At 71.1% G+C, this 56,762-nt stretch carries 41 protein-coding genes and 3 pseudogenes; 23 read left to right on the forward strand and 21 right to left on the reverse strand.

The features are described from left to right. Positions 1-119: 119 nt before the first annotated feature. From IF78_RS0131435 to fxsA, 4 genes are all read left to right on the forward strand, one after another. The gene (locus tag IF78_RS0131435; protein ID WP_031486129.1) at positions 120-560 is read left to right on the forward strand and encodes an Lrp/AsnC family transcriptional regulator; all 441 of its coding nucleotides are present in this window, start codon (positions 120-122) and stop codon (positions 558-560) included. A 110-nt stretch (positions 561-670) separates the two neighbouring features. Continuing rightward, the gene (locus tag IF78_RS0131440; RefSeq protein WP_031486130.1) at positions 671-2,275 is read left to right on the forward strand and encodes an amidohydrolase; all 1,605 of its coding nucleotides are present in this window, start codon (positions 671-673) and stop codon (positions 2,273-2,275) included. Between the two features lie 589 nt (positions 2,276-2,864). Then, on the forward strand, positions 2,865-3,683 hold the full coding sequence (locus IF78_RS0131445; protein WP_031486131.1) for a polyprenol monophosphomannose synthase: 819 nt from the start codon (positions 2,865-2,867) through the stop codon (positions 3,681-3,683). A 74-nt stretch (positions 3,684-3,757) separates the two neighbouring features. Continuing rightward, complete coding sequence (gene fxsA, locus IF78_RS0131450; RefSeq protein ID WP_031486132.1) at positions 3,758-4,312, forward strand: FxsA family membrane protein; 555 nt, start codon at positions 3,758-3,760, stop codon at positions 4,310-4,312. A gap of 175 nt (positions 4,313-4,487) precedes the next feature. Here the strand turns inward: fxsA and IF78_RS0131455 are convergent, their stop codons facing one another. The 4 genes from IF78_RS0131455 to yczE form a co-directional block, all read right to left on the reverse strand. Then, positions 4,488-4,862 (reverse strand): RNA polymerase-binding protein RbpA, encoded by a 375-nt coding sequence (locus IF78_RS0131455; protein ID WP_003977404.1) that lies wholly within the window; start codon positions 4,860-4,862, stop codon positions 4,488-4,490. Positions 4,863-5,140: 278 nt separating this feature from the next. Next, complete coding sequence (locus tag IF78_RS0131460; RefSeq protein ID WP_031486133.1) at positions 5,141-6,502, reverse strand: MFS transporter; 1,362 nt, start codon at positions 6,500-6,502, stop codon at positions 5,141-5,143. A 56-nt stretch (positions 6,503-6,558) separates the two neighbouring features. Further along, entirely contained in the window at positions 6,559-7,329 is a 771-nt protein-coding gene (locus IF78_RS0131465; RefSeq protein ID WP_031486134.1) for a glycerophosphodiester phosphodiesterase family protein, read from the reverse strand. After that, entirely contained in the window at positions 7,326-8,021 is a 696-nt protein-coding gene (yczE, locus tag IF78_RS0131470) for a membrane protein YczE (RefSeq protein WP_051828320.1), read from the reverse strand. Before yczE ends, IF78_RS0131465 begins: the two co-directional genes overlap by 4 nt. A 101-nt stretch (positions 8,022-8,122) precedes the next feature. Here yczE and IF78_RS0131475 point away from each other — a divergent pair, with 101 nt between their 5' ends. Further along, positions 8,123-9,622, forward strand: coding sequence for an SCO1417 family PLP biosynthesis transcription factor (locus tag IF78_RS0131475; RefSeq protein ID WP_031486136.1), 1,500 nt, complete (start codon positions 8,123-8,125; stop codon positions 9,620-9,622). A 39-nt stretch (positions 9,623-9,661) separates the two neighbouring features. Here IF78_RS0131475 and IF78_RS0131480 read toward each other — a convergent pair whose 3' ends face one another. Continuing rightward, on the reverse strand, positions 9,662-11,290 hold the full coding sequence (locus IF78_RS0131480) for an ATP-binding protein (protein ID WP_031486137.1): 1,629 nt from the start codon (positions 11,288-11,290) through the stop codon (positions 9,662-9,664). A 40-nt stretch (positions 11,291-11,330) separates the two neighbouring features. Then, entirely contained in the window at positions 11,331-11,525 is a 195-nt protein-coding gene (locus IF78_RS0131485) for a hypothetical protein (RefSeq protein WP_004002760.1), read from the reverse strand. Between the two features lie 326 nt (positions 11,526-11,851). Here IF78_RS0131485 and IF78_RS0131490 point away from each other — a divergent pair, with 326 nt between their 5' ends. The 5 genes and pseudogenes from IF78_RS0131490 to IF78_RS44040 all read left to right on the forward strand — a co-directional run. After that, entirely contained in the window at positions 11,852-12,244 is a 393-nt protein-coding gene (locus IF78_RS0131490) for an ankyrin repeat domain-containing protein (protein WP_031486138.1), read from the forward strand. 301 nt (positions 12,245-12,545) lie between these two features. Then, entirely contained in the window at positions 12,546-13,964 is a 1,419-nt protein-coding gene (locus IF78_RS0131495) for a HEAT repeat domain-containing protein (protein ID WP_031486139.1), read from the forward strand. A 233-nt stretch (positions 13,965-14,197) separates the two neighbouring features. Continuing rightward, positions 14,198-15,328, forward strand: coding sequence for a glycosyltransferase family 4 protein (locus IF78_RS0131500; protein WP_031486140.1), 1,131 nt, complete (start codon positions 14,198-14,200; stop codon positions 15,326-15,328). Next, the gene (locus IF78_RS0131505) at positions 15,325-16,485 is read left to right on the forward strand and encodes a glycosyltransferase (protein ID WP_031486141.1); all 1,161 of its coding nucleotides are present in this window, start codon (positions 15,325-15,327) and stop codon (positions 16,483-16,485) included. Before IF78_RS0131500 ends, IF78_RS0131505 begins: the two co-directional genes overlap by 4 nt. Beyond that, positions 16,482-17,312: pseudogene (locus IF78_RS44040) on the forward strand (SGNH/GDSL hydrolase family protein); the annotation flags it as partial. The gene IF78_RS0131505 and the pseudogene IF78_RS44040, both read left to right, overlap by 4 nt. Before the next feature lie 298 nt (positions 17,313-17,610). On the opposite strand, the gene IF78_RS0131515 reads toward IF78_RS44040, so the two are convergent. From IF78_RS0131515 to IF78_RS0131535, 5 genes are read right to left on the reverse strand one after another with little or no spacing between them, the layout of a single operon-like run. Beyond that, positions 17,611-18,480 carry a 5-oxoprolinase subunit C family protein gene (locus tag IF78_RS0131515; RefSeq protein WP_031486143.1) on the reverse strand — a complete coding sequence of 290 codons (870 nt, stop codon included), beginning with the start codon at positions 18,478-18,480 and terminating at the stop codon, positions 17,611-17,613. After that, the gene (locus IF78_RS0131520) at positions 18,477-19,094 is read right to left on the reverse strand and encodes a 5-oxoprolinase subunit B family protein (RefSeq protein WP_031486144.1); all 618 of its coding nucleotides are present in this window, start codon (positions 19,092-19,094) and stop codon (positions 18,477-18,479) included. Before IF78_RS0131520 ends, IF78_RS0131515 begins: the two co-directional genes overlap by 4 nt. Further along, positions 19,091-19,849 (reverse strand): LamB/YcsF family protein, encoded by a 759-nt coding sequence (locus IF78_RS0131525; RefSeq protein ID WP_031486145.1) that lies wholly within the window; start codon positions 19,847-19,849, stop codon positions 19,091-19,093. The genes IF78_RS0131520 and IF78_RS0131525 overlap by 4 nt, the downstream gene beginning before the upstream one ends. Positions 19,850-19,869: 20 nt before the next feature. Then, positions 19,870-20,715 (reverse strand): putative hydro-lyase, encoded by an 846-nt coding sequence (locus IF78_RS0131530; protein WP_031486146.1) that lies wholly within the window; start codon positions 20,713-20,715, stop codon positions 19,870-19,872. 32 nt (positions 20,716-20,747) lie between these two features. After that, positions 20,748-22,040, reverse strand: coding sequence for an MFS transporter (locus IF78_RS0131535; RefSeq protein ID WP_031486147.1), 1,293 nt, complete (start codon positions 22,038-22,040; stop codon positions 20,748-20,750). A 130-nt stretch (positions 22,041-22,170) separates the two neighbouring features. Here IF78_RS0131535 and IF78_RS0131540 point away from each other — a divergent pair, with 130 nt between their 5' ends. The 4 genes from IF78_RS0131540 to IF78_RS0131555 all read left to right on the forward strand — a co-directional run bounded on the left by IF78_RS0131540 (position 22,171) and on the right by IF78_RS0131555 (position 30,176). Beyond that, complete coding sequence (locus tag IF78_RS0131540; RefSeq protein ID WP_031486148.1) at positions 22,171-22,866, forward strand: GntR family transcriptional regulator; 696 nt, start codon at positions 22,171-22,173, stop codon at positions 22,864-22,866. Positions 22,867-22,948: 82 nt separating this feature from the next. After that, positions 22,949-24,475: a hypothetical protein gene (locus IF78_RS0131545; RefSeq protein WP_031486149.1), complete on the forward strand. Its 1,527-nt coding sequence runs from the start codon at positions 22,949-22,951 to the stop codon at positions 24,473-24,475. A 31-nt stretch (positions 24,476-24,506) separates the two neighbouring features. Then, positions 24,507-25,388, forward strand: coding sequence for a hypothetical protein (locus IF78_RS0131550; protein WP_031486150.1), 882 nt, complete (start codon positions 24,507-24,509; stop codon positions 25,386-25,388). 54 nt (positions 25,389-25,442) lie between these two features. Beyond that, positions 25,443-30,176 (forward strand): hypothetical protein, encoded by a 4,734-nt coding sequence (locus IF78_RS0131555; RefSeq protein ID WP_031486151.1) that lies wholly within the window; start codon positions 25,443-25,445, stop codon positions 30,174-30,176. Here IF78_RS0131555 and IF78_RS44045 read toward each other — a convergent pair. Next, positions 30,177-31,726 (reverse strand): annotated as a pseudogene (locus tag IF78_RS44045) (APC family permease). Positions 31,727-31,880: 154 nt separating this feature from the next. Continuing rightward, positions 31,881-32,528, reverse strand: a complete 648-nt coding sequence (locus tag IF78_RS0131565) for a hypothetical protein (protein WP_031486152.1) — start codon at positions 32,526-32,528, stop codon at positions 31,881-31,883. 422 nt (positions 32,529-32,950) lie between these two features. Between IF78_RS0131565 and IF78_RS0131570 the strand changes: the two genes are divergently transcribed. From IF78_RS0131570 to IF78_RS0131590, 5 genes are read left to right on the forward strand one after another with little or no spacing between them, the layout of a single operon-like run. Continuing rightward, positions 32,951-35,797, forward strand: coding sequence for a nitrate- and nitrite sensing domain-containing protein (locus IF78_RS0131570; protein ID WP_031486153.1), 2,847 nt, complete (start codon positions 32,951-32,953; stop codon positions 35,795-35,797). Then, a complete protein-coding gene (locus IF78_RS0131575; protein WP_031486154.1) occupies positions 35,794-36,231 on the forward strand; it encodes a roadblock/LC7 domain-containing protein in 438 nt (145 codons plus the stop codon). Before IF78_RS0131570 ends, IF78_RS0131575 begins: the two co-directional genes overlap by 4 nt. A 9-nt stretch (positions 36,232-36,240) precedes the next feature. Then, positions 36,241-36,636 carry a DUF742 domain-containing protein gene (locus IF78_RS0131580; RefSeq protein WP_031486155.1) on the forward strand — a complete coding sequence of 132 codons (396 nt, stop codon included), beginning with the start codon at positions 36,241-36,243 and terminating at the stop codon, positions 36,634-36,636. A gap of 24 nt (positions 36,637-36,660) precedes the next feature. Further along, the gene (locus IF78_RS0131585) at positions 36,661-40,311 is read left to right on the forward strand and encodes a hydantoinase B/oxoprolinase family protein (protein WP_031486156.1); all 3,651 of its coding nucleotides are present in this window, start codon (positions 36,661-36,663) and stop codon (positions 40,309-40,311) included. After that, the gene (locus tag IF78_RS0131590; protein ID WP_031486157.1) at positions 40,292-40,897 is read left to right on the forward strand and encodes a GTP-binding protein; all 606 of its coding nucleotides are present in this window, start codon (positions 40,292-40,294) and stop codon (positions 40,895-40,897) included. The genes IF78_RS0131585 and IF78_RS0131590 overlap by 20 nt, the downstream gene beginning before the upstream one ends. Before the next feature lie 127 nt (positions 40,898-41,024). Here the strand turns inward: IF78_RS0131590 and glpK are convergent, their stop codons facing one another. The 5 genes from glpK to IF78_RS0131615 form a co-directional block, all read right to left on the reverse strand. Continuing rightward, positions 41,025-42,536, reverse strand: coding sequence for a glycerol kinase GlpK (glpK, locus tag IF78_RS0131595; RefSeq protein WP_031486158.1), 1,512 nt, complete (start codon positions 42,534-42,536; stop codon positions 41,025-41,027). Positions 42,537-42,558: 22 nt separating this feature from the next. After that, on the reverse strand, positions 42,559-43,284 hold the full coding sequence (locus IF78_RS0131600) for an MIP/aquaporin family protein (protein WP_031486159.1): 726 nt from the start codon (positions 43,282-43,284) through the stop codon (positions 42,559-42,561). Positions 43,285-43,767: 483 nt separating this feature from the next. Next, a complete protein-coding gene (locus tag IF78_RS0131605; protein ID WP_031486160.1) occupies positions 43,768-45,420 on the reverse strand; it encodes a GGDEF domain-containing protein in 1,653 nt (550 codons plus the stop codon). A gap of 178 nt (positions 45,421-45,598) precedes the next feature. Then, positions 45,599-46,789, reverse strand: a complete 1,191-nt coding sequence (locus IF78_RS0131610) for a lipid-transfer protein (protein ID WP_031486161.1) — start codon at positions 46,787-46,789, stop codon at positions 45,599-45,601. Further along, positions 46,786-47,211, reverse strand: a complete 426-nt coding sequence (locus IF78_RS0131615; protein WP_031486162.1) for a Zn-ribbon domain-containing OB-fold protein — start codon at positions 47,209-47,211, stop codon at positions 46,786-46,788. The genes IF78_RS0131610 and IF78_RS0131615 overlap by 4 nt, the downstream gene beginning before the upstream one ends. 140 nt (positions 47,212-47,351) lie before the next feature. On the opposite strand from IF78_RS0131615, the pseudogene IF78_RS0131620 reads away from it, so the two are divergent. After that, positions 47,352-47,777: pseudogene (locus IF78_RS0131620) on the forward strand (M15 family metallopeptidase); the annotation flags it as partial. A gap of 111 nt (positions 47,778-47,888) precedes the next feature. Then, positions 47,889-48,425: an NUDIX domain-containing protein gene (locus tag IF78_RS0131625; protein WP_031486164.1), complete on the forward strand. Its 537-nt coding sequence runs from the start codon at positions 47,889-47,891 to the stop codon at positions 48,423-48,425. A 2-nt stretch (positions 48,426-48,427) separates the two neighbouring features. Here the strand turns inward: IF78_RS0131625 and IF78_RS0131630 are convergent, their stop codons facing one another. Next, on the reverse strand, positions 48,428-50,794 hold the full coding sequence (locus IF78_RS0131630) for a glycoside hydrolase family 31 protein (protein ID WP_031486165.1): 2,367 nt from the start codon (positions 50,792-50,794) through the stop codon (positions 48,428-48,430). A 212-nt stretch (positions 50,795-51,006) separates the two neighbouring features. On the opposite strand from IF78_RS0131630, the gene IF78_RS0131635 reads away from it, so the two are divergent. Together IF78_RS0131635 and IF78_RS0131640 are read left to right on the forward strand one after the other, a co-directional pair. Continuing rightward, positions 51,007-52,974, forward strand: coding sequence for an acetoacetate--CoA ligase (locus IF78_RS0131635; RefSeq protein WP_031486166.1), 1,968 nt, complete (start codon positions 51,007-51,009; stop codon positions 52,972-52,974). 181 nt (positions 52,975-53,155) lie between these two features. Next, the gene (locus IF78_RS0131640; RefSeq protein ID WP_031486167.1) at positions 53,156-54,049 is read left to right on the forward strand and encodes a hypothetical protein; all 894 of its coding nucleotides are present in this window, start codon (positions 53,156-53,158) and stop codon (positions 54,047-54,049) included. Between the two features lie 96 nt (positions 54,050-54,145). On the opposite strand, the gene ptsP is transcribed toward IF78_RS0131640, so the two are convergent. Both ptsP and IF78_RS0131650 read right to left on the reverse strand, forming a co-directional pair. Continuing rightward, entirely contained in the window at positions 54,146-55,816 is a 1,671-nt protein-coding gene (gene ptsP / locus IF78_RS0131645; protein ID WP_031486168.1) for a phosphoenolpyruvate--protein phosphotransferase, read from the reverse strand. An 82-nt stretch (positions 55,817-55,898) separates the two neighbouring features. Further along, the gene (locus IF78_RS0131650; protein ID WP_031486169.1) at positions 55,899-56,348 is read right to left on the reverse strand and encodes a PTS sugar transporter subunit IIA; all 450 of its coding nucleotides are present in this window, start codon (positions 56,346-56,348) and stop codon (positions 55,899-55,901) included. Positions 56,349-56,762 lie beyond the last annotated feature (414 nt).

Here is a 56,762-nt window from a genome sequence, read left to right on the forward strand (position 1 = left end):
TGGCGGCCGGTTTGTCCCTCCGACGGTTCACAGCCGTCCCCCGGTCACATCACAAACCGGGCATGACCTGGGCTGCTCAGGTATCCGAGGAGATCAACCGCACTGTAGGTTCTTGCGCCATGGAGGAGCTGGACCGACAAATCGTGCAGCTGCTCGTCAAGGACGGGCGGATGAGCTACACCGACCTGGGCAAGGCCACGGGCCTGTCCACGTCGGCCGTGCACCAGCGGGTGCGCCGACTGGAGCAGCGTGGCGTCATCCGTGGCTACGCCGCGGTCGTGGACCCCGAGGCCGTGGGGCTGCCGATGACGGCGTTCATCTCGGTGAAACCGTTCGATCCCAGTGCTCCTGATGACATCGCGGAGCGATTGGCGGACGTGCCGGAGATCGAGGCCTGCCACAGTGTCGCGGGCGACGAGAACTACATCCTGAAGGTTCGGGTGGCCACGCCGCACGAGCTGGAGGAACTGCTCGGGCGGGTGCGGGCGCTGGCGGGAGTGTCGACTCGGACGACGGTGGTGTTGTCCACGCCTTACGAGGCGCGGCCGCCCCGAATTTGATCGTTGCGGATCTTCGCCGTTGAGTCGTCGGTGGTTCGCTCCGCGCCCCTTCGGGCGTTGCGGTGGCCCCCTGTCCAGAGCTGACGGGGGCAGGAGCGAGACTGTTGCCCATGAGTGAGTCCACCGCCCAGCTGAAGACCGTTCTCCTCCGTCGCGGGGAAGTTCACAGCCCCGCCGATCCCTTCGCCACCGCGATGGTCGTGGAGCGCGGCCAGGTCGCCTGGGTCGGGTCCGAGGGGGCCGCCGACGCCTTCGCCGACGGTGTGGACGAGGTCGTGGACCTGGACGGTGCTCTGGTCACCCCCGCCTTCACCGACGCCCATGTGCATACGACCGCCACGGGCCTTGCCCTGACCGGCCTCGACCTGTCCGGGGCTCCCTCCCTGGAGGCGGCTCTCGGCCTCGTGCGGGACTTCGCTGCCGCCCGCCCGCACGACCGGGTCCTCCTCGGTCACGGCTGGGACGCCTCCCGCTGGCCCGGTGGCCGGCCCCCGACGCGTGCCGAGCTCGACGAGGCAACCGGCGGGCGCCCGCTGTACCTCTCCCGCGTCGACGTCCACTCCGCGGTTGTCACCACGGCCCTGCTGGACATGGCGCCTGGTGACCTCGGCGCCGCGCACGCCCCGCTCGTCGCCGACGCCCACCACGCCGTACGCGCCACCGCGCTGGGCTCCATCACCCCCGACCAGCGCGTCGAGGCCCAGCGTGCCGCCCTCGCCCACGCCGCCTCCCTCGGAGTCGGGACCGTCCACGAGTGCGGCGGGCCGGACATCTCCTCCGAGGACGACTTCACCGGGCTGCTGCGGCTCGCCGCCGAGGAGCCCGGCCCGCGGGTCGTCGGCTACTGGGCCGAGCAGGATGTCGAGAAGGCGCGTGCGCTGGGCGCGACCGGCGCGGCGGGCGACCTGTTCGTGGACGGCGCCCTCGGCTCGCACACCGCCTGCCTGCACCAGCCGTACGCCGACGCGGCCCACACGGGCACCGCCTACCTGGACGCGGCCGCCGTCGCCGCCCATGTCACCGCCTGCACCGAAGCCGGCCTCCAGGCGGGCTTCCACGCGATCGGCGACGCCGCCGTGACCGCCGTCGTGGAGGGTGTGCGTGCCGCGGCCGAGAAGCTGGGCCTCGCCCGGATCCGCGCCGCCCGCCACCGCGTCGAGCACGCCGAGATGCTCACGCCGGAGACCGTCGCGGCCTTCGCCGAGCTCGGCCTGACCGCGTCGGTCCAGCCCGCGTTCGATGCGCTGTGGGGCGGCGACGACGGCATGTACGCGCAGCGCCTGGGCGCCGAACGGGCCCGCACCCTCAACCCCTTCGCGGCCCTCCTGCGCGCCGGTGTCCCGCTCGCTTTCGGCTCCGACAGCCCGGTCACGCCCCTCGACCCCTGGGGCACGGTGCGCGCGGCCGCCTTCCACCGCACGCCGGAGCACCGCGTCTCCGTGCGTGCCGCGTTCACGGCGCACACGCGCGGCGGGTGGCGGGCGGTCGGGCGGGACGACGCGGGCGTCCTGGTGCCGGGCGCGCCCGCGGACTATGCCGTGTGGCGCACCGGCGAACTGGTGGTCCAGGCCCCCGACGACAGGGTCGCCCGCTGGTCCACCGACCCCCGTTCCGGAACCCCCGGCCTGCCCGACCTGACCCCGGGCCGTGACCTGCCGGTCTGCCTGCGCACGGTGGTGGGCGGACGAACGGTCTTCGTACGGCCGGGCGAGTGATCTCCCGGGGTGGCGCGCGTCCGTTCGCTTCGCACCACCCCGGCGCGCGACCTGCGCATCCTCCGCGCTGACCAGCGAATTGGGTGAAAACCCGCAGGTCGAACGGCTGTTGACAGGCGGAGGTCCGGGGCCGGTAGGTTCGGCCGAGTCCACCACCGGACGCCCGACCGGGAACCGCGGATCTTCCGGGAACCGCCGTGACGCCGCTGGGTCAGGGACGGTGTGCCGCACCGGGCACCGCCACTGGGAGCCAGGCTCAGCGCCCGCGCGGCGACGACGGAACGTCGCGGCCGATCGGGGAGGTGTGACCCGGGTGGGGCCCGGGCGCTCAGTAGACAACGGCTTTCGGTCGACCCGCAGCCAGCGGGTCCCAGGTCGGCCCGAAGGGCGCCGGGCCCCCATCCGCAGAGGCGCGAACCTCCGCACAGGCCGCGAAAGCGACGTACCGGTCCCCTGCGGCGACCGGTCCCGGAAACCCAGCCTTACCCCGCTCTTGTGGAATCGACACCACCATACGAACGTGCTGTCACGTCAGCGCAGGCCGCGCCCACTATGGTGGACGTCTGCGTACGGATGTGAAGGGGCAGCAGTGAACGACGGCGACGGGACCCTCGGGGCACAGGACCGGGGGAGGCGGTTCGGGCCGCTCGGCACGGCGTTGGTGATCATCCCGACCTACAACGAGGCGGAGAACATCAAGAGCATCGTCGGCCGGGTCCGCAATGCGGTCCCGGACGCGCACGTGCTCGTGGCCGACGACAACAGCCCCGATGGCACCGGCAAGCTCGCCGACGAACTGGCCGCCGAGGACGACCACGTCCAGGTCCTGCACCGCAAGGGCAAGGAAGGCCTCGGCGCCGCCTACCTCGCGGGCTTCCGCTGGGGCATGGACAACGGCTACGGCGTCCTGATCGAGATGGACGCCGACGGCTCCCACCAGCCCGAGGAACTGCCCCGTCTGCTGACCGCGCTCAAGGGCGCCGACCTGGTCCTGGGCTCCCGCTGGGTGCCGGGTGGCCGGGTCGTGAACTGGCCGAAGTCCCGCGAGTTCATCTCCCGCGGCGGCAGCCTCTACTCCCGGCTCGCCCTCGACCTCCCGCTCCGCGACATCACCGGCGGCTACCGCGCCTTCCGCCGCGAGACGCTCGAGGGCCTCGGCCTCGACGACGTCGCCTCCCAGGGCTACTGCTTCCAGGTCGACCTCGCCCGCCGCGCGGTCAAGGCCGGTTTCCATGTCGTCGAAGTGCCGATCACCTTCGTCGAGCGTGAGCTCGGTGACTCCAAGATGAGCCGCGACATCCTGGTCGAGGCGCTGTGGCGGGTCACGTCGTGGGGGGCGCGGGAGCGGGTGGGCAAGCTGATGGGCCGCTCGAAGCCGTCCTCGCAGTCGCGGCCGTCGCAGCCGTAGCGGGAGGCACGGCGGTCATCTCCGTCGTGCGTCCGCTTATCCCGCTCTGAGCCTGGCCCAGGCACACTGGACGCATGACGACTGGTGCACCGACCCCCACCCATCCCGCCCGGCCCCGGCGCTCCCGGCTGCGTACCTTCCTGCCGCTGGGCGTCGCCGCGTGGCTGGTGCTGGAGATCTGGCTGGTCACTGTGGTCGCGGACGCGGTGGGCGGTCTCGCGGTGTTCCTGCTGCTGCTCGCCGGGCTCGTGCTCGGCTCGGTGGTGATCAAGCGGGCGGGCCAGCGCGCCTTCCAGGCGCTGAACGAGGCGCTGCAACGTGGCGGCACCCCGGAGCGGGGCGGCGGCAACGGCCTGATGATGCTGGGCGGCCTGTTGATCATGCTGCCGGGTCTGATCTCGGACGCGGTGGGCCTCGTCCTGTTGATCCCGCCGGTCCAGAAGGCCCTCAGCCGTCATGCGGAGCGGACGTTCGAGCGCAAGCTGCGCGCGGCGACCCCGGGTTCACTGGGCGACGCCTTCCAGCAGGCTCGCATTCACCGCCCCGACGGCAAGGTCGTGCAGGGTGAGGTCATCAGGGACGAGCCGGGGGGTGCCCCGCAGGAGCCGAGGCCCCCGCTGACGAGCTGACATGCGCAAGAGCCCGGCGTCACTGAGCGCCGGGCCTCTTTTTTTGGGCAAAGCAACCGGCCTCTTTTTGGGCACAGCAAACCGCGGGCGCCGTACGTCACCTTCACGTACGGCGCCCGCGGTTACGTGCGTTGCCTGGTCAAACGCGCCCAAGCCCCGCTGGGATTCGCAGGGACTACGCCGACTTGCGGCTGTCCCGGGGGTGAACCGCGATGTTCATCGCCCCGGAGCGAAGAACGGCAAGACGCTCCTCGAGGACCTCTTCGAGTTCCTCTCGGGTACGCCGCTCCATCAGCATGTCCCAATGCGTACGCGCGGGCTTGGCCTTCTTCTCCTCAGGGCCGTCGCCATCAACGAGGAGTGCCTGGGCCCCGCAGACCTTGCACTCCCACTCCGGCGGGATCTCCGCCTCGACCGAGAAGGGCATCTCGAATCGGTGCCCCTTCTCGCATGCGTACTCCACGGCCTGGCGCGGGGCCAGGTCGATGCCGCGGTCCGTCTCGTAGCTGGTCACCACGAGGCGCGTGCCGCGAAGAGCTCGCTCACTCATGAATCGTGCCTCCCGGGCTTGTCGCCCACAGGACAGGTGTCGCTGTCGTCGTCATCCGGTCAACGTCCGGTCGGCGGTAAAGATTCCCGTTCCGTGTCCCGTTCCGGGTGATGCGTCGCCGTCGTAGCCGCAGCCTTGCTGACCAATGTCGTACCCACCGGCGCCCGGTTTGTCACATCTGCTAGCAGATGTGACACAGCGTTTCGGCATCTTTGACGCGCAGTAACGGTACGCCTGGCAGGCCAAACGCGTACACTACCGCCCTTTCACTCGGAACGCTAAATCCTTGTCGGGACCGGATTGCCCGCGTCGCTGATCGCCCGCCGCACCGGGACCCGCGCGAGCAGGGCGAATCCGATGACGAAGAAGGCGACGAGGGAGATGATCGCGTCCCGATAACTTCCGGTCAGCTGGTAGGTGAGCCCGAACAGGAGCGGCCCCAGCCAGCTCATGCCGCGGTCGCTCATCTCGTACGCCGAGAAGTATTCGGCCTCCTTCCCCGGCGGGACGAGATGGGAGAACAGCGAGCGGGACAGGGCCTGGCTGCCGCCGAGGACGAGCCCGATGCCGGCCGCGAGGACGAAGAACCAGACCGGGGCCCCGGCCGGCAGGAAGTACCCGGCCGCCAGCGTCACCGTCCACGCGACCAGTGAGCCGAGGATCGTGCGCTTCGCGCCGTAGATCCGGGCCAGCCGCCCCATCGTCAGCGCCCCCGCCACCGCGAGGACCTGGACCAGCAGCACGGCGCCGATCAGCGTGGACTGGCCGAGGCCCAGCTCCTCGGAGCCGTAGATCGACGCCTGGGAGATCACCGTCTGGATGCCGTCGTTGTAGATGAGGTACGCGAGGAGGAAGGCGAGCGTCAGCGGGTGGCGGCGCATGTCGCGGACGGTCGCCGCGAGCTGGCGGAAGCCCATGGCGCGCGGTTCCCGGTCGGCGCGGTCGTCTTTCGTGGACCGACGGTCGCGCAGCCGCCGTAGCGGGATGAGGGCGAAGCCTCCCCACCACAGTCCCGCCGACGCGAGACAGATGCGGACGGCCATGCCCTCGGAGACCCCGAAGGAGTCGTGCGCCAGATACAGGACCAGGTTCACGATCAGCATCAGCGAGCCGGACGCGTACCCGAAGGCCCAGCCCCGGGAGGAGACCGCGTCGCGTTCCTCGGGCGGGGCGATCTGTGGGAGATACGAGTTGTAGAGCATCATCGCGACGGACTGCGCGGCGTTCGCGACGATCAGCAGGAGGCCGCCGAGCAGATAGCGGTCGCCGCCGAGGAAGAACATGGCCGTGGTGGCCGTGGCCCCCAGATAGGCGGCGGCCGCCAGGAGGGGCTTCTTGCGGCCGGAGCGGTCGGCGGCCGCGCCCACCAGGGGCATCACCAGGACGGCGACGATCACCGACAGGGACACCGAGTACGCGAAGAAGGAGCCGGCGCGCACCGGGATGCCCAAGGGGTGGACGAACCCCTCCGCGTCCGCCGCCTCCTCGGCGACCGACGTCAGATAGGGGCCGAGGAACACGGTGAGTACGCTCGTCGAGTAGACGGAGCACGCCCAGTCGTAGAAGTACCAGCCGCGCTGCTCGCGGCGCCGACCCGCGGCCTCGTCCGCCGCATCCGTACGCACGGTATCGGTGCCCACCCCGCGCCCTCGCTTCCCCGTGATGCTCCCGCGCGAGGGCGGAGCCCGGACGGGGGTCAGACCCAGACGCCCCGGTCCTCCATGACCTTGCGCAATGTGTCGATGTGATCGGTCATGATGCCATCCACTCCCAGGTCCAGGAGCCGGTGCATCGCGTCGGGATCATTGATGGTCCACACGTGTACCTGAAGCCCGCGCGCGTGGGCGGCCCGTACGAAGCGGTGGTCCACCACCTGGATCCCGGACTGCGCCTCGGGCACTTGGGCGGCGACCGCCGATGCGCGCAGCGCGGCCGGCACGCCCCACGAGCGCAGCCGCAGGTTGAGGACACCCCGGGTGCCGTACGACGTCGCCAGGCGAGGTCCGGCCAGCCGCTGGGCGCGCACCACGCGCGCCTCGGAGAAGGAGCCGACGCAGATCCGGTCCCAGGCGCCCGTGCGCTCGATCAGCTCCAGGAAGGGGTGCAGCGCCGGCTCCGCCTTGAGGTCGACGTTCCAGCGCACGTCGGGGAAGGTCTCCAGGAGCTCCTCGAAGAGGGGCACCGGCTCCTTGCCCGCCACACGCGCCTGCCGTACGTCGTCCCACGGCAGGTCGGCGATGCGGCCCGCCCCGTCCGTCACCCGGTCCAGGGTCGAGTCGTGGAAGGCGACGAGCTTGCCGTCGCGGGTGGTGTGGACGTCGGTCTCGATGTACCGGTAGCCCAACTCGGCCGCGCGCCGGAACTGCAGCACGGTGTTCTCCAGACCGTCCGCCGCCCCGCCGCGATGGGCGAAGGGAATCGGGCCGGGGTGGTCGAGGTACGGGTGGCGTATCCGCGTGGTGCTCACGAACGAAGTATCGCCCGCCGGGGTTGCCCGGTGGCAACGACCGTGCTGCCGTCGGATGCCGAGGGGACGGCGAACACCCGCAGGAACAGCTGGGCGAGCGGGCCGATGGACAGCGCGTACAGAACGGTACCGACGCCGACCGTGCCGCCCAGCGCGTAGCCGGTGACGACGACCGCGATCTCGACGGCCGTGCGCATCAGGCGGATCGAGCGGCCGGTGCGCTGGTGCAGGCCGGTCATGAGACCGTCGCGGGGGCCCGGTCCGAAGCAGGCGGCGATGTACAGGCCGGTGGCCACGCCGTTGAGCACGATGCCGGTCAGCAGAAGAGGGATCCGTACGGCGAGGGAGTGCGCCTCGGGGACCAGGGCGAGCGTGCCGTCCATGGCGATGCCGACCACGAAGACGTTCGAGACGGTGCCGAGGCCGGGGCGCTGGCGCAGCGGGATCCACAGGAGCAGCACCGCGGCACCGACGATGATCGAGACGACGCCGATCGTCAGGCCCGTGCGTTCGGCGAGGCCCTGGTGCAGCACACCCCAGGGCTCCAGGCCGAGGCCGGCCTCCACAAGCAGCGCCGAGCTGGCGCCGTACATCGCGAGCCCGACGTAAAGCTGTGTCAGCCGCCGTATGAGACGGCCCTGTGTGAGCCGCTGTATGAGATGCCCCTGCTTGGACAAGACGTGCTTGGACATGACGTGCCCCCCCTGTGGTGGTAGTGGCCTGACTCATGACACCCTGTGGCTTGGGAAGCAATGCCATCCATGGCCAATTCGGGGAAGGTGGACTGGAAATCATGGCGCAGTGGACTTCTGCGGTGGGTGCCGCGCAGCTCGCCCGGCTCCTTACCTCCCAACAGGACCGCCCCGCCGGCCCCGGCACCAAGCGCCCGCCCGCGTACCGGGCGCTGGCCGACGGCATCCGGCTGCTCGTCCTGGAAGGGCGTGTTCCGGTCGCCGCGCGGCTGCCCGCAGAGCGGGAGCTGGCCCTCGCGCTGTCCGTGAGTCGTACGACCGTGGCCGCCGCGTACGAGGCGCTGCGCAGCGAGGGTTTCCTGGAGTCGAGGCGCGGGGCCGGGAGCTGGACGGCCGTACCCGCCGGCAATCCGCTGCCCGCGCGCGGTCTGGAGCCGCTGCCGCCCGAGGCGCTCGGCTCGATGATCGACCTGGGCACCGCGGCGCTGCCCGCGCCCGAGCCCTGGCTGACCCGTTCCGTCCAGGGCGCCCTGGAGGAACTGCCCCCGTACGCCCACACCCACGGCGACTATCCGGCCGGACTGCCCGCGCTGCGGTCGATGATCGCCGACCGGTACACGGCGCGCGGGATCGCGACCATGCCCGAGCAGATCATGGTGACGACCGGGGCGATGGGCGCCATGGACGCCATCTGCCATCTGTTCGCGGGGCGCGGTGAGCGCATCGCGGTCGAGTCGCCGTCTTATGCCAACATCCTCCAGCTGATGCGGGAGGGGGGTGCCCGGCTCGTGCCCGTCGCCATGGCCGAGGGGCTGGCCGGCTGGGACATGGACCGGTGGCGGCAGGTGCTGCGGGAGGCCGCGCCCCGGCTCGCCTATGTCGTCGCCGACTTCCACAACCCGACCGGCGCGCTGGCCGACGATGACCAGCGGCGGCGGCTGGTGGACGCGGCGCGGTCGGCGGGGACCGTGCTGGTCGCCGACGAGACCATGACCGAGCTGTGGCTCGAGCCGGATCTCGAGATGCCGCGGCCGGTGTGCGCCTTCGATCCCGCGGGGTCGACCGTCATCACGGTCGGGTCGGCCAGCAAGGCCTTCTGGGCTGGGATGCGGATCGGGTGGGTGCGGGCCGCTCCGGATGTGATCCGCAGTCTCGTCGCCGCGCGCGCGTACGCCGATCTGGGCACGCCTGTGCTGGAGCAGCTGGCCGTGAACTGGCTGTTCGGCACCGGGGGGTGGGAGCAGGCCGTGGAGTTGCGGCGGGGTCAGGCCCTGGAGAACCGGGACGCGCTGGTCGCCGCTGTGCGGCGGGAGTTGCCCGACTGGGAGTTCGAGGTGCCGCGGGGAGGGCTCACGTTGTGGGTGCGGACGGGGGGTCTGTCCGGGTCGCGGCTCGCGGAGGCGGGGGAGCGGGTCGGGGTTCGGGTGCCGTCCGGGCCTCGGTTCGGGGTGGACGGGGCGTTCGAGGGGTATGTGCGGTTGCCCTTCACCGTGGGGGGTGCGGTGGCGGACGAGGCCGCGGTGAGGTTGGCCGCGGCGGGGCGGTTGGTCGAGAACGGGGTCTCCGGGGGCAGCGATGCAATGCGGCCCTTTGTGGCGTGAGCTGGGTTGGGGCTGGGTGGGGGGCGCCGGCCGGCCGGGTTACGAAGTCTCGGCGACCACAGCCTCCGCCGGCACCGGCTCCTGTGCCGGCTTCTCCGGCTGCGCCAATGGCTCCGCCTCCACCGGAGTCGTCCGCTCCGGCAGCAGATCGAGTACCGCCTGCCGCTGCGCGTCGCTCGTCGCGTCGTCGTACGGGTCCGGGGTCGCCGGGACCTGAAGGCGATGGACGGGGCCCGTGCCGAGGCGCGCGTAGCCGCGGCCGGGCGGGACGTCGGTGACCGGAGTGGTGTGCGGGGGAGCGCCCAGGACCGTCTCCAGTTGTTCCGCCGTCGCGGGCCCGAGCACGACACGCGCGCGCGTGTGCTGTCGTACGGCGTCGCTGAGCGAGTCCAGCGCGTCCCACTGGTCCGCGACGACCACCGTGATGTTGGCAGCGCGGCCGTGCCGGAGGGGCACCTGGAGCAGGGACTGGGGGTCCTTGCGGTTGTCCGCCGCCGCGAGGTGGGAGAACGCGGTCGGACGGTCCAGGAGGATCCACAGCGGGCGCTTGGTGTCGTCCGGCGGGGGGTTGCCCGCCTGACGGGCCCGGTTGATGGCGATCAGGCGCCGCTCCGTCTCCGTCGCAGCCCACTCCAGGCTCGCCAGCGCCCCGGCAAGCCCGCACTCGACGGCCAGGACGCCGTCCCGCCCGATCAGGCAGGCGTACTCCCCGGTGCTGCCGCCCTCGACGATGACGACGTCGCCGTGCTGCAGGGCCTGCAGTGCGATCGAGCGCAGCAGGGTCGAGGTGCCGCTGCCGGGCTGGCCGATGACCAGGAGGTGGGGCTCGGTGGAGCGGATGCCGGTGCGCCAGACGACCGGCGGTACGTCGCGCAGCTCCTCGCCGTGGGTGAGGGGCAGCGTGCGCTGGACCTGGGTGGGGTCGGTGAAGCCGAGGACGGTCTCGCCCGGGGTGGTGACGAAGCGCTGGGCGGCGATGTCGGTGGGCAGCGGCGCGAGGGCGGTGACGGTGAGCTCGTTGCCCATCTCGTCCCAGGTGAAGTGGTACTCCCGGCCGCGGCCGGACTTCGCGGTCAGCAGGTGCTCGATCCGCGCGCGGGCCTGTGCCTCGCCGTCGGTGAAGTAGGCCGGGTAGCGGATCAGGAGACCGCGGACGCGTCCCGTGCCGTCGAACTCGTACTCCGGGAAGGCCTTCTCCCACTCGCCGCCGTGGGAGTAGAGCGGTTCCGGGTCGTCGGCGGCGGAGAAGTAGGGGACCAGTGCCTCGTACAGCGCCCTCAGCCGTTCCGTCTGCGACTCGTCGGGGCCGTCGGGTGCCGACGGCTTGCGGTCCCGGCCCTGCCAGGCCGCCGCCGCCATCAGTGTGATGACGGCGAGCAGCGGGCCGTACGGAACGAGCGCCACGACCATGATCACCGAGGCCACCATGAACAGCAGCATGCCGCGCCTGTCCTTGGGTGTGTCGGCCCACTTGCGCCGCCCGGCCGAGGCCAGCCGGCGCAGACCGCGGGTGATCGTGATCAGCGGGTGGAGGACGTCAGAGGCGCTGTCGGACGCCGTCCGTGCCAGCTCCCGGCTCCGGGCGAACTGTACCCGGGCCAGCTCCCGGCTCCGGGCGATCTGGGCGCTGCCTGTGCTCAGGATGCGGGGGAGGGGGCGGCGGGCCACTGCTGTCTCCTACAGGTGCGTACGGGTGGGTGGGGCGGCGTCAGAACTGGATGCCGCCCAGGAGGCTCGCCAGACTCTCGCCGCCGGCCTTGATGCTCGGGGCGATGGCCGTGCTCGCCAGATAGAAGCCGAAGAGAGCCGAGATCAGGGCGTGCGACGCCTTCAGCCCGTCCTTGCGGAAGAAGATGAAGACGACGATGCCGAGCAGGACGACGCCTGAGATCGAGAGGATCATGTGAGTGCTCCTGGATTGTGGGGACAGTCACCATGAGTACTTCCAGGCTCACAGGATGTATCCATACGATAAAAGGTGCAACTGGGTGAAATTCGTTGGATTTCCCTCGGGTGGCGGAGTGTCCTTGGCCGGATGAGCTTGGGTGTCGTGCCCGACCGTGTCTGCGATGATCTTTGCCTCGGGCGCGTCGGGTCATGTGCCGCGCGAGCCAGTACCCTGGCGAATCACTCGTACGGCCGACACCGCTCGCCGGCCGTGCGCGTGCTCCCCGCAGTTCCCGTAGTTCCCCGCAGTCCCCGAGTTCGTAGTGAGAGGCGGTCCGGCCGATGACTGAAGCCCCCGACCCCGAGGTCGTGGAGCTGGCGACCAAGATCTTCGATCTGGCCCGGCAGGGGCAGACCGAGGCGCTCGTGGCGTACGTCGACGCCGGCGTTCCGGCCAACCTCACCAACGACCGCGGCGACTCGCTCGTGATGCTCGCCGCCTATCACGGCCACGCCGAGGCCGTGCGCGCCCTGCTCGCCCGTGGTGCCGAGGCGAACCGCGTCAACGACCGAGGCCAGACGCCACTCGCCGGTGCCGTCTTCAAGGGTGAGACCGAAGTGATCAAGGCCCTTCTGGAGGGCGGCGCCGACCCGGCCGCAGGCACGCCGTCGGCCGTGGACACAGCCCGGATGTTCGCCAAGACGGAACTGCTCGAGCTGTTCGGCGCACACTGATCCGAACATTCTGACCAGCCACAACACAGAAAACGGGGGAGGCGGTACAGGGCCGCCGAAATTTCGGTCGCGGCAGATGGAAGTGCCGAGTCATCATGACGTCGTGATTCACGGACGCGATGGCTGGGCAGGTGTTGCCGCACCACGCGGGCCGTGATGCGGTCCGCATGGGCCACTGACGAGAGGCAGAGGAAAATGGTCTACAGCAAGCAGGAAACGGCGGGCGCCCCGACGTGTTGTCACGCGGCCAGGTGAAGCAAGATCCCCGGTTGCGTCGACGCTTGATGTGAGGCTGTTTCCCATGTTCGAACCGGTCATAGCGCCCAGCGGTACGCTGCTCGGCCTGCTCCAGCGGGGCCGCGGCGACGGCACACTGCACGCGCTCACCGCCCCGCGCGCCGAGGCGCTCGCGGCCCTGAACCACTGCGTGCTGCGGGATCCCCGCCACGACTGGCAGGTGGAGAACCGCTCCCTGTACTACGCCCGTCTCTACCTCGACCTGAACGGCGAGCTGGACGAGATCGAGGCCCACCTCTTCGACGTCGAGGACGCCCTGGACACCGAGGAGTCACGTACCGGTCTGGCCCTGGCCGTCCTCGGTCACCTGGCCTCCTACGGCAGGCGGGACGCTCTCCAGCTGCTGCGCAGGTATGCCGCGTCAGGCTCCAACTGGGCCTGGGCGCTCGACGAACTGGCGCTGCGGGACGACGACGCCGGGCTGCTTGCCCTGGCCGCTCCGGTGCTGGCGCGTTTCCCGGCCGACGCCGAGGGCGAGGCCGAGCTGGCCGCCGCCGTACGCGATGCTTTTGAGCCACGGCCGTGGCGGCTGTGGGCCGAGGATCCGCGCGAATCGATCGCCACGCGCGTGCGTGCCGCTCAGGAGACCGGCTGCTTCGACCGCTGGCAGCGGCAGATGCGACCAACCGGGCCCCGTCCGGGGTGGAGCGTGCAGGCGGTCTTCGAGTGGGCCCAGCAGGGCATCGAGCGCGGTGCCGCGCTGCATGTGCCCGCCGCTCGGTGTCTCACCGCCGTCGCCGGTCCCGAGGACCGGCCCGAGATCGTCGCCGCCGCCAAGGAGGGCACCGACGGCGCCCGCTGTACGGCCCTGCGCTATCTCGCCGACAGCAATGACCCGGACGCCCTCGACCTGATCGAGGCGGCGGTCGTCACGGGATCGCCGACCGTCGTGGAGGCAGCCCTCGACGCATTCGAACGTATGCGCAGTATCGCCGCCGTCGACCGCGCGCGGGGCTGGGCCCGACGGCCCGACCCACTGGGCGCCGCCGCCGGGCGCATGCTCGCCTGCCGGGGCGGAGCCGAGGACAAGGACCTCGTGCTCGCGGCGCTCCGGGAAGCGGTACGGGGTGAGGGCCCCGACGCACCGACCCTGTGGACCCTCGTCGACGGCACCGGACGGCTCGGCATCGCCTGCGCCGCCCCCGTGCTGCGCCATATCTACCGCGAGACCGCCTCCTCCCATCTGCGCGGCCGCACCGCCCGCGCCCTCGCCGCCACCGACCCCTCCTTCGCGTCCGGATTCGCCGTCGAATGCCTCTGGGACTGCGAGGAGACCACCCGCGAGATCGCCGCCCGGCACGCCGAGACCGGTGACACACGCGTCGTCGAGCGGTTGCGCCGGCTCGCCGCCGACCCGGCCGAGGAAGCCGAGGTCCAGACGGCCGTACGCAGCCGGATCGGACCGGACCCGACCGCCGGCTGATCACCGTCCGGGCCTGACGGTCGGCTGATCGCTGATCATGGGGCGGCATATGTGTTCACGCTGTGAAACTCGGGGAGATCCGCCCGCGAGGTGAACGCGGGATGACCTGCGGGTCAGACGCGCATGGACGTGATCTGACCCGCTCGGGTGCGCAGCGGAACGCTCATGGGACGTTTGTCGTTCAGAAAGATCCACTTTGACGCGGCCACGTCCAGCACGGCGACAACACCGGTATGCGTGTCGTCATCGTGACCGAATCCTTTCCCCCCGATGTGAACGGCGTGGCCCATTGCGCGCTCCAGACCGCCCGACACCTCGTCGACCGCGGTCACGCTCCCCTCGTCGTCGCACCCGCTCCGGCGCCCGGAAACAAGCTCGCCGCCCTGGCGGCGCCGTGCCCGGTCGTCCATGTCCCCTCCCTCCCGCTCCCCGGCTACCCCCAGGTCCGCGTCGCCCTCCCCAGCCGGCGCCTCGCCCAGGCGATCGTCCAGCACCGCCCGGACGTCGTGCACCTGGCCAGCCCCTTCGTTCTCGGCGTCCGCGGGATGGCCGCCGCCGCCAAGTTCGGCGTCCCCGCCGTCGCCGTCTACCAGACCGACCTGGCCGGCTACGCCCGCACCTACATGGGCGCCGGCGAGGCCGCGGCCTGGAGGCGCATACGGTCCGTGCACTCCGCCGCCGACCTCACCCTCGTCCCGTCCAGCGCGTCCATGAGCGACCTCGAGGCCCACGGGGTGCCCCGGCTCAAGCTGTGGGCACGCGGCGTGGACACCGCCCGCTTCCGCCCCGAACTCCGCGACGAGGCGCTGCGCCGCGAACTCGCCCCGAACGGCGAGGTGATCGTCGGCTACGTCGGCCGGCTCGCCCCGGAGAAGCACATCGAACTGCTCGCCGACACCTGCCGCCTGCCGGGCGTGAAGGTTGTCATCGTCGGCGACGGGCCGAGCCAGCCCGCGCTCGCCGAGGTGCTGCCCGGCGCCGTCTTCCTGGGCCGTCGCGGCGGGGACGACCTCGCCCGGATCTTCGCCTCGTTCGACGTCTTCGCCCACACGGGTCCGTTCGAGACCTTCTGCCAGACCGTGCAGGAGGCCATGGCCAGTGGAGTGCCCGTCGTCGCGCCCGCCGCCGGTGGCCCGCTCGACCTGGTCGACCACCGCCGCACCGGCCTGCTGGTGCCGCCGCGCGACGCCGCGGCCGTACGGGACGCCGTCCAGTCCCTGGTCGCCGACCCGGCGCTGCGGGCCGCGTACGGGGCCGCCGGACGGGAGACGGTCGAGGGCCGCACCTGGGCGGCCATCGGCGACCAGCTGATCGGGCACTACGCGGATGTGCTCGCCGCGCGCCGGGCGGTGGTGGCGGCATGACCGGCCTGCGGATCGTCCGGCTCGCGAACTTCGTCGCGCCCGCCTCCGGCGGACTGCGCACCGCACTGCGCGAACTCGGCAAGGGCTTCAAGCTGGCGGGCCACGACCCCGTCCTCATCGTGCCGGGTGACAAGTACAGCGACTGCGAGACCGAGCAGGGCCGCGTGATCACCCTGCCCGGCCCGATGCTGCCCGGCACCGGCGGCTACCGCGTGCTCATCGACAAGCGGCGGGTCGCGTCCCTCCTGGAGGAGCTCGCACCCGACCGCCTGGAGGTCTCCGACCGCACCACGCTGCGGTGGACCGGCAAGTGGGCCCGCCGTGCCCGCGTCCCCGCCGTGATGGTCTCCCACGAGACCGCCGACGGCGTGCTGCGCACCTGGGGCCTGTCGGAGAACCTGTCCCGGCGCGCCGCGGACGCCCTCAACGTCCGTACCGCCCACACGTACTCGAAGGTCGTGTGCACCACCGAGTTCGCCGAGCGGGAGTTCGTGCGGATCGGCGCCCGCAACGTCGTACGGGCCCCGCTGGGCGTCGACCTGATGAACCGGCGTCCCACCCTGCGCGACGCCGCACTGCGCGCCACGCACGCGCGTGCCGACGAGACGCTGCTGGTGATGTGCTCCCGCCTCTCCGTGGAGAAGCGGCCCGGTACCGCGCTGGACGCCCTGGAGTCGCTCCGCCGGCGCGGAGTGCGCGCCGTGCTCGTGGTCGCCGGGAACGGCCCGCTGCGCGCGGGGCTCGAGAAGCGGGCCCAGGAGCGCGACCTGCCGGTGACCTTCCTCGGGCACGTCGCCGACCGCAGCCTGCTCGGCGCCCTCCAGGCCTCCGCCGACGTGGCCCTGGCCCCCGGGCCCGCCGAGACGTTCGGGCTCGCCGCGCTGGAGGCCATGGCCTGCGGCACGCCCGTCGTGGCGAGCGCGTCCTCCGCGCTGCCGGAGGTGATCGGTTCCGCCGGAGCCACCGCGGCGGACAACGGGGACGCCTTCGCGGACGCCGTTGAGATGCTCCTGGACCGCCCCGAGCGTGAGCGCCGGGAGATCGCACGCGCGCGTGCGGAGTGCTTCGGATGGGGCGCCGCGGTGGACGCCTTCCTCACCGCGCACGACGCGGCTCTGCCCGCGCGTCCCTTCGTGCGTGCGGAGGGCGCGGCATGAGACCGCTCCGTTACGTCGCCCTCGGGGACTCGCTGACCGAGGGGGTGGGCGATCCCGTGGGGAACGGGTGGCGCGGCTGGGCCGCACTGCTCGCCGGCGGACTGTCCGAACCGTCCGCCGAGTTCACCAACCTCGCGGTCAGCGGGGCACAGACGCGGGACGTGCTGGAGACCCAGCTGCCCGCCGCGCTGGACCTGCGGCCCGATGTCGCGTCCGTCCTAGTGGGCGTCAATGACACGCTGCGCAGCACCTTCGACATAGAGAAGATCGCCGAACGCCTCGACAAGGTCTACGCGGCCTTCACCCGTCAGGGCACGGCCGTGCTCACGGCCTGCCTGCCCGACCCGGGCACGATGCTGGGGCTGCCGGCGGTCCTCGGCAACCCGCTGGCCCGCAGGCAGCGGGCCGTCAACACGGTGGTCCACACGTTGTCCGAGCGGTACGGGGCGGTGCATCTGCACGCGGTCGACGACGCCTGGATCATGGACCGCGCGATGTGGAGCTCGGACCGGCTGCACCCCGGGGAGCGCGGGCACCGGCAGATCGCCCTGCGCTTCCACGCGATGCTGGCGCAGCGGGGCATCGCGACGCAGACGGCGCCCTCGCCCGAGCCCGAGTTCCCGCCGCCCACCAAGTCGGCGAGCCTGCTGTGGCTGGCCACCGCCGGTACCGCCTGGGTGATCCGGCGGTGCAACGACCTGCTGCCCCAGTTGCTTCGCCTCGCCGCCGTCGAGATGCGGCACCGCGCGCGGGGTACCTGCGGGCGGCTCGACCTGCGTTCGGCACACGCGGTGTCGGTGGCGCTGGCTTCGCTCCCGGCGCCGGAGCCGACGGGACCGGCCGAGCGTCGGCCGGTGGCTGGGGCCATGGGGTTGGCCGAGCAACGGTCGGTGCCGGAGCGGATGGGGATGCCTGCACATCGGCCGACGCCTGAGTCGATGGCGCTGCCCGAGCATCGGCCGGCGTCCGAGCACCGGTTGGTCCCTGAGCGTCGGCCCGTGCCGGAGCACCTCTCCCTGCCTGAGGGACTGTCGGTGCCCGTGCCCGGACAGCGCTCGGTCGCCGGGCAGCACCCGGCACCGGAGGCGGCGTAGGGCACGCGTGCGTGGCGGGATGCGGCCGGCGTCAGCGACGACGTACGGCCACGAAGCGGATCGGGGTGCCCGGTACCGCCTGCGCGGCGGCCGGGAGGTCGGCCGCGGGGACGACGGCGATCACCGGGTAGCCGCCCGTGGTGGGATGGTCGGCCAGGAACACGACCGGTCGGCCGTCGGGCGGGACCTGGACCGCGCCCAAGACCACGCCTTCGCTGGGGAGTTCACGCGTGAGGGCCCGTTCCAGGGCGGGGCCGTCGGTGCGCAACCCGATGCGGTTGCTCGCCGGGGACACGCGGTAGGCACGGGAGGTGAAGACCCGCACGGCCTCCGGCGTGAACCAGTCGTCGCGCGGGCCCGGCGTGACGCGCAGGACCAGTTCGGCGGGGGGAGCCGGCTGCGGGGTGACGTCCACGCGCGCGTGCAGCCGCGTCGGCGTGCCCAGGGGCAGCACCGCGCCGTCCGTGAGGGGCGGTGGGCCGAGTCCGGACAGGAGATCCGTGGAGCGGCTGCCGAGGACCGGCTCGACGGTGATGCCGCCGGAGACAGCCACATAGCTCCGTACGCCTGAGACGGCCGCACCGACGTCCAGGAGCGCACCCGCGGGCACCCGCACCGGAGCGCCCCAGGCGACCGGGCGCCCGTCCACCGTGACCCGGCAGGGCGCACCGCCGACGGCCGCGGTGACCGTCGAACGAGGCCGCACCGCACAGCCGTTGAGCGTGGTCTCCAGCACGGCCGCCTCCGGGGCGTTGCCGACCAGGCGGTTGACCAGCGCCGCCGCCGGCCCGTCCAGCGCACCCGAGCGCGGCACGCCGAGGTGCGCGTGCCCGGCACGGCCCAGGTCCTGGACGGTGGTGAGCGCCCCGGCGCGTACGACGCAGAGCGCGCGGTCGGTCATGAGCTCCCCACCGGAACGAAGCGCACGCGCGTGCCCGGCGACAGCAGCGCGGCCGGCACACGCGTGTGGTCCCACAGCACGGTGTCCGTGGTGCCGATCAGCTGCCAGCCGCCCGGCGACGAGCGCGGGTACACGCCCGTGTACGGGCCCGCCAGCGCCACGGCACCGGCAGGGACGGCCGTGCGCGGAGTGGCCCGGCGCGGGACGTCGTAGCGCGGCGGGAGGCCGGTGAGATAGCCGAATCCGGGAGCGAAACCGCAGAAGGCGACGCTGAACTCGGTGTCCGCGTGGATACGGGCCACCTCGTGCGGCGGGACACCCCAGTGCGCGGCGACGTCGACCAGGTCCGGGCCGTCGTAGCGAACCGGGAGTTCGACGACGTCACGCGCGCGTGGGGGAGCGGGCGGCACCTGCGACGCGGCCAGGTCGGAGGCCACGCGGGCCGGGTCGGTGAGGCCGTCGAGCAGGACCGTCCGGGCCGCGGGGACGATCTCCCGGACCGTCAGCGAGCCCTCGGCGCGGCGCCGCAGCAGCTCCGCGTGCAGCGCCTGGGCCTCCTCGCCCGAGGACACCTCGACGAGCAGGGCGTCGTCGCCGACGGGCAGCGCCCTCATGCGAAAGCCTCCACCCTGATCCCCGACTCCTCCAGCCGCGCCCGCACCCGGCGGGCCAGCTCGACGGCGCCGGGCGTGTCCCCGTGCAGGCACAGGGAACGCGCGCGTACCTCGACCCGTGCCCCGGAGTGAGAGGCGACCACGCCCGAGCGAGCCAGGCCGACCGAGCGCTTCACGACGGCCTCCGGGTCGGTCACCACGGCGCCGTCCTGGCCGCGCGGCACGAGGGTGCCCTGGTCGGTGTAGGCGCGGTCCGCGAACGCCTCCTGGACGGCGGGGAGCCCGGCCTTGGCGGCCAGCTCCAGGAGCCGGGAGCCGGGCAGGCCGAGCACGGGCAGCGCGGCGTCCGCCAGGAGCACGCCGTCGACGACCGCGCCGGCCTGCTCCTCGTCGTGCACGACCCGGTTGTAGAGCGCGCCGTGCGGTTTGACGTACGACACGCGCGTGCCCGCTGCTCGCGCGAAGACCTCCAGGGCGCCGATCTGGTACGCCACTTCGGCCGCCAGCTCGGCGGGCGGCACGTCCATCGCGCGCCGCCCGAACCCCGCCAGGTCCCGGTAGGAGACCTGGGCGCCGATCCGCACCCCGCGCTCGGCCGCCTGCTCGCACACCCGCCGCATGGTGGCCGCGTCCCCGGCGTGGAAGCCGCAGGCCACGTTGGCGCTGGTGACGACCGACAGCAGCCGTTCGTCGTCGGTCAGCTGCCAGCGGCCGAAGCCCTCGCCGAGATCGGCGTTGAGATCGATCGAGGTCATCACTGCGTCGTTTTCCTCTGTCAGGCGACGATGCGGTACTGCTCGTCGCGGGCATCGGTCAGGAACATCTGGCCCGGCGCATGGGTGATGGCGAACGGCGGGCGTGAAGCCATCACCGCCGCCTGCGGGGTCACTCCGCAGGCCCAGAACATCGGGATCTCCTCCGGCTCCACGTCCACCGGATCGCCGAAGTCGGGCCGGCCGAGGTCGGCGATGCCGAGGGCCGACGGATCGCCGCAGTGCACGGGGCTGCCGTGCACCGCCGGCAGCAGCCCGGTCTCCCGCAGGGCCGCGGCCACGTGCTGCGGCGGCACCGGGCGCATCGACACCACCATCGGACCGTGCAGCCGCCCCGCCGGACGGCACTGGCGGCCGGTCACGTACATCGGGACGTTGCGGCCCTGCTCGACGTGCCGGATCGGCACGCCCGCCTCGGCAAGCGCCCACTCGAAGGTGAAACTGCACCCGATCAGGAACGTCACCAGATCACCGCGCCAGTGCGCGCGCACGTCCGTCGGCTCGTCCACCAACTCGCCCTCGCGCCACACCCGGTAGCGCGGCAGATCGGTGCGCAGGTCGGCGCCCTCGGCGAGCGGTGTCGTCCAGGAACCGGCGTCCGTGACGTCGAGCACCGGGCAGGGCTTGGGGTTGCGCTGGCAGAACAGCAGCATGTCGTACGCCCAGTCGGCGGGCACCGAGATCAGGTTGACCTGGGTGTGACCCGCCGCGACGCCGGCCGTGGGACCCGTGAGGCCCTCCCGGAAGCGGGCGCGAGCCGATTTCGGGCTCCACGCGTGCGCGTGCTCGTCGACGAGGGTGAGCGGGCGGTCCTCCGTCGCGAGGGCGGCCGGGCGGTCGTTCGCCACGAGGGTCAGCGGGTGGTGGTCCTCCGTGCCGTTCACACGAGCTCCTTCCCGCGCGTCTCCGGCAGTCCCAGCAGGGCCAGTGCCGCGATGCCGTAGCCGATCGCGCCGAAGACCAGAGCACCCCCCACACCCCAGCTGTCGGCCAGGAAGCCGACCATGGTCGGGAAGACGGCGCCCACCGCGCGGCCGGTGTTGTACGTGAAGCCCTGTCCCGTGCCGCGCACCGCCGTCGGGTACAGCTCGCTCAGATACGAGCCGAAGCCGCTGAAGATCGCCGACATGCAGAACCCGAGGGGGAAACCGAGCACCAGGAGCAGGGTGTTGGCGCCGCTCGGGATGTTCGCGTACGCCAGGATGCAGACCGCTGACAGCAGCGCGAACAGCCAGATGTTGCGCCGGCGTCCGAGGCGGTCGGTGAGGTAGCCGCCGGTCAGATAGCCGATGAAGGCGCCCGAGATCAGGAACGTCAGGTAGCCGCCGGTGCCGACGACCGACAGGTCGCGTTCGGTCTTGAGGTAGGTCGGCACCCAGGTGGCGAGGGTGTAGTAGCCGCCCTGGACGCCGGTGGAGAGCAGTCCCGCGAAGATCGTCGTACGCAGCAGACCAGGCTTGAAGATCGCGGCGAACGAGCCCTTCTCGGTGCTCTGTTCGCGCACGGCCACCGCTTCGGGAGCGTCGTGCACCCGGCGCCGCATCCAGATGACGAGCAGCGCGGGCAGCGCGCCGGTCCAGAACATCACTCGCCAGGCCAGGTCGTCGTCGACGAGGGAGAAGACCACGGTGTACATGATCGCGGCCAGCGCCCAGCCGACGGCCCACGAGCTCTGGATCGCCCCGAGCGTACGGCCCCGGTGCTTGGCGGTCGCGTACTCGGCGACGAGGATCGCGCCGACCGCCCACTCGCCGCCGAAGCCGAGGCCCTGGAGGGCGCGGAAGACCAGCAGCGTCTCGTAGTTGGGCGCGAAGCCGCAGGCGACGGTGAAGACCGCGTAGGTGATCACCGTGATCATCAGCGCCCGGACCCGGCCGATCCGGTCGGCCAGCACACCCGCGAGTGCGCCGCCGACCGCGGAGACCACGAGGGTGACGGTGGTGAAGAGGCCGGTCTGGCCGCTGTCCAGACCGAAGTACGCGGCCAGCGCCACCATGCTCAGCGGCAGCGTGAAGTAGTCGTACGAATCCAGGGCATAGCCGCCGAAAGCGCCCGCGAAGGCGCGCCGGCCGCGCGGCCCCAGGGCGCGCAGCCAGCCGAACGCGCCGTCGTCGGCGGCGCGTTCGTCAGCGGTGGGGTGGGTGAGGGCCTGCGGTGGAGGGGTCGTGCTCATGGGCACCTCGCAGTGGGAGGACGGAGGGTGCGGAACAGAGCTGAACGGTGAGCAGCAAGGTAGAGGATCGTTGAACGATCCTTCAATACCCCTGTTGTTTCGTTCTCGTGTCTGCGATTGAATTCCGGGCATGGCAGAGCAACTGGCCGGACTGGCCGACGACCGTGCCCTCCTGGGCCGCACAAGCACGGCGGAGCGGGTCTCGGACATCCTCAGGAGCCGCATCGCCGAGGGCTTCTTCCCGCCCGGCACCCGGCTGTCGGAGGACAGCATCGGAGGGGCGCTCGGTGTGTCCCGCAACACACTGCGCGAAGCGTTCCGGCTGCTCACCCACGAGCGGCTGCTCGTCCACGAACTGAACCGGGGCGTGTTCGTACGGGTCCTGACAGTGGAGGACGTCGAGGACATCTACCGCACCCGTCGTCTCGTCGAGTGCGCCGTCGTTCGCGGGCTCGGCGAACCGCCGTACGCCCTGGAGGGGCCCGCCGAAGCCGTTGCCGAAGGGCAGCGCGCGGTCCGCGAAGGTGACTGGAAAGGGCTGGGTACCGCCAACATCCACTTCCACCGGGAGCTGGTCTCACTGGCGGGAAGCGCCCGTACCGACGAGCTGATGCGCAGCGTCTTCGCCGAGCTGCGGCTCGCCTTCCATGTCGTGGACGACCCCAAGCGGCTGCACGAACCGTATCTCGCGCGCAACCGGCAGATCCTCCAGGCGCTGGAGGCGGGGGACAAGGCCGAGGCCGAGAAGGTGCTCGCCGTGTACCTCGACGACTCGCTGGAACGAGTTGTCGAGGTCTACCGACGCCGAGTGACGAGCACCCCCTAGGGGCGCTACCTGCAATTCCGGCTCCCCCGGCGGAACGCGCTCGTTTGGGTCGATGTCAGACCCAGGACCTAGTCTGTGCACCGTGACTTCGCCTGCATCGACGGACCGTGTTCCGCCCCAGCTCAGCGCGGGGCCGCGCCCCGCACCGGGCCCGGCCGCCGACGAGGGGCTGGCGCGGCGGCTGCGCGCGCTCGCCTGCACCGCGCCGCTGCACGACCTCGACGCCCGCAAGGCCAACCTCGCGGGCGAGTACTCGGTGTACGGCATGGCGGAGGTGGCGCTCGCCGCCATCGACCTGGTCACACTCAACATGGACTTTGACACGGGCGCGGACCACGACCAGATCGTCGCCCGGCTGATCCCGCGTATCGCCGCCCAGGCCCCGCGCCGGCCCGTCGCCGAGCACGAGCGGGTGGCCCGCTGGGTCCTGGAGAACCTGATCAACGTCGGCAGCGTGGACCGCGGCTTCCGGGCCGTGTACGGCACGTTCGCGCCGGACGGCAGCTATGTCCGCCGTGACTACGACTTCAAGCTGATCGAGGAGGTGCCGGGCCCCGGCGGCGCCGTATATCTGCGGACCACTGACGAGGCGGTCAACGTCCTCGTCGGCGCCCTCGACACCGATGTCACCAGCGCCCAGATCGCCGCGGAGGTCAAGCTGGAGGTCCTGATCAACCGAGGGCGCCTCGCCGACGCCCAGCTGGCCGCCGAGCAGGCCCGGTACCGGACCGTGCAGTACTCCGAGACCCTCCGCAGGGCCCTGGACGCGACCCGGCGCAACGTCCGCGCGGTCGACTGGCTGAACGCCGTACCGGACATGATCGCCGAGGCACTCGACCACGTCGCGGACCGGTACCGCCACGAGAACGCGATCCTCACCAACATCCGCAAGGCCCGCGACGAGACCGAGGACCCGGAGCACAAGCGCCGCGCGGCCGAGCTCGTCGACATCGTCAAGGACTGCATCCGCCGCCACACCCAGCTGCAGTCCCGCCTTTTGGAGGCCGGCCCCCTGTTCCGCGCCGAGCAGGACCGGCAGGCTTTCGCGACGCCGATGACGACATCGGGGATAGACCTGTACGGCCATCTGGTCGCGCCCCTCCTGCCGTTGCCGCTGGAGCAGGCCGTCCGGGTCACGGACGCCTTCTTCGCGCGCGGGACGGGCATGCGTACGCCGGTTTCCGTGCGGGTCGGCGACCTCGTCGACATACTGCTGACCCCTCCCGTGGAGCGGGAGCACCTCGGAGCCGAGATGCCCGAGCCCGACCTCATCGCGACGCCGGACGACAGCCGGTTCAGCGAGGAGCAGCTGGCCGCGGCGACGGAGCTGCTGGACCTGCCGGCCGACGCGCCACGCCGGTTGTCCGGTCTGCTCGCTCAGGCACGCCGCCAGGACCCGGATCTCCCGTATCTCGTGGCGTTGCTGGCGGTTCACGCGGCGAGTCCCCCTGTCGGGACCGCCTACCGGCAGGGGGAGGAGAAGCTGCTGTTCGCCGTGGACGACGGGACGGAGCTGGACGATCCCGAGTTCGGCGGGGCCGACCTGATCGTGGGGACGGCCCTGCTGGACGCGGCCGGGATGGCCGCCGACAGGACAGAGGCAGCATGAGTGAGCGACAGCGGAGCAAGGAGCACCAACCGTGAGCGAGCACGTCGAGTGGAGCGACCCGGAGGCCCCCGCCCCGTCGGCGTCCGCCGCGGTCACGCCCGCCGACGCCGCCGACGCGGCTCGGCTCGTCGCGTTCGGGCTGCAGCCCAAGTTGCAGCCCGCGCGGGACCAGGAGTACACCGAGCTGCTCCGGCGGTACCGCGAGGACCCGCCGTTCGCACGGCTCGCGGATGCCGTGGCCGCCGGGCTCGGGCTCGTGGTGCTGGAGGTGTCCCCGCGCGCGGGGATGGCCGTGACAGCTGCCGAGGACTCCGTGTTCGCCGTCCGGATGGGCGACTACGCGCGTCGTACGTCCGCGGACGGCAGCGACCGCTTCCTGCACGGGCTGGCCCATCTCGCCATCGCCGCCATGGCGTTCCCGCGCCCCGAGGACCTGGCCGACGACGGCTACATCGGGCGCGTGACCGTCAACGGCGTCGACGCCTTCGTACGGCAGGCATGTCGGCGGCTGGAGGAGCGCGCCGAGGAACAGGGCGAGAACACCGATCCGGCGACGGACGCCCCCGGGCTGGAGGCCGCCTGGCGCATCTGGGTGAGACGCAGCGCCACCGGCGCCACCAAGGACGCGCGCAGACTCGCCGGTTCGACCACCGGCATCGTCGGCAAGGCGGCCGCCTTTCTCACCGACTCCGGGTTCCTGCAGCGTACCGGCGACGACAACGGCGGCACGTACCGCACGACCGCCCGCTACCAACTCCAGGTGCGCGACATGGCGGGCAGCGCCGCCATGGCCGAGCTCCTTGAGCTGGGCGTGGTGCCCGTGACGGACGGCACGCCGACCCTGCTGCCCGCCGAGGAGACGGACGACCTGGAGCTGGTGGCCGATGCCGGGCTGCCGTTCCACTCCGCCTGATGCCTGCGAGCTTCCCGAACTTCCTGATCTGACGAAGACTTACGAGAGTCCGCCATGTACGAGCTGTCCAGGGTCCGCCTCTACTCCATCGGACCGGCCGGTGCGCGCTACGCCGACACCGTGCTTGACCTGCGCGGTGTCGGCGAGCCCGTGCCCGACCCCGCCCCGACGCAGGCGGAGTTCTTCGAGGAGGAGCCCGTCGGGCCGCCGCGCAGGCCGGCGCCCGCCGGGGTGCTCTTCCTGGAGAACGGCGGCGGCAAGTCGGTCCTGCTCAAGCTGATCTTCTCCGTGATGCTGCCGGGCCACCGCAACACCCTCGGCGGCGCCAGCTCCGGCGTGCTGCGGAAGTTCCTGCTCGCCGACGACTGCGGGCATGTCGCGCTGGAGTGGCAGCACACGCTCACCGGCGAGTGCGTCGTGGTGGGCAAGGTGAGCGAATGGCGCGGGCGCCAGGTCTCCAACGACCCGCGGAAGTTCGCCGAGGCCTGGTACTCCTTCCGGCCGGGACCGGGGCTCAGCCTGGACAACCTGCCCGTCGCCGAGTCCACCGCCGTACGGCCTCCGGTAGAGGGCCAGTCGGGTGCGCAGGGACGCCGCCGCACCATGAAGGGCTTCCGGGACGCCATCACCGAGGCGGGCAAGGCGTATCCGCATCTGGAGGTGCACTGGGAGGAGATCCACGACCGCTGGATCGAGCACCTCGGCGATCTCGGCCTCGACCCCGAACTCTTCCGCTACCAACGGGAGATGAACGCCGACGAGGGTGAGGCCGCCGGCCTCTTCGCGGTCAAGAAGGACTCCGACTTCACCGACCTGCTGCTGCGTGCGGTGACGGACACACGCGACACCGACGGGCTCGCCGACCTGGTCAGCGGGTTCGGCAACAAGCTGGGCCGACGCGCCGAGCTGATCGCCGAACGGGACTTCACCGCCGGGTCCGTCGACCTGCTCGGGCGGATCGTCGAGGCCGCCGAGGCTCGCTCACGCGCGCGTGACATCCACGCCGGTGCCGAGCGGCGCACCCGGACCCTGGCCCGGCGGCTGTCCGCGCGGGGTGTCCAGGAGCGGGTGCGCGCCGCCGACCTCGCCCAGCGGGTGACCGCCGCCGCGTACGCCGTCACCCATGCGGAGTCGGGGCGGGAGCGCAGTGCCCTGATCGCGGCCGAACTCGCCTACCGGCATGCCTCGTTGGCGCTCGCGGCGGCCGAGAAGTCGGCGGCCGCCCAGAAGCGCGAGCTGGCCGACGCGCGCACCCTGCACTCCGCCTGGCAGGCCGCCGAGGCCGTACTGCGGCACCGCGCCGCAGCCGACCGCGTCGCCCGCGTGGCCGCCGCGATCCAGGAGGCCGAGCGGGACGCGGCTCCCGCGCTGGCCGCCCGGGCCAAGGCCGCCGTCGATCTCGTACGGGCCCTGCACGCGGCCGCGGAGAGCGCCGAGGCCCTCGCCAACGAGGGGGAGGAGCGGTCCGCCGCGCTCCAGGAGGTCAGCGAGTCCGCCTACCGGGACTCCACCGCCGCCGCCACCGAGGCGCAGCGGGCCCGCAGCGAGGTCGGGCATCTGCGGCAGCGGCTGTCGGAGGTCGAGCAGGAGACCGCCGAGGCGGTGCGCGCGGGCTGGCTCGATGACAGCGCGCCCGATGCCGACCCGGCCCGCGCGGCACTCGCCGCGAGCGACGCCGAGAAGACGGCCGTCGCGGCCTGGGACACTGCCCGTGAGGCTTCCCGGCGCGCCTCGGAGCACGCGCGCGAGGCGGCTTCGGCCGAGTCCCGCGCCGAGCTGACGGCGGCCCGCGCGGCGGACGCCGCGACCGCCGCGGTGCGCTCCTACGACGCCGAACGCCGCCTCGCCGAAGGGCTGGCGCTGGAGGAGCGGCTCGCGGAACTGCTCAGCCTGACCGGGGAGTCCGGCGTGAGGCGCGGGTCGGTGCCCGCCCCTCGCGCGGGTGACGGCGGCAAGGGGGGCGCGTCCGCGCATGACGCCGGTAAGGGTGGCGCGTCCGCGGGGGACAGCGGCAAGGAGAGCGCTGCCGCGAGGGACGGCGCGCAGGTCGCCCCGGGCGTCCCCGCCGAAGGGGCCCTCACCCCGGAAGAGCTCGACCGCTTCGCCGACGAACTGCGCGAACTGCTCGACGACGCCGTCTCCGCCGCCGAGCGCCAGCTCTTCGAGCTGCGTACGGCAGCCGCCGACGACGCCCGGATCCTTGGCGCGCTCGGCGACGGCGGGCTGCTGCCGCCCGGCCCTGACGTGCTGGCCACCGTGGAGTTCCTCGGCGAGCAGGGCATCCCCGCACTGCCGGGCTGGCGCTACCTCGCCCAGGCCGTCGACCCCGCCGACCACGCGCGCGTGCTCGCCGCCCGGCCCGAACTGGTCGACGGCGTGATCATCACCGACCCGGACACACACGCCCGTGCCCGCGAGGTGCTCAGCGACGCGGCACTGCTGCCCCGGTCGGCGGTAGCGGTGGGTACGGCGGCGGCCCTGCTCGCCCCGACCCCGGCCGCCGATGCGTCGAGCGGCGACGTCTTCCTCGTACCGCCCAACCCCGCCATGCACGACGAGCACGCCGCCGACGAGGAGCGGCACGCCCTGCGCGCGCGGGCGACCGAGCGGGACGAGGAGATCCGCAGGCTCGCCGCGCGGCTCGGCAAGGACCGGGAACTGGCGGCGCGGCTCGCCTCATGGCGGACCGGCTGCCCGGCCGGACGGCTGGTCGAGCTGGCACAGGCGGCCCGGGACACACGCGCGTTCGCCGAGGAGTCCGAGGCCGAGCTGGCGGAGGCACGGACCGTCCGGGCCGAGGCCGACGAAGCCGCCGCCGAGGCAGCTCAGGCCCGCGACGTGCGTCAGGAGGCCGCGCAGAAGGCCCGGCGGGCCGCCGACGCCCTGGCCGGGCTGGCCTTCCGGCTGCGCGAGCGGGCCGGCTGGCAGGTCAAGCTCCGCGAACTCGCCGATGAGGCCACCGAGTGCGAGGCCCGCGCCCATGCCTGCCTGGAACGCGCCCGCGCCGCCGACGAGGACCGCCGCGCCGCCCAGCGTGCCGCCGACGACGCGCGCCGCACCGCGCGCGCCCTGCGCGCCGAGCGCTCGGAGATCGCGGGCGCCCCCGACGACGTACCGGACACCGACGCCGATGCCCCGAACGCGTCCCTGCCCGCGCTCCGAGAGGCATACCGGGCCGCCTCCCAGGTGTACGAGAAGGTCGGCGTCGGCGCCGACCTGCGCGCCGAGCAGGCCCGTGCGGAGAGCGACGAGAGCGCGGCGCGCGCGGAACTGGACCGGCTGAGCAACAAGGTCCGTACCCGCGCCGAGCAGCTCCTTCAGTCGCCCGACGGTTCCGACGGGCCTTCCCGGCAGGCAGCCGCCGCGCGCGCGGAGGAGCTGGTCCAGCTCCTGGAGACCCGCATGTCCAGCGCGAGCGAGCAGCTCGGCCGGCTGCGCGGTGAGGCCGAGCGGCACGCGCCCGAGGACGGTGAGACGCACACCGAGCTGTCCGAGGAACTCCAGCCGCGCGACGCCGAGCACGCCCAGGCACTGCTGCGCACGGCGACGGCCGAACTCGCCTCCCGCACCGAGGCCTTGGCACAGACCCGGGAGGCGCACGCGGAGCTCCTCGAAGCGCACCGAGCCGCGGAGGACGCGGCGGGCGGCTTCGACGAGATCGCCGCGATGCTCCGAGACCTGCTTCGGGAACACGCCCCGGACGAGGAGCAGGAGACGCCGGAGCCCTACCCCGGCACCCTGGAGGAAGCCCGGCAGTCCGCTGCCGAGGCCCGCCGGTCATTGCGCGGCTGCGCCGCCGACCTGTCCGCCGCCGAGGCCGCCGTACGCGAGGCGAGCGACGTGCTCGTCCGGCACGCCAACTCCACGCGCTACGAGCAGGTGCGCACCCCCGCCCGCCAGCAGATCCGCGAGCTGCCCGCCTCGGCGCTGCCCGAGCACGCGCAGAAGTGGGCGGACGCCTTCGCGCCCCGGCTCCGTGTTCTCACCGACGAGTTGGCGCAACTGGAGCGCAACCGCGACTCGATCGTGGACCGGCTCCGCGGCCTGGTCGAGTCGGCGCTGGCGACCCTGCGGTCCGCGCAGCGGCTCTCCCGGCTGCCCGAGGGGCTCGGCGAGTGGTCCGGCCAGGAGTTCCTGCGCATCCGGTTCGAGGAGCCGGACCAGGCCACCCTCACGGAACGGCTCGGCGAGGTCATCGACGAGGCGACGCGCGCTGCGGTGAAGAAGAACTCGGACCTGAGGCGGGACGGTATGTCCCTGTTGCTGCGCGGCGTCGCCGCTGCGCTTCAGCCGAAGGGCGTCGCCGTCGAGATCCTGAAGCCGGATGCCGTACTGCGGGCCGAGCGAGTGCCCGTGGGGCAGATGGGCGACGTGTTCTCCGGCGGTCAGCTGCTCACCGCGGCCATCGCCCTGTACTGCACGATGGCGGCCCTGCGGTCGAACGACCGGGGCAGGGACAAGCACCGGCACGCCGGCACATTGTTCCTGGACAACCCGATCGGACGTGCCAACGCGACCTACCTGCTGGAGCTCCAGCGAGCCGTTTCGGACGCGCTGGGCGTCCAGCTCCTCTACACCACCGGCCTGTTCGACACCACGGCGCTGGCGGAGTTCCCGCTGGTCATCCGATTGCGCAACGACGCCGACCTGCGCGCCGGGCTGAAGTACATCCGCGTCGAGGAGCACCTCCGGCCGGGACTGCCGCAGCAGGCCCCGGCCGGGGAAGCGGTGCACAGCGAGATCACGGCGACACGGATGTTCAAACGGCCCGCACCGGCGACAGGCTGATCAGACGGCGTCCTTTTCCGGATCCGCGGCTTCCAGGCGGTGCTCGGCGAGGACGCCCGTCCGGTGCCGCTGGACGAACCAGTAGTACGCGAAGCCGCCGCCCGCGATGACCGCGACGAACAGCACCGCGCCCCAGCGCAGATACCAGTGGTACGGGGCCGTCGCGTTGTAGACCGAGGCGCGCGGCCAGATCAGGTCGATCGTCATGCCCGCGCCCCACACCACGGCGACGACGTTGACGAGCAGCCCCCACCGGCCCAGGGAGAACTTGCCGTCACCCGCCGGCCGCCACTGCCCGCGCAGCCGGGCCACCAGCATCGGCGCGGTGACACCGAGGTAGGCGAGGTAGATCATGATGATGCCGATGCTCGTCACAACGGTGAAGATCTGCGGCTGGCGAATGTTGACCACCAGGATCGACAGCGCCAGGACGCCGATGATCACGGTCGGCAACACCGGTGTCTGAAAGCGCGGGCTGACCCGGGCCAGCAGTGAGGACGCCGGCAGGTTGTTGTCCCGGGCCATCGCGAACGCCAGCCGGATCGCCGCCGTGTGGACCGCCAGGGCGCACACCGTGACGGCGATCAGCACGCACCACAGCATCGCCTTGCCGGCCGTCGGGCCGAGCACGTCGAGCACGATGTACTGCAGACCGTCCGTCGACAGCTTCTCGCCGTTGAGGCTGGAGACGCTCATCAGCGCGAGCAGCAGGATCAGGCCGCCCAGGACGAACGAGGCGACGATCGCGCGGATGATGGCGCGCGGCGCGTTGCGGGACGGGTCCAGGCATTCCTCACCGAGCGAGGAGGCCGTATCGAAGCCGTACATGACGTACGCGGACGCCAGCGAGGCCACCAGGAAGGCGCCCAGGTATCCGGCGCCGTGACCCGCGCCGGTGCCGTTCGTCTCCATCACCACCTGCGGGCCACGCGTGATGTGGGCGGCGAGCAGGACGATCAGCACGACGGTGGCGATCAACTCGATGAACACGCCCGCCGTGTTGATCCTCGCCATCAGCTTGACCCCGAAGGCGTTCACCAGTGTGGTGAACAGGATCAACACCGCGGCCAGGACGACCGCGTTGGTGGCCACGTCATACGTGCCGGTCCCGTCGCCCACGAGTTGGAAGGCCGAGGAGATCTGAGGGAGTGTCAACTGGTAGGCGAGCGCCACGGCCGAGATGGACACTATGGAGGCGATCAGCATCATCCAGCCCGCGAGCCGCCCAGATGCGGATTGCCCACCTTCTTCGACCAGTTGTAGACCGAGCCCGCCACGGGGTAGCGGGCGGCCAGCTCCGCGAAGCAGAGGGCGACCATGAACTGGCCGACGAAGACCATCGGCCACGACCACCAGTAGGCGGGGCCGCCGCTGCCGTAGCCGAAGTAGAACAACTGGAACGTGCCCGTCAGGATCGAGATGTAGCTGATCCCGGCGGCGAAGGTGTGAAAGTTGCCGAGCGTGCGCCTGAGTTCGGGTCGGTAGCCGAACTCGGCGAGTTCGGCGTCGTCGTGGCCATGGGGACCGGATGACTGCTCCGTGCGTGACATGAGCGGACTCCTCGTGGGCCGGGGAGGGGAAGGCTCCCGCGGGGTGCCGGGATCACTGCGGCGGGCTGATCGAACCAACCTTGCGGTGAACGGCACCTGTCACACCAGATGCACTACGCCTCCCGCCTCTTCCCGCGGCGCCGGCCCGCCGTGCTCAGGAGTGCGACAACTGGCCGGTCCCGCCCCGGCGGCGTATTCGCTCCTGCGCGCGCTCGGCCTCGCGCGCCTGCCGTCGCGCCCGGCGCCGCTCGCGTCGCAGGGCGCGCGCCGTGCTGCTCGGTGTCGAGACCACACCATTGCGCTGGTTCCACACCTGGCGGGTCACCCAGACGTCGAGAGCGCTCCAGGTGGCCACCACCGTGCTGACCACACTGCTGATCACCATGGGGAACGCCAGCCACGACTCGGCCAGAGTGCACAGGAACGCCACCATCGCCTGGATCAGTGTCAACGCGATGATCAGCACCGCTCGCACCGCCGCTGTGCGCACCGGATCGGGCATCCGGCGCCGCCGAGCGGTCTCCTCCACCCACAACGGCCGGTATGCCGACGGCACTTGGTTCGCTCCGCCGTCAACGGCCGTGGTCGTCCCCCCGCCCACCGATGCCTCGCCGCCCGAGCCGGCCGAAACGTCACGCTCGTCCGCCCTCAACGCACTCACGCCCACCCGAACCTCTCGGCTGTCCGTCGTCTCGCGTTCGCCCACGGGAATGTCGTGATCCAGCGCTTCGGGGCCGCGCCGCGCCGTCATATGCGCCGCCGCGCCGTCCTCGGGCGCTTCGCGCCGCTCCGCCGTGCCCATCACCGTGTCACTCCCCACCGCCGACCGACCGCTTGCCCGTGTCCCGAAGACTCGGCTCCCCAGCGACTGCCCGGCTTGCGCTGTTTTACGCCGCCCGGGGACGGGATGCGGCTCCTGTGGCCCATTCCGCCCCCATTTCCCGTACAGAAGGACGATCGACACGTCCCGAAGATTCCCGAGAAAGATAAAAATCCGGCCAACTGGCCTGAGGGGTCGGCCGGATCGGCCCTCGGGGCCGCCGACGGTTTGCGGGAGGCAATCTCCCGCAATGCCCGGACAACTCCCCATGTCTCGTCACTGGCGCGGAAGTTCAGATTCCGGTTGTCTCTTCGAGTTACTTGTGCGTCGGTAGTAGGCTCGCGCCAATTGTTGACGCACAGGTGTGCCCCCCTGACCGGTGGGGGTTTGAGCTGGGGGAGGCCATGCACTTTCGCGGGAAGTCGATCCGCCGGAAGATGGTGGCGCTGCTTCTCGTGCCGCTGGTGTCCCTGACCGCGATCTGGGGTTTCGCCACGGTACTCACGGGGCGAGGCGTGGCCCAGCTGTTCACGGTGTCGTCCCTCGTCGAGAAGATCGGCTACTCCACCGAGGACGCCGTCCGCGTCCTGCAGCAGGAACGCCGCCAGGCGCTGGTCTATCTCGCCGATCGCCGGGCCTCCGACGCACTGTCCGCGCTGCGTGTCACCCGGAGCGCCACCGACGCCGCCGTCGCCGAGATCCGCAAGAACGCCAAGGACCCCGACGTCCGCGACGGCTTGGACGAGGGCGCCAACGAAAGGCTCACCGCTGTCCTCGACGCCTTCGACGGCATCAACTCCCTGCGCCGCAGCGTCGAGGACGGAACGGTCACCCGCTCCCAGGCCCTCGGCCTGTACAACCGCCTCGTCGACCCCTGCTATGCCCTGTTGGGCTCCCTCGACGGGATCGACAGCGTGGCGATGGACAAGCAGGCCCGCGCCCTTCTCAACGTGACCCGCGCCCGCGAACTGCTCTCCCGCGAGGACGCGTTGCTCAGCTCCGCCCTGGTGGTCGGGAAGCTGTCCCGCGACGAGATACGCGACGTCTCCGACCTCGTCGCCCAGCGCGACCTCATGTACGACATCAGCCTGACGGACCTGCCCTCGTCCGAGCGCGAACGCTATGAACGCTTTTGGGACAACGCCTCCACCGCTCCCCTGCGCGTCGCCGAACAGGCCGTCATCTCCTCCCAGGCGGGCACGCCCGGCAGGGTCGACGCCAAGAGCTGGGACACCGCTGCCGGCAGCGTCCTCAAAGAGCTCAGCAAACTCAACGACGAGGCGGGCGCGCGCTATCAGGACCGTGTGAGCCCCGTCGCCATGGGTGTCATCCTGAAGGCGGCCATCGCCGGCGTCCTCGGTCTGCTCGCCCTGCTGCTCTCCCTCTTCCTGTCCGTACGCATCGGCCGCGGCCTCATCCGCGATCTGCGGCAGCTGCGCCTCGAGGCCCACGAGGCATCCGGGGTGCGACTGCCCAGCGTGATGCGCCGCCTCTCCGCCGGTGAGCAGGTCGACGTGGAGACCGAGGTTCCGCGCCTGGAGTACGACAAGAACGAGATCGGCGAGGTCGGCCAGGCCCTCAACACCCTGCAGCGCGCCGCCGTTGAGGCCGCCGTCAAGCAGGCCGAACTGCGCGCCGGTGTCTCCGAGGTCTTCGTCAACCTCGCCCGCCGCAGCCAGGTCCTCCTTCACAAGCAGCTGACCCTTCTCGACACCATGGAACGCCGGACCGAGGACACCGACGAACTCGCCGACCTGTTCCGCCTCGACCACCTGACCACCCGCATGCGCCGGCACGCCGAGGGCCTGGTGATCCTCTCGGGCGCCGCACCCTCCCGGCAGTGGCGCAAGCCCGTCCAGCTCATGGACGTCGTGCGCGCCGCGGTCGCCGAAGTCGAGGACTACGAGCGCATCGAGGTCCGCCGCCTGCCCCGCGTCGCAGTCACCGGCCCGGCCGTCGCCGACCTCACGCACCTCGTGGCCGAACTCCTGGAGAACGCCACGGTGTTCTCCCCGCCGCACACCGCCGTCCAAGTCCTGGGCGAGCGGGTCGCCAACGGCTTCACCCTCGAGATCCACGACCGCGGTCTCGGCATGGCGGCCGACGCCCTGCTCGACGCCAACCTCCGACTCGCCGAGACGCCCGAGTTCGAACTGTCCGACACCGACCGGCTCGGTCTGTTCGTCGTCAGCCGCCTCGCCCAGCGGCAGAACGTCCGCGTCTCGCTGCAGCCGTCACCGTACGGCGGCACCACCGCCGTCGTCTTCATCCCCGACGCGCTGCTCACCGACGACGTACCGGACACCAACGGCATCGGGTTCCGTCTCGACCGGCCCACGCCCTCGAAGGAGGCAGAGCTGGAGGAGGCGCGCCGCGCCGCCCTCGCCCAGGTGCCCGTCCGTGTGCCCGGTCTCCCCGCCCCCCTCCTCGACGGCCCGGTCGAGCTGGAGGCACCGGTCGACCTCGACGCCCTCAGCGACTTCCCGGACTCGCTCGACGAAGACGACGGCGAACGCGGCGGTCTCTTCCGTCCCCGTCGCACCTTCGCGCAGGGGGAGGACGAGGCGACCGGCCCGCTCGGCGCACATCCGGCCTCGGGTATCCACGGCGGAACGGACCAGGCCGGCCCGGAGGACGGTGTGAGCGCGCCGGTCCCGCTGCCCCGCCGCAGGACACCGAAGCTGGTCAGCTCGCACGGACGCCCGGTCCCCGAGCAGCGTTCCCGGCGGGAGGAAGCGAACCCGGAGCCTTCCACGGGCCCGAGCCGCTCGGAGCAGAACGGCCTCGCTCCACTGCCGACCCGCCGTCGCGGTACGGGCGCCCGCGGTGAGCTGCCCGGCATGCCGGACCGGCTCGGCGACCGTGCCGACACATCGCCCCCCGCCGGGAACGATCGTGGCGAGCGGCCCGGGCCCGCGGCCCTCCAGAGGCGCAGGCGGCCCGAGATCGCGTCGAGCGGCCCCGACGACAGCGCCTCGAACACGGCCGCCGTCCCGCGGGAAACCGGCTCCGGCACGGCGCCGCTGCCCCGGCGGGTACGGCAGGCCAATCTGGCTCCGCAGCTCAGGCAAGGCCCCGCACCACGTACTGAAGAGGGGACGGAGCTCGTCGAGCGGGACGCGGACGAGGTACGCAGCCGAATGGCCTCACTCCAGCGCGGCTGGCAGCGCGGCCGCCAGGAGAACGCCGCGGGCGACGACGCCCACAGCGGCACAGCACCACAGGGAACGACTAAGGGGGACGGTCGATGACCGCACCGAAGGCGACCGGCCACACCGCGACCAACCAGTCCGGCGAGCTCAACTGGCTCCTCGACGACCTGGTGGACCGCGTCGCCAGCATCCGCAAGGCCCTCGTCCTGTCGGGCGACGGCCTGCCCACGGGGGTGTCCAAGGACCTGACCCGTGAGGACAGCGAGCACCTGGCCGCCGTCGCGTCCGGCTTCCACAGCCTCGCCAAGGGCGTGGGCCGCCACTTCGAGGCGGGCAACGTCCGACAGACGGTCGTCGAACTCGACGACGCCTTCCTGTTCGTGACCGCAGCCGGCGACGGCAGCTGTCTCGCGGTGCTCTCCGACGCCGACTCCGACGTCGGCCTGGTCGCATACGAGATGACGCTCCTCGTCAAGCGGGTCGGGGTGCATCTGGGCACCGCTCCGCGCACCGATCTGCCCTCGGGCGGGTAGTGGGATGGCATGAGCGCTGAGGGTCAGGGAAGAAGCCACTGGTTCGACGACGAGGCCGGGCCGGTCGTCCGCCCGTACGCGATGACGCGCGGCCGCACCACCAGTGCGGCCCAGCACCGCCTCGACCTGATCGCGGTGGTCGTGGCGGAGCCCCATGCGGACGATCCGGAAGCGGACTCGACGCTGTCCCCGGAACATGTGGACATCGTCGACCTGTGCCGCGACGCCCCGCAGTCCGTGGCCGAACTCTCCGCCGAACTCGACCTGCCCATCGGAGTCGTACGGGTCCTCGTCGGGGATCTCGTGGACGGGGAATTCGTCCATGTGAACCGGCCCGTACCGCCTGCCGAGCTGGTGGACGAGAGTATTCTGCGCGACGTGATCAACGGCCTGCGGGCGCTGTGAGCGGCGTGGAAGCGGGGTAGTGACGTGACAGGCTGGCAGTTCTGGGTCGACCGAGGCGGCACCTTCACGGACATCGTCGCGCGACGCCCGGACGGCCGCCTCCTCACCCACAAACTCCTGTCGGAGAATCCCGCGCGTTACTCCGACGCGGCCGTCGCCGGCGTCCGCGAGCTGCTGGAGGGCTCCAAGGACCCCATCGACGCCGTCCGCATGGGCACGACGGTCGCCACGAACGCCCTCCTCGAGCGCAAGGGCGAGCGGACTGTGCTGGTCATCACCCGCGGATTCCGCGACGCCCTGCGCATCGCCTACCAGAACCGGCCCCATATCTTCGCCCGCCGCATCGAACTCCCCGAACTGCTGTACGAGCGGGTCATCGAGGTCGACGAACGTATCGCCGCCGACGGCACGGTCCTGCAAACGCCCGACCTGGACGCCCTCGCCGGCCCCCTCCAGGAGGCGTACGACGACGGGATCCGCGCCGTCGCCGTCGTCTGCATGCACAGCCATCTGCATCCCGCCCACGAGCAGGCCGTCGGCAGGCTCGCCGACCGCATCGGCTTCCCGCAGATCTCGCTGTCGAGCGAGGTCAGCCCCCTGATGAAACTCGTCCCGCGCGGGGACACCGCCGTCGTCGACGCCTACCTCTCGCCCGTGCTGCGCCGCTACGTCCAGCACGTCGCCGACGAACTCGAAGGCGTACGGCTGATGTTCATGCAGTCCAACGGCGGTCTCGCCGAGGCCGGGCAGTTCCGCGGCAAGGACGCCATCCTCTCCGGCCCCGCCGGCGGCATCGTCGGCATGGCCCGCATGTCGCAGCTCGCCGGCTTCGACCGCGTCATCGGCTTCGACATGGGCGGCACGTCGACCGATGTCTCGCACTTCGCCGGCGAGTACGAACGGGTCTTCACCACACAGATCGCCGGTGTCCGGCTGCGCGCGCCCATGCTGGACATCCACACCGTCGCGGCGGGCGGCGGCTCGGTCCTGCACTTCGACGGCTCCCGCTACCGCGTAGGGCCGGACTCGGCGGGCGCGGACCCGGGGCCGGCCTGCTACCGGGGCGGCGGCCCGCTCGCGGTGACCGACGCCAACGTCATGCTCGGCCGTATCCAGCCCGCCCACTTCCCCAGGGTGTTCGGCCCCGACGGTGACCAGCCCCTCGACGACGCCCTCGTCCGGGACCGCTTCGCCGCACTCACGCGCGAGATCCGCGACCAGACCGGCGACGACCGCACCCCCGAACAGGTCGCCGAGGGCTACCTGCAGATCGCGGTCGCCAACATCGCCAACGCCGTGAAGCGGATCTCCGTCCAGAAGGGCCACGACGTCACCCGCTACGCCCTCACCACCTTCGGCGGCGCCGGTGGCCAGCACGCGTGCATGGTCGCCGACTCGCTCGGCATCCGCACCGTCCTCGTGCCGCCCATGGCCGGCGTCCTCTCCGCGCTCGGCATCGGCCTCGCCGATACCACGGCCATGCGCGAACAGTCCGCCGAGGCACCCCTGCAGGCCGCGTCGATGCCCGGCGTCCTCAAGACGGCGGACGGTCTGGAGGCCGCCGCCCGCACCGAACTCCTCGACGAGGACGTTCCCGAGGACCGCATCAAGGTCACCCGCCGCGCCCAACTCCGCTACGACGGCACCGACACCACCCTCACCGTCGAACTCACCGAGCCCGAAACGATGCGGCGCACCTTCGAAGATCGTCATCGCGCCACGTACTCCTTCACGCTCGACCGACCGATCGTCGTCGAAGCCCTCTCCGTCGAAGCCACTGGCATCACCGAACCCCCCGATCTCTCCGCTCTCGCCCCCTACGAGGCCACCCCGCAAGGCGGCCCGGCCGCCCCCGAAACCGTCCGCCTCCACACCGGCGGTACCTGGCGCGACGTACCCCTCCACCGCCGCGAGGAACTGCCTCCCGGCGAAACCGTCACCGGCCCGGCGATCATCACCGAGGCCAGTGCGACGACCGTCGTCGACGACGGCTGGCAAGCCGCGACGAGCGACGACGGGCATCTGGTCATGGAACGCGTGGCGATTACGCAGAGTTCCGATCTCGACACGAAAGCCGACCCGGTTCTTCTCGAGGTCTTCAACAACCTGTTCATGTCCATCGCCGAACAGATGGGCGCCCGCCTGGAGTCCACGGCCCAGTCCGTGAACATCAAAGAACGGCTGGACTTCTCCTGCGCGCTCTTCGACCCGGACGGAAACCTGGTGGCCAACGCCCCCCACATCCCCGTCCACCTGGGTTCCATGGGCACGAGCGTAAAGGAGGTCATCCGGCGCCGCGGCTCCGGGATGCTCCCCGGCGACACTTACGCCGTCAACGACCCGTACCACGGCGGTACCCACCTGCCCGACGTCACCGTGATCACCCCGGTCTTCGACACGGGGAGCGCGGCGAACACGGAGAGTGAGCCGGAAATCCTCTTCTACGTCGCCTCACGCGGCCACCACGCCGAGATCGGCGGCATCGCCCCCGGCTCCATGCCCGCGAACAGCCGCACCATCGAGGAGGAGGGAATCCTCTTCGACAACTGGCTGCTCGCCGAGAACGGCCGCTTCCGTGAGCAGGAGACCCTCCACCTGCTCACCGAGGGGTCCTACCCCTCCCGCAACCCGAAGACCAACCTCGCGGACCTGCGCGCCCAGATCGCGGCCAACCAGAAGGGCGTCGACGAAGTCGCCCGCATGATCAAGAACTTCGGCCTCGACGTCGTCCAGGCGTACATGAGGCACGTTCAGGACAACGCGGAGGAAGCGGTGCGTCGCGTCATCGACGCCCTGGACGACGGCGAGTACGCATACGAGACCGACTCCGGCGCCATCATCCGGGTACGCGTGCGCGTGGACCGCGAGAACCGCTCCGCCACCGTCGACTTCACCGGCACGTCCCCACAGCTGGCCACGAACTTCAACGCCCCCTTCTCGGTCGTCAACGCCGCCGTCCTCTACGTCTTCCGCACTCTCGTCGCCGACGACATCCCGCTGAACGACGGCTGTCTGCGGCCCTTGGAGATCATCGTGCCCTCCGGTTCCATGCTGGCGCCCGAACCTCCGGCCGCGGTTGTCGCGGGCAACGTGGAGACCTCCCAGTCGATCACCGGTGCCCTCTACGCCGCACTGCGCGTGCAGGCCGAGGGCTCCGGCACCATGAACAACGTCACCTTCGGCAACGAACACCACCAGTACTACGAGACCGTGGCCTCCGGATCCGGCGCGGGCGACGGGTTTCCCGGCGCACCCGTCGTCCAGACCCACATGACCAACTCCCGGCTCACCGATCCCGAAGTGCTGGAGTGGCGACTGCCCGTGCAGCTCGACGAGTTCGCCGTACGGCGCGGAAGCGGTGGTGCCGGCCAGTGGCGCGGCGGGGACGGCGCGGTGCGCCGCATCCGGTTCCACGAGCCCATGACCGTCTCCACGCTGTCGCAGCACCGCAGAATGCCGCCGTACGGCATGGCGGACGGCGAACCCGGCGCGCTGGGTGCCAACCGCGTCGAACGCGCGGACGGCACGGTCACCGCACTCGCAGGAAGCGACTCGGCGGACGTCGGCCCCGGCGACGTACTCGTCATCGAAACCCCCGGCGGCGGAGGCTACGGCCCACCGCCGCGCGACCCCCATCAAGCAGGAGAAGAGATCGATGATCTTCGGGCGTTCTGAGCGCGGGAAGCCTCCGGTCGAGCCCGTCACGCTCAAGATCCTGGTGGCCGGCGGCTTCGGCGCGGGCAAGACGACCCTCGTCGGCGCGGTCAGCGAGATCAGGCCGCTGCGCACCGAGGAACTGCTCACCGAGGCCGGGCGCCCGGTCGACGACACGAGCGGTGTCGAGGGCAAGCGCACCACGACCGTGGCCATGGACTTCGGCCGCATCACCCTGCGCGAGGACCTGGTGCTGTACCTCTTCGGCACGCCCGGCCAGGAGCGGTTCTGGTTCATGTGGGACGAGCTCTCGGAGGGCGCGCTCGGTGCCGTCGTCCTCGCGGACACCCGCCGCCTGGAGGACTGCTTCGCGGCCGTCGACTACTTCGAACGCCGCTCCATACCCTTCCTCGTCGGCGTCAACTGCTTCGAGGGAGCCGCCCGTTACCCGGCGGACGACATCCGGCAGGCCCTCGATCTCGACGACGGCGTACCGCTGCTGCTGTGCGACGCCCGCGACCGGGAGTCCGTGAAAGAGATCCTCATCGGCGTCGTCCAGCACGCGATGGCCTATCAGTCGGACCGCCGCCAGACCGTGACCACCTGACCCCCGGCGCACGCGCACGGCCCGTACCCCCGCCGACTGGGGTACGGGCCGCGGCTCATGCCACGCGCGCGTGGCTCAAGCGGGTCGCACGCGCGCGTGGACCGTTCTTCGGCGCCGGCCGTCCGCTTCAGTTCCCGCCGTCCTCCTGCCAGCCGAAGCTCTTCTCCACCGCCTTGCGCCAGTTGTGGTACTCGCGGTCACGTACCTCGGCGGTCATGGCGGGTGTCCACTCGACATCCTTCGCCCAGTGCGCCTTGAGCTCGTCCAGGTCGTTCCACACCCCGGTGGCCAGCCCGGCCGCGTACGCGGCTCCCAGGCATGTCGTCTCGGAGACCTTGGGCCGGATCACCGGCACATCGAGCACGTCCGCCTGGTGCTGCATGAGCAGGTTGTTCTTCGTCATGCCACCGTCGACCTTCAGGGTCGTGATGTGCACCCCGGAGTCCTGGTACATGGCGTCCACCACCTCGCGCGTCTGCCAGCTGGTCGCCTCCAGCACCGCTCGGGCGAGGTGCGCCTTGGTGACGTACCGCGTCAGTCCGGTGATGACACCGCGCGCGTCGGACCGCCAGTACGGGGCGAACAGGCCGGAGAAGGCAGGCACGATGTACGCTCCGCCGTTGTCCTCGACGCTCTCCGCCAAGGGCTCGATCTCGTCGGCGGTGCGGATGATGCCGAGCTGGTCGCGGAACCACTGGACCAGCGCGCCCGTTATGGCTATCGACCCCTCCAGGCAGTACACGGGCGCCTCGCTGCCGATCTTGTAGCCCATGGTCGTCAGCAGCCCGCTCTTCGACGGCACCGGCCGGTTGCCCGTGTTGAGCAGCAGGAAGCTGCCCGTGCCGTAGGTGTTCTTCGCCGTGCCCACGTCGTAGCAGGCCTGCCCGAACACCGCCGCCTGCTGGTCGCCCAGGGCCGAGGCGACCGGCACGCCGGCCAGTTGTCCGACGGCGGTCCCGTACACCTCGGCGGAGGACTTGATCTCCGGTAGGACGGCCTCGGGCACGTTCATCGCGGACAGGATCGAGGAGTCCCACTGAAGGGTCTCCAGGTTCATCAGCATGGTGCGGCCGGCGTTCGTCACGTCGGTGACGTGGTGTCCGCCGTCCGTGCCGCCGGTGAGGTTCCAGATCAGCCAGGAGTCGATGGTGCCGAAGGCGATCTCACCGCCCTCCGCGCGCGCCCTGAGACCGGGCACGTTGTCGAGCAGCCAGGCCGCCTTGGGGCCGGAGAAGTAGCTGGCCAGCGGCAGGCCGGTCTGCTCGCGGAAACGATCCTGCCCGTCCGAACCACCGAGCTGGTTGCACAGTGCCGCCGTGCGGGTGTCCTGCCACACGATCGCGTTGTGCACCGGCTTGCCCGTCGCGCGGTCCCACAGGACCGTGGTCTCGCGCTGGTTGGTGATGCCGAGTGCGCTGAGCTGGTCGGCGCGCAGCCCTGCCTTGGCGATCGCGCCGGCGACCACCGCCTGCACCTTCGACCAGATCTCGGTGGCGTCGTGCTCCACCCAGCCGGGCTTGGGGAAGATCTGGCGGTGCTCGCGCTGGTCGACGGCCACGATGGCGCCGTCCTGGTTGAAGATGATGCAGCGGCTGGAGGTGGTGCCCTGGTCGATAGCGGCGACGAACTTGTCCGTCATGACGTCCCCTTCGTCGGTTCCTTCAGAAGGCTGCGTTGAAGATGAGCCCGGACAGCGCCCCGCCGATCAGCGGTCCCACCACCGGAATCCACGCGTAACCCCAGTCCGACGTGCCCTTGTTGGGAATCGGGAGCAAGGCGTGGGTGATGCGCGGGCCCAGGTCACGGGCCGGGTTGATGGCGTATCCCGTGGGACCGCCGAGCGACAGACCGATGCCGACCACCAGGAAGGAGACGATCAGAATCGCGGTTCCGGACTCGCCCAGCCCCTCGGTCAGACCGAAGGCCAGGATCGGCAGCACCAGCGCGATGGTCGCGATGATCTCGGTGATGAGATTCGCCACGGGGTTACGGATCGCGGGTGCGGTGGAGAAGATCCCGAGGGTCGGCTGAGCGATGTCCTTGTCGGCGTTGGCCTGGAATTGCGCGAGGTAGACCAGCCAGCACAGGACCGCGCCGAGGATCGCGCCGACCATCTGGCCGGCGATGTAGATGTGGACCTTGTCCCAGTCCCCGGTGTCGATGGCGATACCGAGCGTCACGGCCGGGTTGAGGTGCCCGCCGGACAGCGGTGCGGCGGTGTATGCCCCGGCCATCACGCCGAATCCCCAGCCGAACGTGATGACGATCCAGCCGGCGTCTTTTGCCTTGGAGAAGTTCAGTACGACGGCGGCGACGACTCCGGCCCCGAAGAGGATCAGGATCGCGGTACCGATGACCTCACCGAGGAAAATATCTCCGTTGCTCATTGCGGCTCCTAGGCCCTGGCCGGGACGATCGGCCCCGGCTCTCTCCGTGCGGGGTGCGTTACCCATGGCGACTTCAGCCGAAGGCAGGGATGGTCCCGCGCCCCGCCCGGCATCCGTGACGAGCGTGCCGTCGCAGCCGACTCGCCCGTGGGGGAACGGGCCTTTGCTCCAGGCGGAACCGCGCGGCGCAGTGCGTGGATACGCCGAGAATGTACGGCGATGTCGGCTGACACCGGGAAGTGTTCACCGGTGTCCAAGGGGCGTCAAGGTCGTCGACGCCAACGGTTGGGAGCGCACCCTCGGGTCACGGACCGTCACCGACGCGGCTCGTGGGACGCCCCTTGGGGAGTTGGACGGACAGCGAGGCCCTGCTGAGGTCGGCAGGATGGCCATTCCTGCTGACCCGGCAGGGTCGAAGGCCATGGCTGTTCTGAGGTCGTACGGACGCCTTTCGGCACCCGCCGACCTGGTAGCAAAAGGGTCTCACCCCTTGCCCGGGTCCGCCACCGCCCACTCGGCCCGGGGCGTCTCCGCCTCCATGCCGCGGAGGATCTCGTGCCCGGACAGGCCCGCGCGGCCCAGCACCCAGCTCGCCCCGCTCAGTGACTTCGCGGCCTTCTTCAGCGGCGCCAGACAGGCGGCCGCCTGCCGGTGGTCCGTCACGCTCCCGGGCTCGCACAGGATGGTGGCCAGGGACAGCGTCACAGGGCGCCCACCGGCCGACCAGGGCGCGTCCAGCACGGAGGCGGCCAGCGGGCTCAGTCCCTCCGGATCGGCGAGCACCAGGAAGTCGTCCCCGCCGATGTGGCCGACTCGGGTACTACCCGACGCCGCGTGCTGCAGCGCCCGTCCGACGGACCGGATCAGCTCGTCGCCCGCCGCGAACCCGGCTCCGTCGTTGACCTGCTTGAAGTGGTCGACGTCCAGCCAGCTCAGCGCGAACGGCCGCCCGTCGGCGATCCGCCGGTCCACCTCCCCGGTGATCGCGTCCGAACCGGGCAGCCGGGTGAGTGGATTGAGCCCCGCGGCCTCCTCGACACGGGTCTCGGCGAGTGCCCTAACGAGGTCGGCGAGGCGTACGACGCCCACGCACCGGCCGTACCGGTCGACCACGGCAACATCGTCCGACGTACGGTCCCGTCCGCCGACCGCGACCACGTCCAGCACCTCCCACGCGGTGGCGTCCACACCCACCGTGCGCGGCGGATCCCCGAGCTTGGCCGCGGGCCGGTCGGCGTACAGGGCGTGGCCGTAGCGGCCTGACATCGACAGCAGGAACCGGGAGCGATGCACCGACCGCACCGGGACACCGTGCGTGTCCACCAGCAGTACGCCGGACACCTCCGGCGACCCGGTGAGCAGCGCCCGGACCTGGCCCGCGGACGCGGTGGCGGGCAGCAGCGCCGCGGGCCGCACGAACTCCCGAACCGACGGCCCCGAGCGTGGCGTCACCGCCAGTCCGGTGGAGCGCGGCGGAACGTATACCTCCGCCGTAGGCAGCCGAGCCGGCGGAGCGAACAACTCACCCTGAGCCAGTTGCGCGCCCGCCGACCTCGCGGATCCGCACTGCAGCTCCGTCTCCACGCCCTCGACGCACAGGAGCGCTGCCAACTGGTCGCACAGCGTCCGCATCGCCCGCACCGCCGCTGGGCGAGCCAGCATGGACGCGTCGAGTTTCACCAGGTCGGGCGCCATGTCGGTAAGCAAGCGCAACGGTACGTCTCCGTCGCCGACGCCGTCCGCACTGATCCGGAAACCCTGGCCCCGCAACGAGCCGATCGCCTCGAGCAGTGCGTGCTGAGGCACGTGCGTGTACGGCGGACCTACGTCGATCGTCACCTCCCAGGGCAGCCGCCCCGCCGCACGCACGGCGTCGTGCAGCGGTGTCAGCCCGCCGAGGTCGGCGAGGGTGCCGGCGAACACGTTGACGTACAGAGGCAGCACCGCTTCCTTGCGGGCTGCCGCACGGAACGCCAACACGGCCAGCCGTCCGTCGATCTCGGGATCGCGGCGGGCCTCGGCAAGGACGTCGCCGGTCTCCGGGCGGGCGAGTATCTCGAGCCCCGCGACCCCGCCGGTCGTCAGATTGACCACCGGTTGGAAAGCGAAGCGGAGAGTATCCGTCCAGGAGTCCACGGCAGCATGATGTCGCCGCTGGAGGGCGCCCAAGCCCAGTTCATAGACGTTCACGCAGGATTCCGGGTTGGTCACACACCGTAGACATGCCTGCCCAGCCCCGGCCGTACGACGGTGACGCCACGCCCGCTGGGCCGGATCCTCACGCCGCCGCACCGCACCGCCGCGCCGCCGAGAGTCACCGCACCGCGATCACCGCCGACCCGTGCCCGAACAGTCCCTGGTTCGCCGCGATTCCCGCGCGTGCCCCGGCGACCTGCCGGTCACCTGCGGCGCCCCTCAACTGCCAGGTGAGTTCGCATATTTGAGCAATCGCCTGGGCAGGTACCGCCTCCCCGAAGGAGGCCAGCCCACCGCTCGCGTTCACGGGTATGCGGCCGCCCAGCGTCGTCGTGCCCTCCCGCAGCAGCTTCGCCCCCTCTCCCTCGCCGCACAGCCCCAGATCCTCGTACCACTGCAACTCCAGCGCGGTGGACAGATCGTAGACCTCCGCGAAGGAGAGCTCCTCCGGGCCGACGCCGGCTTCCTCGTAGGCCGCGCGCGCGATCGACTCCCGGAACGTCTCGGGCGCCGGCCGCACCGCCACCGCCGAGTCCGTCGCGATGTCAGGCAGATCCAGGACGGTGTTGGGGTACCGCGGCGTCACGGTGGACACCGCCCGGATCCGCACCGGATCCCTGGCCCCGTGTCGACGTGCGAACTCCATGCCGGCCAGCACGAGCGCGGCCCCTCCGTCCGAGGTCGCGCAGATGTCGAGCAGGCGCAAGGGATCGGCCACCACGGTGGACGCGGCGACCTCCTCGGCGGTGACCGGCTTGCGGTAGCGCGCGTAGGGATTCAGTGCGCCGAGTGCGGCGTTCTTCACCTTGACCTGGGCGAAGTCCTCCGGTGTGTCACCGTGCACGGCCATTCGCCGACGCGCGTACAGCCCGAAGTACGCCGGATTGGTGGCACCGAGGACGCGGAAACGCAGCCAGTCCGGATCATCGGGCCGGTCGCCGCCCGCAGGCCGGAAGAACCCTTTGGGAGCCGCATCCGCACCCACCACCAGCACCACGTCCGCCAGTCCTGAAAGTATCTGTGCCCTCGCGGTGTTGACGGCCTGTGCCCCGGACGCGCACGCCGCGTAGACACTCGTGACCCGGGCGCCCTGCCATCCGAGGGCCTTGGCGAACGTCGCCCCGGCCACATACCCCGGATAGCCGCCCCGCACGGTATCCGCACCGACGATCGATCCGATGTCTCGCCACTCCAAGCCCGCATCGGTGAGTGCCGCGCGGGCCGCCACCGTGCCGTACTCGACGAAGCTGCGCCCCCACTTGCCCCAGGGATGCATGCCCGCGCCCAGCACCGCAACCTCATCCGTCATGCCGCCACCCCCGTCGGCCGCCACCGCCATGTCATCCAGATCGTGTCCGCGTCCTCATGAAGCACGCCGGGAACGACCTCCACCTCCATGCCCACCGCCAGATCGGCGACGGTGACACCGGGAACCGCCTGCCCCAGCACCACGAGGCGCTCGGCGGCCAGTTCCACAGCGATCAACGTGTAGGGCTCCCAGGGAAGTTCCGGATTGGTCACATAGGGTGACGGAGGCCGGTATCGGCTGTCCGTGTACGACCAGACATGCCCGCGCCGGGAGAGCGGTACCTCCGCCAGATCGCCGCCCGGGCACTCCGGGTTGCGACAGTGAGCGTCCTCGCGGGGAAAGAAGACCGAGGTGCAGGCGGAGCACCGGGTTCCGAGGAGCCGGAAGTCGTCCCCGTCACCGGCGAACCACCCGGCGACCACCGGTGTGCGCATGCGTGGCATAGCCCCTCCTGGGCAACGAATCTGACGGCACGTCAGAAGTCTGCCACGGGCAGCCGGAAAGCGGCAGGGCGGTTTGAGGGGTGGACTGCATCCTGGCAGCGAACCTGACGGAACGTCAGAAGGACGTCGTGGCGCTGAGACGCGTGGATCCCACCACCGTGCGGGAGATGCGCTACTCCACCCCGCACAACTTCGTGGGTGAGCGCATCGACGGCTATCGACAGCCCCTCTGCAGCCTCACCCGACCTGCCGCAGAAGCGCTCCACAAGGCCAAGCAGCAGCTGTTGTACCAGGGCTACACGCTCAAGGTGTACGACTGCTACCGGCCGCAGGGTGCCGTCAACCACTTCGTGCGCTGGGCTAACGACCTCGACGACCAGGCCATGAAGACCGAGTTCTACCCGAGAGTCGACAAGACCCGTCTGTTCGCGGACGGTTACATCGCGGAGAAATCCGGCCACAGCCGCGGCTCGACGATGGACTGGACGATCGTCCGACTGCCGGCGAAGCCCACCAGGCCGTACGTACCGGGCGAGCCCCTCGTTCGTGAGTCTCGGCGAGGAGTGGTGGCACTACACGTCCTGGAAATCCCTTACCAGCCGTTGACGACCGACCCCCGGAAGACGCCCTTCCGCTGATCGGATACAGTCCGCCGCGTGTCCGAAACTCAGCTCTCCGCCCCCAACTCCGCAACAAGCTCCCACTGTTCGAGCTGCGGCGCGCCCTACGGAGAGGGCGTCTCCGGCTGGCCCCGCACCTGCCCGGCGTGCGGCACCGTGACCTACCGCAATCCGCTGCCGGTAGCGATCGCGCTCCAGCCCGTGTACGACACGAAGGGCACCGCCCTGGTCGTCATCACCCGAACCGTCGCCCCCGCGCGCGGAGGCATCGCCCTGCCCGGCGGCTACATCGACGACCGCGAGGACTGGCGGCAGGCCGTCGTCCGCGAACTCAAGGAAGAGACCGGCATCGACGCGGCCGGCCGCGACGTACGCCTCGCCGACGCGATGAGCTCTCCCGACGGGCACCTACTGCTCTTCGGGCTCCTTCCGGAACGGCCCGCCGACCGCCTGCCGACATCGGCCGCCACCGACGAGACCGAGGGCTGGCACCTGCTGCACAGGCCGGAGGAGCTCGCCTTCCCGCTGCACACGCTGGCCGTACGGGCGTTCTTCGAGGGCCGTTACGTCTGAGCTCACCGCTCGCCTAGACCTCGTATGCGCACCGGACGAGGCGACGTGATCACGCCGTCCTCGTGCTCCAGCTCCACGACCAGCTTTCCGCCCTGCCAGCGGGTGACGTAGCGCTCGATCTCCGGTTCGTCCCAGCCGTCACCCGCATCCGGCACCACCAGCCCGCCCCCAGTACGCCCCCGGGCGGGCGCCCACACTTCCAGTTCCAGCCCGCCGTCGTCCCCGCGTACCGGAACGACGGCACCCGCGCGCGCGAGCACCGGGATCCGGGACATGGGCGCGTCCACGAGAACCTGCCCCGGCCCCTCGTACGCCCGCCCAGTCGCCGTGTCGTACCAGCGCCCCCGTGGCACCTGCACCGCACGCCGGTCAGTGCCTGGATCCAGTACGGGCGCCACCAGCAGGCAGTCGCCCAGCAGAAACGCGTCCTCGCAGTCGCGCAGCGCACGCTCCTCGGGCGCCGACCACCACAGCGGACGTACGTACGGCGCCCCTGTCCGCCGCGCGAGATGCGCCAGGGTCACGAAGTACGGTCGCAGCTTCCGCCGCTCGACGAGCGCCACGCGCGCGTGCTCCAGCACCTCGGGACCGAACTCCCACGGTTCCCTGCGCCCCGCCCGCAGACTGGCATGCGTGCGGAACAGCGGCAGATACGCGGCCAGCTGGAACCAGCGCAGATACAGCTCCGGCGAAGGACTCCCGTCGAACCCGCCCACATCGGGCCCCGAGTAGGGCACCCCGCACAGCCCGAGGCCCATGACCAGCGACAGCGACGCCCGCAGTCCCGGCCAGCCAGTGGCCACATCACCTGACCAGGCACCCCCGTAGCGCTGCATGCCGGCCCACCCGGACCGCGAGAAGACGAATGGCCGCTCCTCGGGCGCAAGCGCGCGTACCCCCTCGTAGGCCGCCCTGGCCATGCACAGCCCGTAGACGTTGTGCGCCTCCTGATGGTCCCCGCCGCGCCCCTCCAGGGAATGCCGAGCCGAACGCGGCAGCGTCGACTCCCCGAAGGCGGCGAACGAGGTCGGCTCGTTCATGTCATGCCAGAAGCCCGAGAAACCCTGCGCCAGCCGCTCCTCGTACTGGCCGCCCCACCACTGCCGCACGCGCGCGTGCGTGAAGTCCGGGAAGAGCGCCTCCCCGGGCCACACAACGCCCCGCACGAGCCGTCCCGAAGCGTCCCTGACAAACGCGTCCTCGGCTGTCCCACTGTCGTACACGGCATTGCCCGGCGCGGCCCTGACCGCCGGGTCGACGATCGACACCAGGCGGATCCCGTCCCGCCGCAAGTCCTCGGCGAGCTGGGGCAGTTTGGGAAAGCCCTCATGGTCGACCGTGAACACCTGGTGCTCGTCAAAGTGGTCGATGTCCAGATGGACCGCGTCCAGCGGGAGAACCCGTTCCTGGTAGCCAGAAACGATCCGCCGCACCTCCTGCTCGCTGCCGAAGCCCCACCGTGCGTGATGGTGGCCGAGCGCCCATGCGGGCGGCAGCGCGGCAGCACCGGTGAGGGAGGCCCAGACGAGCAGCACGCGCGCGGGAGTGCCCACCATTACCCAGCAGCGCAGCGGACCCCCGTCCATCCGCAGTTCGCTGGTCCCCGCCCTGTCATGCCCGGAACCGGCGCCCTCCTCGCCCTCCCGCAGCGTCACCGTGCCGTCCCACGAGGTGTCGTGGAACACCAGGTGCGAGGCCGCGTCGGCGACGACCAGCTGCACCGGCATGGTGATGTACAGCGGATCGTCGTCAGGGCCGAACGCACGGCCGGGGTCGGTGTTCCACAGCCGGTACGTCCCGTCCTTGAGCCGGGGCCCCGACGCCCGGCCTCCCAGTCCGAAGAACCGCGCGTCCGCCGCCACCTCCGACCGCTGCATCCAGCGCGCCGCCCCGCCGCCGACCGGCTCCCACCACCGCGGCGGCAGGTCACGGCGCAGTGCCACGCCACCGGGCGTCTGCACCTCCACTGCGCCGTGCCGCGAGATGACGACCGTCACCCGCTCGGCCACGACCCGCCAGCCACCGTCCTTGTCGGGCTCCAGCACAGCCCGCGGATCCGGCTCCGGGCAACGGCCCGCGAGCGCGTACGACGGCTCGGGAGCAGCCCCGTCCCACCCCCAGAAGACAGCCCCGTTCACGGTGACGACGACGCGCAGCTCGGACCTGCTGAACCGGATGACGCCGCCGCCCGGACCGGGCTGCACCTCCTGCACGGGCCCGGGCACCCGGGCGCGCTCGGCACCCCGCGGGGGCAGCCCCTCGGCGTCGGCGCGCTTCCTGCGCCACGCCGCTCGTACGGTACGCAACCCCTGGGCCGCTCCCACAGAACCGACCGCCTTCATCGAACGCACCAGGTCACGACCGTCCATGCTGCTCAGCCTGCCATTGACCGCCCCACACGCGTGTGCCGTTCAACTGCCGTTCACCCGTGCCGGGACCACATCTTCACGACACGGACTATGTGGGGCGCACCCTGGTGCAGAAGTCGATCACATGGCATCGTCCGTGTCATCCGCGTCACGCGCACACCCCAGCCGTGCGTGGAAGACGCACACGACGCGCACAGTCCGGGAGCCGCCCCATGTCGACCGTGAACCCCCAGCCGCTCTGGCAGCCAGATCCGCAGCGCATCGCACAGGCTCAGGTCACCAAGTTCCAGGCCTGGGCTGCGGAAAACCACGGAGCCCCCGCCGAGGGCGGCTACGCGGCCCTGCACCGCTGGTCGGTCGACGAACTGGACACCTTCTGGAAAGCCGTCACGGAGTGGTTCGACGTGCGCTTCTCCACCCCCTACGCGCGCGTACTGGCCGATCGCTCGATGCCCGGCGCCCAGTGGTTCCCCGGCGCCACCCTGAACTACGCCGAGCACGCCCTGCGCGCCGCCGTGACCCGCGCCGACGAACCCGCACTCCTCTACGTCGACGAATCCCACCAGCCCCGCCCTGTGACCTGGTCCGAACTGCGCCGACAGGTCGGCTCCCTCGCCGCCGAGCTGCGCTCCCTCGGCGTACGCCCCGGGGACCGTGTCAGCGGCTACCTCCCGAACATCCCGCACGCCGTCGTCGCCCTCCTCGCCACTGCTGCCGTCGGCGGCGTCTGGACCTCCTGCGCCCCCGACTTCGGCGCCCGCAGCGTCCTCGACCGTTTCCAGCAGGTCGAACCGGTCGTCCTGTTCACCGTCGACGGTTACCGCTACGGCGGCAAGGAACACGACCGCCGGGACGTCGTCGCCGAGCTGCGCCGCGAACTGCCCACTCTGCGCGCCGTGGTGCACATCCCGCTCCTCGGCACCGAGGCCACCGAGGGCGCGCTGGAGTGGTCAGCCCTCACAGCCGCCGACGAGGAACCGGTCTTCGAACAGGTTCCCTTCGACCACCCCCTCTGGGTGCTCTACTCCTCCGGCACCACTGGCCTCCCCAAGGCCATCGTCCAGTCCCAGGGCGGCATCCTCGTCGAGCACCTCAAACAACTCGGCCTGCACTGCGACCTGGGTCCCGAGGACCGCTTCTTCTGGTACACCTCGACGGGCTGGATGATGTGGAACTTCCTGGTCTCCGGCCTCCTCACCGGGACCACGATCGTCCTCTACGACGGCAGCCCGGGCTTTCCCGACACAGGCGCCCAGTGGCGGGTCGCCGAACGCACGGAGGCCACCCTCTACGGCACCTCGGCGGCCTACGTCATGGCCTGCCGGAAAGCCGGCGTACGCCCTGCCCGCGACTTCGACCTCTCCAAAGTGCAATGCGTCGCCACAACCGGATCACCGCTTCCGCCGGACGGTTTCCGCTGGCTGCACGACGAGGTCCGCGACGACCTCTGGATCGCCTCCGTCAGCGGCGGCACGGACGTCTGCTCCTGCTTCGCCGGAGCCGTGCCCACGCTGCCTGTCTACGTCGGAGAGCTCCAGGCCCCAAGCCTGGGCACCGATCTGCAGTCCTGGGACCCCAGCGGAGAATCCCTCATCGACGCGGTGGGCGAGCTCGTCGTCACCAATCCCATGCCGTCCATGCCGATCTACTTCTGGAACGACCCCGACGGCAGCCGGTACCACGACAGCTACTTCGACACGTATCCCGGCGTATGGCGCCACGGCGACTGGATCACCGCCACCTCCCGCGGCTCCGTCATCATCCACGGACGTTCCGACTCGACCCTCAACCGCCAGGGCGTCCGCATGGGATCGGCCGACATCTACGAGGCCGTGGAACGCCTGCCCGAGATCAAGGAGTCCCTCGTCATCGGCATCGAACAGCCCGACGGCGGCTACTGGATGCCCTTGTTCGTACACCTGGTGCCCGGAGCCGTGCTAGACGAGTCCCTCCTGAACCGCATCAAGCAGACCATCCGCGAACAGCTCTCACCGCGTCACGTCCCCGACGAGATCATCGAGGTCCCCGGCGTCCCCCACACCCTCACCGGCAAGCGCATCGAGGTCCCGGTCAAGCGCCTTCTCCAGGGCACACCCCTGGAGAAGGCGGTCAATCCGGGCTCCATCGACAACCTCGACCTGCTGCACTTCTATGAGGAACTCGCCCGCAAACGCGCCTGAGACACGTGCCGGCCTCGGGCTTTCGAACCACGACGGCATCCGAGGCCGGCCACAGCGTCACCAGCACGCCAACCTGCACGAATGCCCCCGCTCAAGGAGCGCGAGTACCTCACCCCGACGCCGTTGTCAGTGCCCCCGGTTACTGTGAGTGAGCATTGATCGACCGCACACAGGGGGAAAGATGGCGCACACCGACCACCAGACGATGCGACGCGTTCTGCGCCGCGAAATCGCCGGCACGATCGGCCTGCTAACCGACGAGCACGACTTCCGTGCCATGCGGCGCTACCGCAGCTTCACTTTCGACGACCACAAGATCTATCTGGAACAGGTGGAGGCCCTCCTCAGGACACGCGCCGACGAAGGCGGCCATACGACGATCGCCCTCTTCGATCCGCAGGAGTACGCCGAGTTCTGTGACGCAACCGGACTGGACCCCGACATCCCGTCGAGCCGCACGCGCTTCACCGCCGAACTCGCGACCACCGGTCCCACCGTCTGCTACGAGGGCCAGCCCCTGGCAGACCTCGTCCCGGCCCTCGTCGACGAAGCCGTCCGACAGGCCACCTGGGAATACGCGTCCACACTCCTGGCACGACTGGGAGCCTGCGCCACCTGCGGCGAGGACATCGGGCGCGCGGCCTTCACCCGCGCCTCCAGACTCCTCGTCCGCATCCTGGACACCGCCCAGCCCGGCAGCCGACACCTGGTCTGCAGCGTCACGGGAACGCCGGAAACGCTGGTCTCCGTCCTGCACGCCGACGAGGACGCCCAGGGCGCTACACACCTCGACGAGGCCGAAGCGCTCGAATTCACCACGGTTCTCGCCCTCGGCCTCGCCACTCAGAGCCCCGGCGGACTCGTCATGCGGACCAGCGCCCCCGGCACAACCGACCGCATCTATGGATGGCGCCTACGGGCGAACGGTCTGGAACCCCTCACCGCAGGCGAGGTCTTCGACGCCTACTGCACCGACGTTGAATCGGGAGACCTCATCGCCCCGGAATCGGGCGTCGACTACTGCGTGCCACCGGATCTTGGTGACGAGGAGGCGACTCCGGGGCACGACCACTGAACGCACTGAACGCACTGAACGCACTGAACGCCAAGGGGCGCCCCACCCGCAGGTGGAGCGCCCCACGCGAACCGGCCCGCCGCCGTCTCGCTCCGGCTACTCGCCGGACAGCACCGCCTGAGCCGCGTTGCGTGCGTCCTCGGCGCTGTCCGCCGCCCGGGCTGCAGCAGCGGCCCGCTCGCACTGCGCCAGCGTGTACTTCGCAAGCGTCGCCCGGACGTACGGAATCGACGCGGACCCCATGGACAGGGAGGTGACGCCCAGACCGGTCAGCACACATGCCAGCAGCGGGTCGGACGCCGCCTCACCACAGACACCGCAGCTCTTGCCCTCGGCCTTCGCCGCCTCGGCGGACAGCGCGACCAGGTCGAGCAGCGCGGGCTGCCACGGATCCTGCAGACGGGACACCGCACCCACCTGTCGGTCCGCGGCGAACGTGTACTGCGCGAGGTCGTTCGTCCCCAGCGACAGGAACTCGACCTCCTGGAGGATCGAGCGCGCCCGCAGTGCGGCCGACGGAATCTCCACCATCGCACCGAACTTCGCCTGCAGCCCAGCCGCACGGCACGCATCCGCGAATGCCTTCGCATCGGTCCGGTCCGCCACCATCGGGGCCATGACCTCGAGGTAGACGGGCAGCCCCTCCGCAGCCTTCGCCAGTGCCGTCAGTTGGGTGCGCAGCACCTCCGGGTGGTCCAGCAGCGTCCGCAGACCGCGCACACCCAGGGCCGGGTTCGGCTCATCGGCCGGCGTCAGGAAGTCAAGCGGCTTATCCGCACCCGCGTCCAGGACACGTACTACGACACGACCCTCGGGGAAGGCCTCGAGGACCTGCCTGTAGGCCTCGATCTGCTTCTCCTCGGACGGCGCCTTCTTGCTGTCGTCGAGGAAGAGGAACTCCGTACGGAACAGACCGACACCCTCAGCGCCCGCCTCGACAGCGGCCGGAACGTCGGACGGGCCGCCCACGTTGGCCAGCAGTGGCACCTTGTGGCCGTCGGCGGTGGCGCCCGGGCCCGTCGACGCCGCGAGCGCCGCCTTGCGCGCGGCGGCGGCAGCCTCCAGCTCCGCCTTCTTCTCGTCGCTCGGATTCACGAAGATGTCGCCGGTGCTGCCATCGACCGCGATGACCGTGCCCTCGGCCAGCTCGCCCGCCCCCGGCAGCGCGACCACGGCCGGCACACCGAGCGCCCTCGCCAGGATCGCGCTGTGGCTGGTCGGCCCGCCCTCCTCGGTGACGAAGCCGAGAACAAGGGCCGGGTCCAGCAGCGCCGTATCGGCCGGGGCAAGGTCACGAGCCACAAGGACATAGGGCTCGTCACTATCCGGGACACCCGGCATCGGGACCCCGAGCAAACGAGCGACGATACGATTCCGCACGTCATCGAGGTCGGCCACACGACCGGCCAGGTACTCACCGGCACCGGCAAGCAACTCGCGGTACGCGGCGAAGGCGTCGTACACGGCGCGCTCGGCCGTGCTGCCGACGGTGATACGCCGGTCCACGTCCGCCATCAGCTCGGGATCCTGGGCCATCATGGCCTGCGCCTCGAGCACCGCCTGTGCTTCGCCCCCCGCCAGATTGCCGCGCGCCATCAGGTCGGCTGCGACAGCCTCCACGGCCTTACGGGCGCGCGCCTGTTCACGCTCCGCTTCCTCCGCCGGAATCTGCTTGGCAGGCGGTTCGAGGACCGCCGTTCCCATGTGCCGAACCTCGCCGATCGCCACACCGTGGCTCACGCCGACGCCTCGCAGCGTTGTCTCCATCTCACCCGTCTCCGATAGTGCGGCGGGTCCCGCCGCCGCGGTGGTTGTCGTCCCTACCTGCCGTCATGGGACGGCGCCGATGTCACTTCCAGACGAAGAGACTGTCGCCGGCCTTCACATCGCCGTCGTCACGCAGATCAGAGAGGGCCTCAGCCGTGGCCTCGAGGGCCACGATCGGGCACACCGGGGACTTACCGGCTTCCTCGACCGCCACCGGGTTCCAGCGCACGATGCCCTGGCCGCGCGTCACGGTGTCGCCCTTGTTCACGAGCAGCTCGAAGCCCTCGCCGTTGAGCTGGACGGTGTCGATACCGAGATGAGTGAGCACGCCATGACCCTGCTCGTCGACGACGACGAACGCGTGCGGATGGAGGGAGACGATGACTCCGTCCACGGGCGACACGGCCTCGGACGGCTCACGCACGGGGTCGATCGCGGTGCCCGGGCCGACCATGGCCCCGGAGAAGACAGGATCCGGTACGGATGCCAGTCCGACGGCGCGTCCTGCCAGCGGGGACGTCACGGTGGTCATGGGAAGCCTCCCAGGGGTGGAGATCGATCTGGGCCGTCGCTGTCTGTGCCGGACGGCACACTGTTCAGCAGCGTATGTCACTTGAAGTGCCGGTTCCGTGTTGGCCCTTCGGAGTGGTCTAGACCATACCTCATATCGATTTGCACCCGCTCCGAGGCCGCGTGTACAGTCGTACTCCTGCTTGGGGCTGAGCGACGCAACCACGTGTCCTCGCCGGGCAGCACCCAACTTGTCAGATCCTATCTCGGGGTCGCCTTCTGCATGCCTGCAGGACGGTGGTCAGGGGGCCGGAAAAACACTGATAGAGTTTGGAACACCGAAGGGAAGCGCCCGGAGGAAAGCCCGAGAGGGTGAGTACGAAGGAAGCGTCCGTTCCTTGAGAACTCAACAGCGTGCCAAAAATCAACGCCAGAT

Source organism: Streptomyces bicolor (genome assembly GCF_000719285.1).
Taxonomy (GTDB): Bacteria; Actinomycetota; Actinomycetes; order Streptomycetales; family Streptomycetaceae; genus Streptomyces; species Streptomyces bicolor.

Excerpts from the sequence above, each read along its gene's own strand:
- IF78_RS0131435 (WP_031486129.1), top strand. The coding sequence starts at position 120 with ATGGAGGAGCTGGACCGACAAATCGTGCAGCTGCTCGTCAAGGACGGG.
- IF78_RS0131440 (WP_031486130.1), top strand. The coding sequence starts at position 671 with ATGAGTGAGTCCACCGCCCAGCTGAAGACCGTTCTCCTCCGTCGCGGG.
- fxsA (WP_031486132.1), top strand. The coding sequence starts at position 3,758 with ATGACGACTGGTGCACCGACCCCCACCCATCCCGCCCGGCCCCGGCGC.
- IF78_RS0131455 (WP_003977404.1), bottom strand. The coding sequence starts at position 4,862 with ATGAGTGAGCGAGCTCTTCGCGGCACGCGCCTCGTGGTGACCAGCTAC.
- yczE (WP_051828320.1), bottom strand. The coding sequence starts at position 8,021 with ATGTCCAAGCACGTCTTGTCCAAGCAGGGGCATCTCATACAGCGGCTC.
- IF78_RS0131475 (WP_031486136.1), top strand. The coding sequence starts at position 8,123 with ATGGCGCAGTGGACTTCTGCGGTGGGTGCCGCGCAGCTCGCCCGGCTC.
- IF78_RS0131485 (WP_004002760.1), bottom strand. The coding sequence starts at position 11,525 with ATGATCCTCTCGATCTCAGGCGTCGTCCTGCTCGGCATCGTCGTCTTC.
- IF78_RS0131490 (WP_031486138.1), top strand. The coding sequence starts at position 11,852 with ATGACTGAAGCCCCCGACCCCGAGGTCGTGGAGCTGGCGACCAAGATC.
- IF78_RS0131495 (WP_031486139.1), top strand. The coding sequence starts at position 12,546 with ATGTTCGAACCGGTCATAGCGCCCAGCGGTACGCTGCTCGGCCTGCTC.
- IF78_RS0131500 (WP_031486140.1), top strand. The coding sequence starts at position 14,198 with ATGCGTGTCGTCATCGTGACCGAATCCTTTCCCCCCGATGTGAACGGC.
- IF78_RS0131505 (WP_031486141.1), top strand. The coding sequence starts at position 15,325 with ATGACCGGCCTGCGGATCGTCCGGCTCGCGAACTTCGTCGCGCCCGCC.
- IF78_RS0131515 (WP_031486143.1), bottom strand. The coding sequence starts at position 18,480 with ATGACCGACCGCGCGCTCTGCGTCGTACGCGCCGGGGCGCTCACCACC.
- IF78_RS0131520 (WP_031486144.1), bottom strand. The coding sequence starts at position 19,094 with ATGAGGGCGCTGCCCGTCGGCGACGACGCCCTGCTCGTCGAGGTGTCC.
- IF78_RS0131525 (WP_031486145.1), bottom strand. The coding sequence starts at position 19,849 with ATGACCTCGATCGATCTCAACGCCGATCTCGGCGAGGGCTTCGGCCGC.
- IF78_RS0131535 (WP_031486147.1), bottom strand. The coding sequence starts at position 22,040 with ATGAGCACGACCCCTCCACCGCAGGCCCTCACCCACCCCACCGCTGAC.
- IF78_RS0131540 (WP_031486148.1), top strand. The coding sequence starts at position 22,171 with ATGGCAGAGCAACTGGCCGGACTGGCCGACGACCGTGCCCTCCTGGGC.
- IF78_RS0131555 (WP_031486151.1), top strand. The coding sequence starts at position 25,443 with ATGTACGAGCTGTCCAGGGTCCGCCTCTACTCCATCGGACCGGCCGGT.
- IF78_RS0131565 (WP_031486152.1), bottom strand. The coding sequence starts at position 32,528 with ATGGGCACGGCGGAGCGGCGCGAAGCGCCCGAGGACGGCGCGGCGGCG.
- IF78_RS0131570 (WP_031486153.1), top strand. The coding sequence starts at position 32,951 with ATGCACTTTCGCGGGAAGTCGATCCGCCGGAAGATGGTGGCGCTGCTT.
- IF78_RS0131575 (WP_031486154.1), top strand. The coding sequence starts at position 35,794 with ATGACCGCACCGAAGGCGACCGGCCACACCGCGACCAACCAGTCCGGC.
- IF78_RS0131580 (WP_031486155.1), top strand. The coding sequence starts at position 36,241 with ATGAGCGCTGAGGGTCAGGGAAGAAGCCACTGGTTCGACGACGAGGCC.
- IF78_RS0131590 (WP_031486157.1), top strand. The coding sequence starts at position 40,292 with ATGATCTTCGGGCGTTCTGAGCGCGGGAAGCCTCCGGTCGAGCCCGTC.
- glpK (WP_031486158.1), bottom strand. The coding sequence starts at position 42,536 with ATGACGGACAAGTTCGTCGCCGCTATCGACCAGGGCACCACCTCCAGC.
- IF78_RS0131600 (WP_031486159.1), bottom strand. The coding sequence starts at position 43,284 with ATGAGCAACGGAGATATTTTCCTCGGTGAGGTCATCGGTACCGCGATC.
- IF78_RS0131610 (WP_031486161.1), bottom strand. The coding sequence starts at position 46,789 with ATGACGGATGAGGTTGCGGTGCTGGGCGCGGGCATGCATCCCTGGGGC.
- IF78_RS0131630 (WP_031486165.1), bottom strand. The coding sequence starts at position 50,794 with ATGGACGGTCGTGACCTGGTGCGTTCGATGAAGGCGGTCGGTTCTGTG.
- IF78_RS0131635 (WP_031486166.1), top strand. The coding sequence starts at position 51,007 with ATGTCGACCGTGAACCCCCAGCCGCTCTGGCAGCCAGATCCGCAGCGC.
- IF78_RS0131640 (WP_031486167.1), top strand. The coding sequence starts at position 53,156 with ATGGCGCACACCGACCACCAGACGATGCGACGCGTTCTGCGCCGCGAA.
- ptsP (WP_031486168.1), bottom strand. The coding sequence starts at position 55,816 with ATGGAGACAACGCTGCGAGGCGTCGGCGTGAGCCACGGTGTGGCGATC.
- IF78_RS0131650 (WP_031486169.1), bottom strand. The coding sequence starts at position 56,348 with ATGACCACCGTGACGTCCCCGCTGGCAGGACGCGCCGTCGGACTGGCA.